This is a genomic window from Kastovskya adunca (assembly GCF_059505785.1).
In genome coordinates this window covers 1-43,445 of the sequence record NZ_JCACLG010000034.1, presented here as the reverse complement: position 1 = coordinate 43,445, position 43,445 = coordinate 1, and the positions used below count along the sequence as shown (strand labels likewise).

The 43,445-nt window shown below is 48.8% G+C and carries 34 protein-coding genes and 2 pseudogenes; 12 read left to right on the top strand and 24 right to left on the bottom strand.

Annotated elements, in window-relative coordinates; all coding sequences use genetic code 11:
• Together AC5JR3_RS14230 and argH are read left to right on the top strand one after the other, a co-directional pair.
• Positions 1 to 245: pseudogene (locus AC5JR3_RS14230) on the top strand (hypothetical protein); the annotation flags it as partial.
• A 9-nt stretch (positions 246 to 254) separates the two neighbouring features.
• Complete coding sequence (argH, locus tag AC5JR3_RS14225) at positions 255 to 1,637, top strand: argininosuccinate lyase (RefSeq protein WP_495847068.1); 1,383 nt, start codon at positions 255 to 257, stop codon at positions 1,635 to 1,637.
• Positions 1,638 to 1,799: 162 nt separating this feature from the next.
• Here the strand turns inward: argH and AC5JR3_RS14220 are convergent, their stop codons facing one another.
• From AC5JR3_RS14220 to ggt, 9 genes are all read right to left on the bottom strand, one after another.
• Positions 1,800 to 2,660 (bottom strand): MBL fold metallo-hydrolase, encoded by an 861-nt coding sequence (locus AC5JR3_RS14220; RefSeq protein ID WP_495847066.1) that lies wholly within the window; start codon positions 2,658 to 2,660, stop codon positions 1,800 to 1,802.
• A 397-nt stretch (positions 2,661 to 3,057) separates the two neighbouring features.
• Positions 3,058 to 3,570 carry an inorganic diphosphatase gene (locus AC5JR3_RS14215; protein WP_495847064.1) on the bottom strand — a complete coding sequence of 171 codons (513 nt, stop codon included), beginning with the start codon at positions 3,568 to 3,570 and terminating at the stop codon, positions 3,058 to 3,060.
• 415 nt (positions 3,571 to 3,985) lie between these two features.
• Positions 3,986 to 4,171, bottom strand: a complete 186-nt coding sequence (locus tag AC5JR3_RS14210) for a TLTLP motif-containing protein (RefSeq protein WP_495847062.1) — start codon at positions 4,169 to 4,171, stop codon at positions 3,986 to 3,988.
• Between the two features lie 580 nt (positions 4,172 to 4,751).
• Positions 4,752 to 5,735 carry an Npun_F2552 family protein gene (locus AC5JR3_RS14205; protein ID WP_495847060.1) on the bottom strand — a complete coding sequence of 328 codons (984 nt, stop codon included), beginning with the start codon at positions 5,733 to 5,735 and terminating at the stop codon, positions 4,752 to 4,754.
• Positions 5,732 to 5,911 (bottom strand): hypothetical protein, encoded by a 180-nt coding sequence (locus AC5JR3_RS14200; RefSeq protein ID WP_495847058.1) that lies wholly within the window; start codon positions 5,909 to 5,911, stop codon positions 5,732 to 5,734. The genes AC5JR3_RS14205 and AC5JR3_RS14200 overlap by 4 nt, the downstream gene beginning before the upstream one ends.
• A gap of 78 nt (positions 5,912 to 5,989) precedes the next feature.
• On the bottom strand, positions 5,990 to 6,280 hold the full coding sequence (locus AC5JR3_RS14195) for a hypothetical protein (RefSeq protein ID WP_495847056.1): 291 nt from the start codon (positions 6,278 to 6,280) through the stop codon (positions 5,990 to 5,992).
• 652 nt (positions 6,281 to 6,932) lie between these two features.
• A complete protein-coding gene (locus tag AC5JR3_RS14190; protein WP_495847054.1) occupies positions 6,933 to 8,351 on the bottom strand; it encodes an aspartate ammonia-lyase in 1,419 nt (472 codons plus the stop codon).
• Positions 8,352 to 8,508: 157 nt separating this feature from the next.
• On the bottom strand, positions 8,509 to 9,210 hold the full coding sequence (locus AC5JR3_RS14185; protein ID WP_495847052.1) for a DUF4114 domain-containing protein: 702 nt from the start codon (positions 9,208 to 9,210) through the stop codon (positions 8,509 to 8,511).
• Between the two features lie 396 nt (positions 9,211 to 9,606).
• Positions 9,607 to 11,166 carry a gamma-glutamyltransferase gene (gene ggt / locus AC5JR3_RS14180; protein ID WP_495847050.1) on the bottom strand — a complete coding sequence of 520 codons (1,560 nt, stop codon included), beginning with the start codon at positions 11,164 to 11,166 and terminating at the stop codon, positions 9,607 to 9,609.
• A gap of 159 nt (positions 11,167 to 11,325) precedes the next feature.
• Between ggt and AC5JR3_RS14175 the strand changes: the two genes are divergently transcribed.
• Positions 11,326 to 12,150: a TlyA family RNA methyltransferase gene (locus tag AC5JR3_RS14175; RefSeq protein ID WP_495847048.1), complete on the top strand. Its 825-nt coding sequence runs from the start codon at positions 11,326 to 11,328 to the stop codon at positions 12,148 to 12,150.
• 71 nt (positions 12,151 to 12,221) lie between these two features.
• The gene (locus AC5JR3_RS14170) at positions 12,222 to 12,440 is read left to right on the top strand and encodes a hypothetical protein (RefSeq protein WP_495847046.1); all 219 of its coding nucleotides are present in this window, start codon (positions 12,222 to 12,224) and stop codon (positions 12,438 to 12,440) included.
• Between the two features lie 86 nt (positions 12,441 to 12,526).
• On the opposite strand, the gene AC5JR3_RS14165 is transcribed toward AC5JR3_RS14170, so the two are convergent.
• On the bottom strand, positions 12,527 to 13,936 hold the full coding sequence (locus AC5JR3_RS14165; protein ID WP_495847044.1) for a GTP-binding protein: 1,410 nt from the start codon (positions 13,934 to 13,936) through the stop codon (positions 12,527 to 12,529).
• A 413-nt stretch (positions 13,937 to 14,349) separates the two neighbouring features.
• Here AC5JR3_RS14165 and AC5JR3_RS14160 point away from each other — a divergent pair, with 413 nt between their 5' ends.
• Both AC5JR3_RS14160 and AC5JR3_RS14155 read left to right on the top strand, forming a co-directional pair.
• Complete coding sequence (locus AC5JR3_RS14160; protein ID WP_495847042.1) at positions 14,350 to 14,646, top strand: hypothetical protein; 297 nt, start codon at positions 14,350 to 14,352, stop codon at positions 14,644 to 14,646.
• Positions 14,643 to 16,997, top strand: a complete 2,355-nt coding sequence (locus AC5JR3_RS14155; RefSeq protein ID WP_495847040.1) for a transglycosylase SLT domain-containing protein — start codon at positions 14,643 to 14,645, stop codon at positions 16,995 to 16,997. The genes AC5JR3_RS14160 and AC5JR3_RS14155 overlap by 4 nt, the downstream gene beginning before the upstream one ends.
• A 135-nt stretch (positions 16,998 to 17,132) precedes the next feature.
• On the opposite strand, the pseudogene AC5JR3_RS14150 reads toward AC5JR3_RS14155, so the two are convergent.
• The 5 genes and pseudogenes from AC5JR3_RS14150 to AC5JR3_RS14130 all read right to left on the bottom strand — a co-directional run.
• Positions 17,133 to 17,326 (bottom strand): annotated as a pseudogene (locus AC5JR3_RS14150) (IS200/IS605 family transposase); the annotation flags it as partial.
• Positions 17,327 to 17,583: 257 nt separating this feature from the next.
• Positions 17,584 to 19,167, bottom strand: coding sequence for a photosynthetic/respiratory NAD(P)H-quinone oxidoreductase subunit D1 (gene ndhD1 / locus AC5JR3_RS14145; protein WP_495847071.1), 1,584 nt, complete (start codon positions 19,165 to 19,167; stop codon positions 17,584 to 17,586).
• Positions 19,168 to 19,259: 92 nt separating this feature from the next.
• Positions 19,260 to 21,323, bottom strand: coding sequence for an NAD(P)H-quinone oxidoreductase subunit 5 (locus AC5JR3_RS14140; protein WP_495847038.1), 2,064 nt, complete (start codon positions 21,321 to 21,323; stop codon positions 19,260 to 19,262).
• Positions 21,324 to 21,578: 255 nt separating this feature from the next.
• Positions 21,579 to 21,920 carry a thioredoxin family protein gene (locus AC5JR3_RS14135; protein ID WP_495847036.1) on the bottom strand — a complete coding sequence of 114 codons (342 nt, stop codon included), beginning with the start codon at positions 21,918 to 21,920 and terminating at the stop codon, positions 21,579 to 21,581.
• A gap of 92 nt (positions 21,921 to 22,012) precedes the next feature.
• Positions 22,013 to 22,729: an NnrU family protein gene (locus AC5JR3_RS14130; protein ID WP_495847034.1), complete on the bottom strand. Its 717-nt coding sequence runs from the start codon at positions 22,727 to 22,729 to the stop codon at positions 22,013 to 22,015.
• 203 nt (positions 22,730 to 22,932) lie between these two features.
• On the opposite strand from AC5JR3_RS14130, the gene AC5JR3_RS14125 reads away from it, so the two are divergent.
• From AC5JR3_RS14125 to AC5JR3_RS14110, 4 genes are all read left to right on the top strand, one after another.
• Positions 22,933 to 23,937 (top strand): LysR family transcriptional regulator, encoded by a 1,005-nt coding sequence (locus AC5JR3_RS14125; RefSeq protein WP_495847032.1) that lies wholly within the window; start codon positions 22,933 to 22,935, stop codon positions 23,935 to 23,937.
• Positions 23,938 to 24,067: 130 nt separating this feature from the next.
• Entirely contained in the window at positions 24,068 to 25,525 is a 1,458-nt protein-coding gene (locus tag AC5JR3_RS14120) for a protein kinase domain-containing protein (RefSeq protein ID WP_495847030.1), read from the top strand.
• A gap of 31 nt (positions 25,526 to 25,556) precedes the next feature.
• Entirely contained in the window at positions 25,557 to 26,849 is a 1,293-nt protein-coding gene (locus AC5JR3_RS14115) for an ABC transporter substrate-binding protein (protein ID WP_495847028.1), read from the top strand.
• Positions 26,850 to 27,223: 374 nt separating this feature from the next.
• Positions 27,224 to 28,651 carry an ABC transporter substrate-binding protein gene (locus AC5JR3_RS14110; protein ID WP_495847026.1) on the top strand — a complete coding sequence of 476 codons (1,428 nt, stop codon included), beginning with the start codon at positions 27,224 to 27,226 and terminating at the stop codon, positions 28,649 to 28,651.
• A gap of 42 nt (positions 28,652 to 28,693) precedes the next feature.
• On the opposite strand, the gene AC5JR3_RS14105 is transcribed toward AC5JR3_RS14110, so the two are convergent.
• Positions 28,694 to 29,392, bottom strand: coding sequence for a Crp/Fnr family transcriptional regulator (locus tag AC5JR3_RS14105; protein ID WP_495847024.1), 699 nt, complete (start codon positions 29,390 to 29,392; stop codon positions 28,694 to 28,696).
• Positions 29,393 to 29,438: 46 nt separating this feature from the next.
• On the opposite strand from AC5JR3_RS14105, the gene AC5JR3_RS14100 reads away from it, so the two are divergent.
• Complete coding sequence (locus AC5JR3_RS14100) at positions 29,439 to 30,362, top strand: DALR anticodon-binding domain-containing protein (RefSeq protein ID WP_495847022.1); 924 nt, start codon at positions 29,439 to 29,441, stop codon at positions 30,360 to 30,362.
• Positions 30,363 to 30,512: 150 nt separating this feature from the next.
• On the opposite strand, the gene AC5JR3_RS14095 is transcribed toward AC5JR3_RS14100, so the two are convergent.
• The 5 genes from AC5JR3_RS14095 to AC5JR3_RS14075 all read right to left on the bottom strand — a co-directional run bounded on the left by AC5JR3_RS14095 (position 30,513) and on the right by AC5JR3_RS14075 (position 38,458).
• On the bottom strand, positions 30,513 to 31,388 hold the full coding sequence (locus AC5JR3_RS14095; protein ID WP_495847020.1) for a Cof-type HAD-IIB family hydrolase: 876 nt from the start codon (positions 31,386 to 31,388) through the stop codon (positions 30,513 to 30,515).
• 280 nt (positions 31,389 to 31,668) lie between these two features.
• Positions 31,669 to 32,640, bottom strand: a complete 972-nt coding sequence (locus tag AC5JR3_RS14090) for a hypothetical protein (protein WP_495847018.1) — start codon at positions 32,638 to 32,640, stop codon at positions 31,669 to 31,671.
• Positions 32,641 to 32,743: 103 nt separating this feature from the next.
• A complete protein-coding gene (locus tag AC5JR3_RS14085; protein ID WP_495847016.1) occupies positions 32,744 to 33,274 on the bottom strand; it encodes a hypothetical protein in 531 nt (176 codons plus the stop codon).
• A gap of 492 nt (positions 33,275 to 33,766) precedes the next feature.
• Positions 33,767 to 36,949: an efflux RND transporter permease subunit gene (locus AC5JR3_RS14080; protein WP_495847014.1), complete on the bottom strand. Its 3,183-nt coding sequence runs from the start codon at positions 36,947 to 36,949 to the stop codon at positions 33,767 to 33,769.
• Positions 36,950 to 37,015: 66 nt separating this feature from the next.
• The gene (locus tag AC5JR3_RS14075; RefSeq protein ID WP_495847012.1) at positions 37,016 to 38,458 is read right to left on the bottom strand and encodes an efflux RND transporter periplasmic adaptor subunit; all 1,443 of its coding nucleotides are present in this window, start codon (positions 38,456 to 38,458) and stop codon (positions 37,016 to 37,018) included.
• Positions 38,459 to 38,933: 475 nt separating this feature from the next.
• Here AC5JR3_RS14075 and AC5JR3_RS14070 point away from each other — a divergent pair, with 475 nt between their 5' ends.
• Entirely contained in the window at positions 38,934 to 39,581 is a 648-nt protein-coding gene (locus AC5JR3_RS14070; protein WP_495847010.1) for a TetR/AcrR family transcriptional regulator, read from the top strand.
• Between the two features lie 111 nt (positions 39,582 to 39,692).
• Here AC5JR3_RS14070 and AC5JR3_RS14065 read toward each other — a convergent pair whose 3' ends face one another.
• The 3 genes from AC5JR3_RS14065 to AC5JR3_RS14055 all read right to left on the bottom strand — a co-directional run bounded on the left by AC5JR3_RS14065 (position 39,693) and on the right by AC5JR3_RS14055 (position 43,236).
• Positions 39,693 to 40,364, bottom strand: coding sequence for a peptidoglycan-binding domain-containing protein (locus AC5JR3_RS14065; RefSeq protein ID WP_495847009.1), 672 nt, complete (start codon positions 40,362 to 40,364; stop codon positions 39,693 to 39,695).
• Between the two features lie 147 nt (positions 40,365 to 40,511).
• On the bottom strand, positions 40,512 to 41,771 hold the full coding sequence (locus AC5JR3_RS14060; RefSeq protein ID WP_495847069.1) for a M16 family metallopeptidase: 1,260 nt from the start codon (positions 41,769 to 41,771) through the stop codon (positions 40,512 to 40,514).
• 196 nt (positions 41,772 to 41,967) lie between these two features.
• Positions 41,968 to 43,236 (bottom strand): M16 family metallopeptidase, encoded by a 1,269-nt coding sequence (locus AC5JR3_RS14055; protein ID WP_495847007.1) that lies wholly within the window; start codon positions 43,234 to 43,236, stop codon positions 41,968 to 41,970.
• Positions 43,237 to 43,445 lie beyond the last annotated feature (209 nt).

Sequence of the window (43,445 nt, the reverse complement as noted above, 5' to 3'; positions counted from 1 at the left end):
GGAGCAGGGGAGCAGGGGAGCAGGGGAGCAGGGGAGCAGGGGAGCAGGGGTGCGGGGGTGCGGGGGTGCGGGGGAGAACTGATAACCTCCTTCATACTTCACCCTTCATACTTCACCCTTCATACTTCATACTTCATACTTCATACTTCACCCTCGCCTCCGGCAACGGCTTCGCCGAACATACTTTCTTCCCTACTCATCAACTCACCGACTCACCGACTCTCTTCATCCTTCATCCTTTTTAGTTAACTCAAGTGACTGAACAAAAAACCTGGAGTCAGCGGTTTGAATCAACATTGCATCCCGCAATCGCGCGGTTTAATGCCAGCATCGGTTTTGATATTGAACTGATTGAATATGACCTGATGGGTTCCGTTGCCCATGCCAAGATGCTTGCCCATACGGGCATTATCTCCCCGGAAGAAGGCGAACAGATTGTTGCAGGCTTAGAACAAATCCGTCAGGAATACCGAGACGGACAGTTTAACCCCGGCATTGACGCTGAAGATATTCACTTTGCGGTGGAACGACGGCTAACGGAAATTGCGGGGGATGTGGGGAAAAAGCTACACACGGGGCGATCGCGTAATGACCAGGTAGGCACGGATACCCGGTTGTACCTGCGCGACAAAATTGAGCAGATTCGCAGCCGAGTGCGTGAGTTTCAGGCTGTTCTGCTGACCATTGCTGAGGCGAATGTGGAAACGCTGATCCCTGGTTACACTCACCTGCAAAGGGCACAGCCACTCAGTTTAGCCCATCATCTCCTGGCTTACTGGGAAATGCTTCAGCGAGATTGGGAACGCCTAGGGGAAATTTACCAGCGGGTGAATGTTTCCCCCTTGGGTTGCGGTGCGTTAGCGGGGACGACCTTTCCCATCGATCGGCACTACGCGGCGCAGGAACTAAAGTTTACTGGCGTGTATGCCAACAGTTTAGATGGTGTGAGCGATCGCGACTTTGCCATTGAGTTTTTGTGTGCTAGCAGCTTGATCATGGTTCACCTCAGCCGCTTATCGGAGGAAATCATCCTCTGGGCATCGCAAGAATTTAGCTTTGTCACCCTCAAAGATAGCTGCTCCACGGGTTCTAGTATCATGCCCCAAAAGAAAAATCCTGATATTCCCGAACTAGTAAGAGGAAAAACGGGGCGTGTCTTTGGTCATTTGCAGGCGATGCTGGTACTGATGAAGGGGCTACCCCTGGCGTATAACAAGGATTTGCAAGAGGACAAAGAAGCGTTATTTGACAGTGTCAACACTGTGCAAGCTTGCCTGGAAGCCATGACAATTTTGCTGCAGGAAGGGCTGGAATTTAAGCACGAACGTCTAGCCGAAGCGGTGGCGGAAGACTTTTCCAATGCAACTGATGTGGCAGACTACCTAGCCGCCAAAGGAGTACCGTTTAGAGATGCCTATAATCTTGTCGGGAAGGTGGTTAGAACCTCCCTTGCTAAAGGTAAATTGCTCAAAGATTTAAGTTTGGAGGAATGGCAAGCCCTCCACCCTGCGTTTGAAAAAGATATTTATCAAGCGATCGCCCCCGCCCAAGTTGTCTCTGCACGCAACAGCTACGGCGGTACAGGCTTTAACCAAGTTAGGCAAGCCCTTGAAGCTGCACGCGATCGCTCTTTGTAGGGAGTAATGCCAATTCTCTAAATGCTTGCTACAGATACTTTTCTTACTCCCCTTTTTTAAGAAGGGTTGGGGGAGCTATGGGTAGTCTCTTAAAAGGGAAAAGGTATAAAAGTTGTAGAGAGGGTGCCTGCAACGTCTCTACAGGACTGCTCTTTTCTTTTTCTACTTGGCGTAACCCACAGGTAAAACCATCCCCTCACGCGCTAGCACGCTGTTAGGAAAGACTGACTGCACTTGCTGCTCTACCTGGTCGAGAAAATCATCGTTGTAGTCGGGATCGTAACTAGAGAGAACAAACTGCTTGACATTCGCTGCGGCGGCTGATGCTACCCATTTTTCCCAAGGGGTATCCTGCCAACGCTGCAAACAAGACTCTTTCCCTTCGGTCATTGCCGCCGCGCTAGGGGCATTCAAAATCAGCAGGTCAGCTTGAGCGGCTAAGTCCCGTAAACTGCGATCAAGGGCATCACGGCAGCAGCAACTCGCTGTTGCATAAACCGCTGTGTGTCCTTGCCAGGTGACACGATAGCCAACTGAACGCTGAGAGTAGTTGAGAAGACTGGTTTCAATAATTACATCGTCTAGGACTAGCTTGCTGCCAGGATTTATGTGGTTAAACTCCAGCTTTGAAGCCATGATCTGGAGGGGAACGGGGAAATTTGGCCCCAGCATTTGCCGGGAAAGGCGCTGCTGCATCGACTCTCCATCAGATGCCTCTGCGCCGTAGATGTGGAAGCAGTTACCAGGAATGAACGCAGGAATAAAAAAAGGAAAGCCTTGAATGCGATCCCAGTGGCAATGGGTAAAAAACACATAAGCTTCGACTGGCATTTGGGAGAGTAACTGATTGCCTAGCACTCGCAAACCACTACCACCATCGAAGATTAGGCGCTTATTGCCGAGGCGCATTTCCACACAGGCAGTATTGCCACCGTAGCGGATTGTTTCTTTTCCGGGAACCGAAATCTGCCCTCGAACCCCCCAAAACTGGACGATAAAATCGGCAGCCGAACTATTTACCATACCGACTGTTCTATGAGACGTTTTTGGCTTTGGCGAGGCTGGATCGATATCTGGCATCTTTATAATCAAGTTAGACTGTAAAGCCCGCCACTCTTCACACCGTTGTAGTGTTCTTAAATGATACTCACACGAGATAAATGCGCTCTGAGTATGTAACGATCGAGCTTGGCAAACGAATTCGCACTTGCCCCTACTTTGAATTTACCAGCCGTCTTGTTCTGGTCGGGAAGATTTTGGTTTTTGTCCAGTCAGTACATTCTAGCGTTCTCAGAAATCTCACTACTTATTAAGTTCTGTCACAGTCAAATCAGGAAAGTGCGATCGCGTCGCTGAAAGCAACGTGTGTTCGCCTACCTGATTTGGTGTGAAGCTGTTGATACTGGGGTTTATCCCCTATCTACTTTTTACCGGCTTCGATGCACTTTTCCACGAGAGGTGTTACCTTGCTCATGTCTTGCCAACCGAGAATTTCCGTCACTTTATTTTCCAGGTTTTTGTAACTCCTGAAAAATTCTGCAATCTCATCTAAGCGATGTTGAGCGATGTCTTGAAGAGACTTGATGTTGGCATAGCGCGGATCTTTGTCAGGAACACAAAGGATTTTTTCATCGCGATCGCCACCGTCGATCATCTCTAACATGCCAATTGGTCGTGCCGTAATAACGCACCCTGGGAAGGTTGGCTGATCGATTAATACCATACCATCAAGCGGATCGCCATCATCGGCTAAGGTGTTGGGCACAAAGCCATAGTCGTAGGGGTACTGTACCGAAGAATACAGGACGCGATCTAGAGCAAAAGCTTCTAGATCTTTATCAAACTCGTACTTGTTTTTGCTTCCGGCAGGAATTTCGATTAAAACATTAAGTAAGCCGGGTTTGGGTTGAGCAGGAATGCGTGATAAATCCAAGAACCTAAAACTCCTAAGCAATTGATACAGCAAACGGGTGTGGTGAAAGTCAGACTTCCAGCCACAGGAACTACACCTCCGAAAAGGAGAAGTGATTCCCCCGTGTAGCATTCTACGGGAATAAGGATACACAGTCTTGAGTGCCAATGGTTCAGCATCTGTTAGCCAAACGCCGCCATTGGTACAGCTGTGCTCCTCCTAACCCCAAGATGCAATTAGCTTATACCGCCAAGGTAGACAATCAGACTTGTCCCCGCCTAAAAGTAGCGGGATACCACAAATTTTTTCACCTAAAAGCTAGCGCTGTTCTTGAGGACTGACAACGTGCAACAATACCCCAGAACTTTACAGCTTCAGGCTGACTTTCCAGGACTCAATCCATCATGTTTTGACTATATAACTATTTTTAAATCAATTATTCCGACCTGGGAAGCGAGTAAGTCGTTTGTTGCAAAATGTCAACGCGAGTGCTTGAAGAGTAAGAAGCGATGACAAACGGAGGCAACGTTAGGGTCAACAAAGCAATGACTGTGCCCATAATCTCTGCCCACCTATAGGGCGGGGGTTCAGAAGAGTTGCTAGACGGGCCACTAGATTCCATAAATTAGTTAAGAATTGAACTCGTGCAATCGGAAGTAATTAAGTACAAGGGGGCAATTTTAAACCCTCTTATACTTTATATTTTAGCGATATATTTCGGATTAATTGTCGTTTAGCAAACAATCTCAAGGAAACTAATCGAATGAAACAGTAGCCTCATAGTTACTCCTGATGGTAGAGGTGACTAGGGTTACAAGCGATGTAATAAACTGCAAGGGTAAATTATTAAGGATAAAAAGTTCCTAATTGGCGCTAATCAAATTCAGCGATCGCCCCGCGTCAAATTAAATTTTGGTCGCGATAGATACATATTTCCCACCCAAAGCCTGATATTAGCTTCGGTTGCAAAGGTAGCGTTGTGACTGATAGGGGAAAGATCAACAATTCTACTGGCATCGGAATGGCGATGAGAATGGCTGAATAATTTTCACAAAAAACCGCCTTGTGACTGAAGGCGGTTTGTTAGCAATCGGAGGGTAGCATTAGCTTACGCTGTCGGTTTTTTATGATGCCGTAGCAAAGCCTACATAATCAGGATTGAAGACAGTCCAGAGTTTGAAGGTAGCGACTTTTATCCTCAGCTAGCGGCTATTTATCTTTTGTCGATCAACTTTCAGTGGCTCTTTGATAAACCGGATATAGAGATGCTTGAAAGTGGACTTGATGACGCGAGGCATCCCAAAATCAATGGGCATTAAAGCCTCTGGAAGCTTCCAGTCAGTCACAACTAAGTCGGCTGGACGTTGGTGAGGAAAGTAGATATTTGCTAACTCAGAGATTAGCCCTAGCCGGGTTTGTGCTGCCACAGTGGGGACAAGAGCGGGATCAACATTGAGGATATCTACCAGGGCGCGGTCGAGGGCAAACACATCTGCTGAGGCTCCTAGGATGCCCAAAAAACGAGGTTCGCCGCCACTAGGACCATTACCTTCGTGACCAATGATGCCGTCGATAATAGTCAGGTTAGGAGCGATCGCCCGTGCGGTTTCGACTAGCATTTCCCCAAAGCGGTTAGCGTCCTTCCCGGCTTCCATGTGCCACCAGGCTTTCATTTTGCCAGGGACACAACCAAAAAGATTTTTGACGCCCAAGGTGAGAGTGAGCTGTACGTGGGACTTAACTTTCGGCAAATTAATCACAACATCCGCATCCATCGCTTCCTTGCAGAGACGCAGGTGATTGAAGTCGCTGTTGGTGGTTTCGTAACGCTGACCGCGAAATTCAACGATGGGTAAATTTAGTTCTTCTGTCAGCGGCAGATAGCCATTAGCTTTGGCAACACCGTAGCAGCTTCCAAAGGCAGGGCTGTCACCCAGAAAGGGATTCCCGCCTGCTTCTTGTACTAATTTAGCAACGCAGTAAACCAGTTCTGGACGAGTAATGCACTCTTTGCCAGGACGCCCACCTGTAAGGAGATTGGGTTTGAGCAAAACGCGATCGCCAACTTTAACAAACGCCTTCATTCCTCCCAACGGTTCCAGCAGCCTTTCCAAAGATTCCCGTAACTGCTGCCGCTCATAGGAGTCAGCCCGAATCAAACTAACGGAAGCTTGCTTAATAGTCATTTTTCGGAGTCCTGAGTCGGTGAGTCGGTGAGTTCTAAGTCGGTGAGTCCTGAGTAGGGAGGGAGTGGGGGATGAGGGGATGAGGGTTTTAATAAACCGCACCAGACACAGAGGACGCGGAGGTTAGAAAGAAGAGAGGGAGATGAGGAGAATCGATAACCTCTTTCATCCTTCATCTTTCATACTTCATCCTTCACACTTCATCTTTCATACTTCATCCTTCACACTTCATCCTTCATCCTTCATCCTTCATCTCACCTCCGAGTCAGAGCCGTTATACGTTCGGCATTGGAGAATACCCCTTCACCTTGCAGTTCAGGAATGGCGGGCTTGACCTCCACTTTGAGGACGTGGGCGGTGTTGATGTATACCGTTTCTTCCTGCAAGTGAAGAATCCACCAGTTTTTATCGAGAAAGTGTCGTACTTCTTGCCGCAGTTCTTGGGCAGTGTCGTGAATGTTTGGGGGATCGTAGATATAGAACGATTCAGACTGACCGTCAGTGTAGTGAAAGGTCATCTGGATAACGCTGTCTTGGCTTTGCATGGAAAGAATCTCCTCCAATCTACCGACGCGGACGGATAAGTTGTTTTTAGCTTACTGTATCTAAATGAGGGGGGTAGGGGGAGCGATAATACCCCCACCATAATCTCTGATTTCGCGCGTGGATACATGGACTGCCCCTTGTTAATTTTAGGGGACTCGATGTCCCCAAAGTTAACAAGTCGATACGTTCAATCAGTGGTAACGTTGACATACCGGATAACTAACGGTTGCCTTGACTCAAACGAACACGTCTTAGAAACGTGGTGAACAGCGCAAACGGCATAAACTAGTCTGAACCTTGAAAACTGAAGTTAGGGGGTTCCAACCCGAAAAGTTAAGCGCGATAGTCTTGACGCTGTGGTTGGGTAAAAACTTCACAGTATCTAGGTCTATTTCCTTTCGGCAAAAGTTTTGATTGGTAATCAGTACGCATGGGCTGTGCGGAACGGAAACTGCCTGGGCAATCGGTCTGTTGGGGAGTAAGCCATAAGGCGGCTCTAGGCAAGTGGTGAAATACCCTGAGCGTAGTCGAAGGGAAATAACCAGGAAATCTCCATCGTGAGGTGGGGAAGCCTACGCTGTAATCTTTGATTCAGCGTGGGAGGATGTCACAAAATGTCGAGCACCCTCATCCCCGTCAGGAAAACGTTCCTCAAGCTTCTGTTGTCGGCAGAGCGCTCATTTTTTCCAGGTCTAGCACTTGGGCAAGGGCGGCTTCGTCCATTAGTCCTCGTTCCAACACGATTTGCCGGAGAGATTTACCCGTTTCTAGGGATTCCTTGGCAACGGCGGCGGCGTTGAGGTAGCCGATGTGAGGGTTTAGGGCGGTGACGAGGGCGAGGCTGCCTTCGGCGTAGTTATAGCAGCGATCGCGATTGGCAGCGATCCCCTCAATACAACGATTGGTTAGCGCGGCAATGGTATTACCCAAAATTTCGATGCTGTGAATCAGATTGTAGGCAATTAGCGGCATCATCACATTCAGTTCTAGTTGTCCGGCTTGGGCAGCTAAGGCGATCGCATTATCGTAACCCATCACCTGAAAGCAAACCATTGAGGTCATCTCTGCCATCACGGGATTGTACTTCCCCGGCATGATCGAAGAACCCGGTTGCACAGGCGGGAGTTGAATTTCCTTTAATCCAGTTTTTGGCCCCGAATCCATCAGCCGCAAATCATGGGAAATTTTGACGCAATCTTGAGCGAGGTTCCGTACCGCCCCAGAAACACTGACAAAGGGAGCCATACTCTGCATTGCTGCCATTAGGTGGGGTGCCACTTGCAACGGTTGCTCAATTAACCCAGAGAGAATTTGCGCCACCCGTTCCCGGTATTGGGGATGGGTGTTTAACCCCGTACCCGCCGCACTACCACCCAAACCCAACTGCCACAAGTCCTCAGCCGCGCGTTCCAGCCGCTGCATATGGTCGCAGAGAATTTGCGCCCACGCCCGAAAAACCTCACCCAAGCGCACGGGGACAGCGTCTTGCAGGTGCGTTCTCCCAGATTTAACGACATCCTGAAATTCGTCGGCTTTATTGTCCAAAGCAGCGATCGCATCCGATAATGCCGGATAAAGCGTATGTTCTAACGCCAGTAGCGCCCCGATCCTAATCGCCGTAGGAATCACATCATTTGTGGATTGACCGTAGTTAACGTGGTCGTTGGGGCTAACCCGCTCATAGTTACCTTTTTCCTCCCCCAAAATTTCCAGCGCTCGATTTGCCAGCACTTCATTGACATTCATGTGGTGGGAAGTCCCCGCCCCAGCTTGGTAGACATCCACCACAAATTGGTCACGAAATTTCCCTTTCAGGATTTCATCAGCAGCAGCAACAATGGCATTACTGATGTCTTGAGGAATACAGCCAAGTTCGCCATTAGCGATCGCTGTAGCTTTTTTGATCAGTACGCAAGCGTCTACGTAAGTCGGTAAAGGCTTGATGCCACTAATCGGAAAGTTTTCTACCGCCCTTAATGTTTGAATCCCATAGTAGACGTGGTTGGGAAGCTTCATTTCTCCCATGGAATCCCGCTCTAAGCGGTAGTCGGAGCCAATTTGTTCGCTCATATTGCCGTCGAATCTCACCAGATGCCATCATCCTACGTTACCCTGCATCCGCGTCAGAAAAATTGAGAACTTAGGACTAAAAAAAAGGAGTTAAAAGCCTCTAGACTCTTAACCCCTAACTTTTACTCACTCCCTCTCAAACCTAACTAGGTAACAATTAGCCCTCGCTGGCTTTGCGGCGGCGGGACGCGAAGAAAGACCCAGCAACTAATCCCAAACCTAGTATTGTGGTGGGTTCGGGAACTGACTCAGGGGGAGTTTGCGCTACCCGGATACCGGAAACCTTCACGACCATATCCTGGTAGTCGTTGTCAGTTGTACCCTTAGCCAAACCACCCGCCCAGAGGTCTTCAAAGGCGAAGGTAAATTCATCTTTACCCGTGTTGTAGACGGCTACTTGGTCAGTCCCACCTGGGTTGAGGACGTTTTGCGTGTAGTAATAAGCTTCCGAATTATTTTTATCGCCTGCTGACCAGAGATAGAAGCCGAAGGCACCCTTAAAGGAGGCGTTTACTGCATCAGACCAGTGTCCAGCTTCTCCATCAAAGAGCTGAATTTTGTTATCTTTGTTAGCGATTTCGTAAATTCCAAACTTGTTTTTGTTCCAGTTCCCCGCCATTTCCCAGAGGATTTTGGCACTGAAGGTTGAGCCAATACTTTCAAAGGCAGTGGCACTAGTCTGATCCTTTACGGCATCGATTTTCATGCCAGCGCCGTCAAACATATGTTGCAGGGTCTTGTCCTTTCCATCCCAACTTCCTTCTGCAAAGGTAGCAGCGGTAGCAGACTGACCGTAAGCAAGGGTTGCTCCTGCGGTGATTAAGGCTACACTGGCGAGCGAAAATAGCTTAGTTCTCATGTTCTATAACTCTTAAGAAGACCTTTAACTGTTTCGTTGCCTAGGAAGCAACCGTAACTTCAGACCAAGTCTTAGACTGAGAATTAGTAGGACTTGCTGTCGTATGTTTCACTTATAAACAAATTGTTACAGCTTGTCTAGTATTAGTTTTTTTCTTGATTGACTCTTTAATTTCAGATAACTTCTGCGTATTTTTAAGTATCTCTAAAGGAAGACGACTAAACTACAAACAATAAAATGAAAATTTTTCTTATTGGTAAATACTGATAACTCTTGGCAAACCAAGGGTTATTACTAGCTTCCTCCGTAATTTTGCTGGAAACTTAAGGGAGTTTATGGCATTGCCGTTATAGAATATCTACGATGTAGTGCCAGTAAAGAAGAATACACCTGATTCTAGCCGATTGCAACGCCACCATCACGACGGCGATCGCCAGCCCCTTCTAGTAACTCATCAGACAATTTTGATACGGTGTGAACGCCACCAAAGAACATATTCTTTTCTTGCCACTGCACTACTTGCTGAGTATTAGGTAGCCTTAACGTTTCCATAACCTCCTGACTCCATCCAGGTTCAAGGTGAAAAACATGGTTTTCCCAATGGGTTCTTGGACTATCTACCGCTTCAGTTGCTGACATTTTAAAATCAACAATATTAGAAATCACCTGCAAAATAGCGGTTCTAATGCGATTGGAACCCCCAGAACCCAGAACAATCTCCGGCTGACTGTCTTTTAAAACAATAGTGGGTGCCATCATTGACGAAATTCGCGTATTTTCACGCCATTGATGGAAGCCTTGGGGGTTCAAATCTTCCTCCCCTAGCATGTTGTTCATCATAATCCCTGTCCCAGGAATCACATATCCCGAACCTTCGCCGTTAGACGTAGTAACGCTGGCAGCATTCCCTTCCGTATCTATAACGCTAATATGAGTAGTGCTTCCCCATTTATTAATAATATTTTCAAATTGATTAGCATACTTTGATAGAAGTTCTGAATTAAGGAAACTATCAACTACATCTTGATTATAAATACTGCAATTGTAACTTTCTTTTCTGGCTTCATTAGTCAGTTGCATCGCTTGAGCCAGGGCTTCTAAATGACGACTGGTTCCAAAGCCAAGTTCAGCCAAATTAGAGCGGGATAAAAGTTTGAGGGCGAAGGCAGTTAATATGCCGCCGGAACTAGGGGGAGGATTAGTCAAGAAAGTAGTGTCGCGGTAACTGATGGTCAGGGGTTTTCTTTCAATAACTTGATAATTCTTTAAGTCATCTAGGGTCAAATACCCTCCAGACTTCTGGCAATCTTTCACTAATGTTTTGGCAATTTCGCCTTCGTAAAATTCTCTTTCTCCTTGTTCACTTAAATAGCTTAAGGTATCCGCAAAGTCCTTCATCAATAAGGATTTGCCTAAGGCGATCGCTTCCCCCGTAGGCAGATAAACGGGACACCCATCCTGTTCTTGAATGAGAATGGGTCTAAGGATTTGAGTAATACAGTAATGCTGATATGGGGTAAGTTGAATTCCGTTTCTGGCATACTCTATCGCCGGTTCAGCAACGACTTTGAAGGGCAACCGTCCCAGGCGTTTATGAACATGAAATACTCCGGCGATATTTCCAGGGACGGCAACAGAGCCTAATCCGATGTGAAACTCTTGTACCGTCACCCCAAAATCGACTTCCACTGGATAAAAGTTGACTTCATTCAGGTTTCTTTTTTGGCTAGGGGTTTGAGTAAAAAAGTCAAATAAAATATCCTGATTGTCGCAAGTATGGGCTAGAAGAAAGCCACCACCCGCCGCCGAGGTGAGTCCCGGTTCAGTTACAAAAGAAGCGAGAATTGCTGCAACAGAGGCGTCAAAGGCGTTTCCCCCTAAGTGCAGCATTTGGGCACCTGCTTCGGCAGTTTTCTGATGTCCCGCCGCAACAACACCACGAATTTTTTGACCCATTGGATGAATGATTTGACTCTTTTTTACGTACCTAATCAGCTTAGTCTAGAGGCGATCGCGTTCTTTGTGGTTTGGCGATCGCCTCTTCCCTCAAAATAGAAGTAGTCCCCAGCGATCAACCAATCATTCGCTTTAATTTCTTCAGCAGACTACATTACCTTGGCTAAACAACGACTCGATACCTTACTGGTAGAACTCGACTTATGCGCCTCCCGCCAACTCGCGCAACGGCTGATCCGTGCCGGGGAGGTGACTGTTAATCATCAAATTATCGACAAACCCGGAACAGAGGTACCAACCTCAGCCGATATTCAGGTTAAAGCGCGATCGCCCTATGTCTCCAGAGGCGGCGAGAAGTTAGCCAAAGCCCTGAAAGAGTTCGATCTTCCCATCGCCGGACGCATTTGCTTAGACGGAGGAATCTCTACGGGGGGATTTACAGACTGCTTACTGCAAGCGGGTGCCAAACGAGTATATGGTGTCGATGTGGGCTACGGACAAGTAGACTGGGGTCTGCGTAACGATGAGCGGGTGACGTTGAAAGAACGTACCAATCTCCGCTACCTGCAACCTGCTGAGTTGTACGGCGATCGCCCACTGGCAGATTTGGCCGTAGTAGATGTGTCCTTTATTTCGCTGACCAAAGTTTTAGAACCCCTGTGGAATCTTTTGCAAGCACCGAGAGAACTGGTGTTGCTAGTAAAGCCACAGTTTGAAGTCGGGCGATCGCGTGTGGGAAAAAAAGGCGTTGTCCGCAATCCGGCTGACCATGCGGATGCTATTTTTCAGGTTCTACAGGCGGCCCAATCCCTAAGCTGGGCATACAAAGGCTTAACCTGGTCGCCCCTAACAGGACCGGCGGGTAATGTAGAGTATCTCCTCTGGTTAGGTATGGATAGCCCAACTTCAACTCCTGATTTAGCAGAAATCAAACAGATAACTCAATCGGCAGTTTCTTCCTTTGGGACTACCTCAAGCCAGTGAAATTTTTTGTTACCTTTGCTACCGTTAAGCTATAAACCTTTGAAAATAACAAACATTAATAGGAAAAGCAGATGAATACAGAAGCACAAGAACGCGATTTAATGACAGAACAGCGTCGTCATCAAGAACATATCAATGAGTCAATGCTCAATCGTTCTGAAGATGAAGTGGCTCATCCCACACCAGAAAATGACCAGGAACATGAACAAGCGCGAGGGTTGACAACAGAAGGTCGTCACCAAGTTGAACATATAAAAGAAGCGATGTTGAATCGTGCCGAAAACCAGTAAAGCGCCTCTTCAAAGTCAGGTAAAACAATATTTGTAGAGCAGGCATCTTGCCTGCTTTTTTTCTATAACCCCATAAAGGTCAGCCCTCAGCCTTTTTCTGGCTTTTGCTCCAATTCTTGCCGCAGGCGATAAAGAATCGTATCGGAATCAACTTCCGAGAGAATATCTTGAATCACCGTACTCGGCCCAAGAGGCCCCCAAGTGCAGCCTTGTTCTAGATATACCTGCGCTACCTGTCCCACCGCATAAGCTCCGTAACCAGCAATTCCGGCTTGGGTGATGGCACTTCCGGCGTAGGCGGTGAGAATCGTGGGACTTTCAAACGCACTTGCAGCTGCCGCCGCACTTTTCCCCAGCCCTAAGATGGCACTGCTACCGAGTTGGGCCAGCAACACCCCTCCCGCACTGGTCAAAATCTTTTTCCACAGCTTGCCTGCGTCATACCCAGTCATCGGCAAACCATACAGCCGCGACAAAGCACGAATTAGCGCTAAATCGGCAACCGTCCCACCTAAGACATCCAGTACCGCGATGGGATTAAGAGCCACGCCCAAAGCTTTGTATTTGGTATAGCGCCAGATGATCTCCTCCGCTTCCGTTTGACGCAACTGGATATTTTTCCGGGCAATACTTGCCTCCGCTTCCCTAGCTTGAACAAGAGCATTGAGAGCCAGTAGCGATCGCCCTTCTCGATTCAAAATACTCAAAATTTTCTGCTTCAACTGCTCCACATCAGGGGGTGGGGTTTCCCATTCGTAAGTCACACGTTCATCAGGCCATTCCACCCGCACTTCTACCGGGGCAGGTTCCGCCGCTACCATGACAATCTCCTCTGCCGATAGTAGCTGCTCTAAACGCTTCCCCTTAGTGCTTCCTGCCCCCAGTTGTTGTAGCTGACGGTAAATTTTCTGGCGGTCTTGTTCGGGATAAAGGTCAATCTTGTTAAATACCAAAATTAACGGCTTCTGAGACTGCCGCAACTCGCACAGCGCTTGATACTCCGTGCGAGTAATATCCCCGGCGACAACAAACAAAATCAAGTCAGATTGCCTTGCCACTGTTCGCGCCATTTCTGCCCGCGCTTCCCCGGCAATTTCATCTAATCCCGGTGTATCGATTAACTCCACCTGTGTCTTACCCGTTGTAGGAGTCCAGCGAACTGACCGAGGCCACTGCGTCACGCCATTGAGAGGCCCCGTTGGCAAAATCTTTTGTCCCACCAGTGCATTTAATACGGCTGATTTTCCCCGACTCACCAGCCCAAACACAGCCATCCGAATCACCCCTTGGTCTAACTTATCAAGGGTGGACTTCAAAACAGCTAATTCCTTTTGCAGGGCAGCCGTTTCGGTCTGACGCTGACGCTGGCTGGCTCGCACTCTGGGGGAATACCAGGACAAGGCTTGCCGCAGGCTGGCACGAGCGCGATTGAAGTGGGCTTCTTGCGGCTGCGAACCATTGATAGATTTAGATGATAACGATTGACGATGACTCAAGGTTAGGTACAAACAGGCTACAAATCTATTTTCCTTTATACAGAGTTGTTCGCTCTGGGTTTTGGCGGTAAATTTTAGGTGAGAGAATAAAAAAGGAGTACAGGTTTCTCCCCTGCACCAAGATTGATCTTATCGTTAAGCTAGTAAAGATGAGATTACCGACTTGCTCTCTAGCGAAAAACTCAAAACTCTCAACTCAAAAGTATCTTCCAAATTCCTATTCCCCGATCCCCATTTTAAACTAATCGAAATCCAGCAATCGCTTATGCAGTGGTCGTTTCACTGCCCTAAGAATCTCTTGAGAATTGACTTAAGAATTGTAAATCAGATAAAACATTTATTAAATGAAAAAAGATAAGCGCTAAACTTCATGTCTGAACCTTGGCGTTGATAAATATAGCTGCACAGCCAACATGAGGCAGAAATTGCAATTTAATACCCAACAGAATTGGTCTTCGGTTTCTCAACGGATTTGGAAATACCAAGAGAGTATCACTCGCTCTTCCTGTCCAGACCAATTTGTTCAAACAGAGGGATTTACGACTGTGATTAGAAAGCGGCTTAATGGTCATAAGAACGGTGGCGACCATCTGAGTAGGTTTAACGACTTTCAGTTGGCTCTAGCCTACTGCTCAAGTCAGTTACAGTTTGGCGATGCCACCCGCACCAAATTTTGTATGGATGTGCATCATCAGCAGGAGGTTCTATGAGAAGGTCACGCCTGGTTTTCTCTCGCTATAATCCAACGAAACGTCAGCAACAGAGAAAACAAATAGCTCTGGCTATTGGTGCTGGGGTGAGCCTACTACTGATTGGGGGAGCAGTGGTGGCAACAAGGAACGGCAGTGGTTTCGGGCAATTCACCGCCCGGCTGCCTTTCGGGGCACAGAATGCTCTGATGTCAGGGCAGAAGGTAGATACACCCACTCTCACCCTTGTCTCCCTACCAGCGAGCAAACGAGCCGTCCAACTCACAGAGATCGCCCAAGGGGAAAGCTCTCTAGACCGCTCTCGTGCTCGTTATCTTCTAGCAGTAGAGGCAATTGAACTCGGTCAGGGCGAAACAGCCCTCCGTTGGCTGGAAGAACTCGAGTCAGAGTACCCGGTTTTAGCGGCGTATGTGCTGCTCAAACGAGCGCAAGCCTACGAAATCATGGGTAATGAGGAAGAAGCCTCCGAAGCCTGGCAGACGCTGCTTAAGCGCTATCCTGACCATCCTGTAGCCGCCCATGCTCTATATGCGTTGGCTGACGATAATCCTCAATACTGGGAAAAAGCGAAAGACGCTTCCTATCGTCCCCGTTTCTGGGAAATTGCCCGCCACTTATATGCCTTTTCCCCAGATGACCCGCAATATTGGGAACAAGCGATCGCCAAGTACCCCTCTCATCCCCTCATTCTCAAACTCGCCGAGCAACGAATTAAGCAAGATCCAGACCAACCAAAACTGATGTTGTTGCTGGCAAAATATGCCTTTGACAAACCGGAAACAACACTAGTACTAGACAAGCTAGTCGGCAACTACACCAACGCCGTTGGGTCGGATTATGAAAAGATTATTCAGCCTGAAGATTGGGAAGCGATCGCCCTCAGCTATTGGAGAGCCAAAAAGTACGGTCAAGCAAGTTCTGCCTACGCTAAAGCTCCACCTAGCCCCCGCCATGCCTATCTAACCGCCCTGGGACTTCAGTATGCCGAAAAGCCTAATGAAGCCAAACGTGCCTACAAAGAGCTGCTCAGCAACTTCCCCAATACGGAAGAAGCAGCCAATGCCTACTTGAGAATGGCAGAAATTGAAACTCCTAGAGAAGCCCTATCCTCTCTCAGTGAGATTGATGGTCAATTTCCCGAACAAGCTGGGCAGGCACTATTAGTCAAAGCCAGAATTTTAGATCGTCTCAGAGTTTCCGAAGCCGCCACCAATACCCGTGAAATACTGCTCACCGACTATGGCAAATCGGAAGCAGCGGCAGAATATCGCTGGCAGGTTGCCCAAGAAAAAGCCAGCAGTGGAGATTTGAATGCAGCACGGAAATGGGCGCAGCAGATTACCACCGAAAATGCTAAGAGTCATGTAGCACGAGAAGCAGGGTTTTGGTTCGGTAAATGGTCTCGGACTCTGGGATATCAGCAGGAAGCCAAAGCCGCTTTTGAGCAGGTTGTTGCCCAGCATCCCCAGTCTTACTATGCCTGGCGCTCTGCCGTTATGTTGGGCTGGAATGTCGGTGACTTCACCACTGTGCGTCAACAGACGCCAAAAGTTTTATCACCTGTTGAACGACCCCTATTACCCGTCGGTTCTGCTGCCTTGCAAGAACTCTACCAACTCGGTCAAAGCAAGGACGCCTGGACACTTTGGCAAGCAGAATTTCAAAACCGACTTGAGCCAACGGTTGCTGAACAATTTACCGATGGTCTGATGCATCTAGAAATCGGCGAGCATCTAGAGGGGATCGCCCTCATTGCTACTCTCGAAGACCGGGAAGATCCAGAAGAACAAGCTGAGTATCAAAGCATTCGCCAAGACCTTACCTACTGGCAAGGGCTATATCCCCTCCCCTTCGAAGAGATGATCAACACCTACTCCAAAGAGCGTCAGCTCAACCCCTTACTCGTCACAGCGCTGATCCGCCAAGAATCGCGCTTTGAACCTGATATTAAATCGACAGCGGGGGCGGTGGGATTGATGCAAATGCTACCCACTACCGGGAACTGGGCAGCAGAGGAGCTAAATGTGGAGGACTATGCTTTAGAGAATCCTGAGGATAACGTGAAGCTAGGCACCTGGTTCCTCGCTCAGACGCATCAGGCGTACAACAACAACTCCTTACTCGCCGTTGCCAGCTACAACGCTGGTCAAGGCAATCTGGGGAAATGGTTAAAAGGGGGAAAACCCACCGATCCAGATGAATTTGTTGAAAGCATCCCCTTTGATGAAACGAAGGACTACGTCAAGCAGGTATTTGGCAACTACTGGAATTATCTGCGGCTGTACGAACCGGAGGTCGCCGAGAAGTTGGCAAAGTACAATGTAGCTCCGTCAACAGCAATGCGTCCTTGACGTCCTTTTACCGCTGATTCTGACACCGGATATAGGGGGGATTCCAACTAAAAGTCGGTAGGGGTCACCCGGTATACCTGTAGGGATAACGGGCGGGGAATGCCCACAAAGATAAGATTGAGCGGCAGCGAATCCTTATTCTGGAGTATCCTGCTGCTCAACATACGTCTTTAACTGCTCGACTGTCACCCCCCGCAACTAGTGACAAAATAAGAGCCTGTCCAGAACACGGGTTTTTTGTAAATCTTACTTAGATCCTCACCGATTTCCTTGCAAATAAGGCGACTAGAAACCGTCTTGAGGTTAGCGATAAACTTGCTCAGTTCTACCTGGCCAGTATCTAACGCAAAAATTGCGGATAAAACGTGCAGTACGAATGACTTGATCAAGCTATTCGTACTGCTGTTTTTTCCTTCAAGCTTTACCTCAACTACCAGCATATTTACGCCAATTCACTTGAGGTAACTTCATTGCAAATCTTGTGAGCCATTCATCTCGCGCCGAATCTGCATATTATGGCAGAGCCTTCTTGTAGTTACAGGTAACGGGATTGAGACAACGTCACTAGCAGTAAGAAATAAAGCACTCAATCACCAATAACTGGAGCTTGGAGAGACACTAACTTATGCCCTTTAGCCGCCACAGGCGCTTGCTCGGCAAGCGTTGGCACTGAATTCCGCAACCGTGCTGTTAGCTGCTGGGTTGTGGCATCGTAAATCTGAGTGAGCATCTTGGGATACAAGCCAAAACCGATGATTGGTATCAACAGACAAGCCGTGATAAATATCTCTCGCGGTTCAGCATCAATCAAGACTTCGTGTTCGACCAACTCTTTATTTTCTGGCCCGTAGAATAGCTCCCGGAGATTAGACAACAGATAAATCGGAGTGAGAATCACCCCAACTGCTGCTAGGAAGACTACTACCACCTTGAAGGTGGAGCTGTAAGCATCACTGGTAGCAAAGCCGACAAACACCATCAACTCCGCCACAAAACCACTCATCCCTGGCAATGCCAAGGACGCCATCGAACAAGTCGTCCACATGGCAAACATTTTCCGCATTCTCTGCCCAAGACCGCCCATTTCGTCCAGCATCAGGGTATGAGTGCGGTCATAGGTTGCCCCCACCAGAAAGAACAAACTTGCTCCAATTAACCCGTGGGAAACCATTTGCAGCACTGCACCACTTAAACCCAAGTCGGTAAAGGACGCGATACCAATCAGGACAAATCCCATGTGGGAGATGGAGGAGTAAGCAATTTTCCGCTTCAGGTTTCGTTGAGCAAAAGAGGTAAGGGCAGCATAGACGATATTCACTACCCCCAAAATCACTAATAGGGGGGCAAAAACAGCGTGAGCATCGGGCAACATGCCAGCATTCATCCGAATTAGGGCATATCCTCCCATCTTCAGTAGAATTCCGGCTAGCAGCATGTGCACGGGTGCCGTTGCTTCTCCGTGGGCATCTGGCAACCAAGTGTGGAGGGGGAAAATTGGCAACTTGACGGCGTAAGCAATCAGAAACGCGGCATAGAATAAGAGTTCAACATTGAGGGCATAGTCTTTAGCCGCGAGGGCTTGCATATCAAAGGTAACGGTGTCGCCGTAGAACGCCATCGCCAAGGCAGCCACCAAAATAAATAGCGACCCGCCAGCTGTGTAAAGAATGAACTTGGTTGCTGCGTAGAGACGCTTTTTTCCACCCCAAATTGATAGCAGTAGGTAAACCGGAATCAACTCCAGTTCCCAAACCAGGAAAAACAGCAACATATCCTGGACGGCGAAAACAGCAATCTGACCGCCGTACATCAGGAGCATGAAAAAGTAAAACAGCTTGGGCTTTAGTGTTACTGGCCAAGCTGCCAAAATTGCCAAAGTAGTAATAAAACCCGTCAGCAAGATTAAGGGCATTGACAAGCCATCTGCCCCTACTGACCAGTTCAAGTCGAGTTGGGGAACCCAGGCGTATCGTTCGACAATTTGCAGTCCTGGCTTACTAAAGTCATACTGGCTGCCAAAGGTATAAACAATGGCAGAAAAGTCGAGAAGCCCCACAATCAGGGAATACCAGCGTACTGTCTTGCCATTGTCATCCGGCAGTAAAGGGATAAACAGCGATGCCGCAACGGGAAATAAAATAATCACTGTTAACCAGGGAAAATCAGCCATGTTAGTCATTAGTCCTTAGTCCTTACTTATTAGTCAGTGGTTAGCAGTTAGGGGAAGTGGAGAAAATTGAGCAACTAACTACTAACAACTTGTCAAGTCACACCAGAGACAATTACTAACCCTAGTACTGCGCCAAAGATAATCAAAGCGTAGAATTGAGCGCGACCATTTTCCAGATATTTCAGACCTTCACCGCTAACTAGGGTGAAAAAGCCTGTCAGGTTAACGGCACCATCAACAACGCGGAAGTCCACTTCCATTACTTGTCGTGCTAGTCGGCGCAAACTTAAGACGAAGACAGAGTGGTAAATATCATCGAAGTACCACTTGTTGAGAGAGAGCTGGTACAGGGGCTTGATGCTTTGAGCGATCGCACTAGGATCAATTTTGTGCCGCAGGTACATCAGCGATGCCAAGGTAATCCCAATGAGAGCCAGTCCAACAGTGCTACCCGACATAATCAGGAACTCTGTTAAATCAAACCCCTCTTCATGGGCGATGATTGCCGCCACTGTTTCCCCAGCCGGGTGAATGAACTCCTCAAAGTGATTTGCAAAGGGCATTCCCACCAAGCCAACTAGCGTTGAAGGTACTGCCAAAATCAGTAGCGGTAGCGTCATCGTTAGGGGGGACTCGTGGGGAAACTCACTATGGTGATGGTTCTCTTCGTGAGCGTTGGCTTCCAGTTCTTTAGTGTTCATTGCCCCAGGGCCAAAAGCTAATTCCGAAGTGGGTTTCTTCGCCATTAATAGCTGACGGCGAATTTCCGTGTCATTGCCTCGGAATGGCCCTTCAAAGGTCAAGAAATACATCCGGAACATATAAAAGGCAGTTAGTCCTGCCGTTCCCCAGGCAATTGCCCACAACATAGGATTCGCGTTAAAGGCTAACCCCAGAATTTCGTCTTTTGACCAGAACCCAGCAAAGGGAGGAATCCCAGAAATTGCCAGCGTACCAATCAAGAACGTTAAGGAGGTAAGGGGCATATACTTCCGCAAGCCACCCATTAACCGCATATCCTGCGCCAAAGCCGGATCATGCCCGACGACGCCTTCCATGCCGTGAATCACTGACCCGGAACCCAAAAACAGCATCGCTTTAAAGTAGGCGTGGGTCATCAGGTGGAATAGTCCAGCCGTGTAACCGCCAATGCCCATTGCCATAACCATGTAGCCCAACTGGGAGATGGTGGAATAAGCCAGACCTTTCTTGATGTCGTTTTGAGTGATGGCGATGCTTGCGCCTAAGAAAGCCGTGAAGGCTCCTGTCCAAGCGATCGTCGTCATCACCACCGGGATACCGTCAAACACCGGGTACATCCGGGCAATTAGGAATACTCCAGCTGCCACCATTGTGGCGGCGTGAATCAGGGCGCTGATGGGGGTAGGGCCTTCCATCGCATCCGGTAGCCAGACATGCAGGGGGAACTGTGCGGACTTAGCAACTGGCCCTAAAAACACCAAAATTGCCAACAGAGCGGCGAATCCGCCACTGATAGAACCTAATGTAACTGAGCTTTGCAGGTTGGCACCTATGGTTTCAAACTCAAAGCTGCCAGTTGCCCAGTAAAGCCCCAAAATACCTAGCAATAGACCAAAGTCACCAACACGGTTAACGACAAAGGCTTTTTGAGCCGCCTCGGCTGCCGTTTTGCGGTCATACCAAAAACCTACCAGCAAGTAAGAACACATGCCGACAAGTTCCCAGAAAATATAAACCTGTACTAAGTTAGGGCTGACTACTAAACCTAACATTGAGGAGCTGAACAGGCTGAGATAAGCGTAGAAGCGTACATATCCTCTATCGTGAGCCATGTAGCCATCGCTGTAGATCATCACCAGGAAGGCAACCGTCGTCACAACCACCAGCATCAATGCTGTCAAGTGATCGATGGTGTAGCCCATTTCCAGGTGGAAGTCTCCAGCGGCTGCCCACTCTAGAGTGCGAGTGAACGGCTCGTGTCCGTGATATTGACTCCAGAGCAGTGCAAAGGAAAGCCCCATTGCCACCCCCAATAGGGAAACAATAAACGAGGCGTTTAGTTTCCTGAGACTATTGGCGGTTTTGTTTGCTGAAATTAGCCCTAGACCGACCAGCATTGCCCCCATCAGGGGTAAAACTGGTATCAGCCAGGCATATTGATAGAGCGGTTCCATCGTAAATGCCTACTTTAGATATCTTTAACTATTTTGGTTAAACCGTTAACAATTGTGACATATACCTACGGAATAAAAGCTATGCCTTGACACATCTGCTGTGCGATCGCGGCGGTTAATTCCCGAAAAAAACCACCGATTAACTTAATCGGTGGTCTTCGTAAACTGGCGATAACAATCCATCAACAGCTCCTCGTGGGACTTGAGGCAATTTTTTCTAGCCTAGAAAAAATTTTTGTTGCCTTACCTCAGCCTCTAAGCAGAATTTGGCAACAAATGAACAACAACATTTTCGAGCACTCGGCGCAGATCCTCTCGACTATGGAAACAATCAAACCGATAAACAACTTGCCCGCCCTCAAGCAGTACCAGGGTTGGTAGGGATTGGAGGCGATAAGTATTTGCCAATTTTAAATTTTCGTCGGCATTAATTCTGACAAGTTTAATTTGTTCTCCCCACTCCGATTGAAATTCAAGCAGTAAAGGATGGATCATGCGACATAATCCACACCAGGGAGCCCAGAAATCAACCAGAACAGGAGTAGAGGATTCTAAAACTTCTTGTGTAAACGTCCGCTCACTGACCGACAGCACCATGATCCCTCAGATTTTCTGCGCTTGTTAAATGGACTTTGGATCATGCTACATCCATTTGGGATCGCGTGACGCTGTTATTGAGCTGGACTTTCTTATAAATTCACGTTGGCTGAGGCACGGATGAGATAGGGGTGTGCCCACCATAGGAGGAGGATAAATCCGGCGACACCGACATAGGCAGGACGGAGGAATTCTTGCCATTTCAGGGTTTGTTTACCTTGGATGATGGCGAGAAAGGGAATAGTAGAGGTTCTGGCTTTGACGGCGGCAAAGGCTTCCCCGTAGCGCTGAGTTAAACGGCGATCGCCATGCCACACTCCAAAGAGATGATGCAATACCAACCCCACAGAAGTAACCAGGGTGAAACTAGTCCCTAGCCATAGGGTGTGGGCAACGCACCATATAATTTGACCCACCATTTGAGGATGACGAGTGATGCGGATAATCCCAGTTTCGTAGAGGTGAACTTCCGGCTTTTGAATGGCGGCAATTTCTAATAAGTTAAAGGTTGCGGGGTAAAGAAACAGGAAAGAAACGGCGGAGAGAACCCACACCAGCGACTGGATACCCGGCACTCCTTGCACTTGCCACAACTTTACGCCATCGTAGCGATGGTTAAAGAAGTAAACAATTAAGATGACGGCTAACGGCAGGCTGACTAACGCAAATAGAATGCGATAGGAGCGAGGGCCGATTTTTTGTTCTCCCCAAGGTCTTAGTGCCGCTAGACCACTGTGAGCGATCGCAAATCCTAACAGCAGCCCCAAGATGACAAAGTGACTGGAACTTAGCCAAGCCGGGAAACTCATAACACTTTAGTAAACTCTGGAAACACTCCATCGTAGCAAGTTTTGTGAAAGACTTGATCCCGCCTTATGTTACTGTCGAAGTCAGCAGAAGTTGCACAAACATCGCTACTACCAGGATTTAATCGAGATTTCTTGCCAGATGCTCCAGTGCTGCCGGTTTGAAATGCCTTAATATCACTGCCTTTTTCTACAGGTTTAGCTGTATGTCTGACCTTCCTTTTACTCTAGATCAACTCCGTATCCTCAAAGCGATCGCAACAGAGGGGAGTTTCAAGCGTGCTGCTGATAGCTTGTACGTTTCACAACCGGCTGTTAGCCTACAAGTGCAAAATTTAGAGCGGCAATTGGACGTGCCATTATTCGATCGAGGGGGACGCCGCGCCCAATTGACAGAAGCAGGCCATTTACTGCTCAACTATGGAGAAAAAATTCTCTCCCTGTGCCAAGAAACTTGCCGAGCCATTGAAGATTTGCAAAATCTCCAAGGCGGCACACTGATTGTTGGAGCTTCTCAGACGACGGGTACTTATTTGCTACCCCGGATGATTGGGATGTTTCGCGAACGCTACCCCGATGTCGCCGTGCAGCTCCAGGTTCACTCCACTCGCCGCACCGCTTGGAGTGTTGCTAATGGACAGGTAGACTTGGCAATTATTGGGGGCGAAGTTCCCGCTGAGTTGCAAGATACCTTAGAAATTTTGCCCTATGCTGAAGATGAACTGGCACTAATTTTGCCAGCATTCCATCCTCTGACACGAGTCACGACGATTCAAAAAGACGATTTGTATAAGTTGCAATTTATTGCCCTTGATTCTCAGTCCACGATTCGTAAAGTGATCGATCAAGTCTTGACGCGCTGCAGCATCGATACTCGACGGCTCAAGATCGAAATGGAACTAAACTCGATTGAGGCGATCAAAAATGCAGTACAAGCCGGACTCGGAGCTGCATTTGTTTCTATCTCCGCCATTGAGAAAGAATTACAAATGGGTGTTCTCTATCGCGCCCGGATCGAAGAAGTCGTCGTCAAGCGGATACTATCGGTGATTGTCAATCCCAATCGCTACCGCTCGAAAGCTGCTGAAGCCTTCAACCAGGAGATCTTGCCAGAGTTTACTAGTAACACTTGGCAGGAAAGCGTCAAAGCTTCTGTCCCCAAACTCAGTTCAGAAATCAAAACTGCGTCTTCTCAGCTAACGGGCAGTTAATATTTTGTCAGGAGTCATTAGTCAGGCGTCACTAGTCAATTGTCATTAGTCATTGGGAAGGAGTACAGGGCAACTGACAATTGGCGAGTGACGATGGACAATGCATAACTGACACTGGCAACTGACAACGATGGAACTACACTGCACCCGTCCTGGCTGTCCCCGTCCGGAAAACTTTTTTACTGACCTCGATAATACAGCTACTCTTCAAACAGCACAGCAAAAATATTGCACGGCTTGTGGAATGCCGCTGATTTTGGTGGGTCGTTACCTTCCCTCTAAGTTACTGGGTAAAGGCGGCTTTGGGGCAGCATTTTTGGCTCGCGATCGCTACACACCAGGAATGCGTCAGTGTGTAGTCAAGCATTTCCAACCGTCGGGGGATTTGAGTCCGCAACAGCTAGAAATTGCCCAAAAACTCTTTGAACGCGAAGCTGAGGTTTTAGAACAACTCGGCAGACGCCATCCCCAAATTCCTGACTTATTTGCTTTTTTCCCCTTGAGCGTTCCCAGCCTGCAAAGGGGAAAAGAAGACCAGTTTTTCTATCTGGTGCAAGAATTTATTGATGGCAAAGATTTAGAAAACGAACTTGCCCGCCGAGGGAAATATTCCGAAGCGGAAGTACTGGAAGTTTTACGGGAAATTCTCAAAGTCCTGAAGTTTGTTCACGACCATCACTCGATTCATCGGGACATCAAGCCGTCTAACATTATGCGCGATCGCACGGGGCGATTGTACTTGCTGGATTTTGGTGCCGTCAAGCAAGTTACTAAAGCAGCACCGGGGACTCCGGCTGGCAGATCGACGGGCATTTATTCCATGGGATTTGCTCCACCCGAACAGATGGCAGGTTCCCAGGTGTACCCGTCAACCGATTTGTATGCCCTCGCTGTCACGATCGTTACCTTGCTAACGGGGAAGGAAGCTGGGGAGCTGTATGACTCCTATAGCAATCAGTGGAACTGGAGAAGTTATGCTGCGGTGAGTGATGGGCTAGAAGCCGTATTGAATCGGATGCTGTTAGCCTCGCCCAATCAACGCTTTCAGTCATCCGCAGAGGTACTAGACGCCCTAAACGCGATCGCCACACCCCAGCCGATATCAACACCCCCTATTAACCCACTGCCAACACCGCCGACTCCACAACCGATTAACCCACCAACACCACCAACACCCTCTCCCACTGTCGTCCCCCCTACCCCTGCAACTCCCTCCTTATCCCGCTCCCGACGAGCGCCATTTTCTCTGGTTGAAGTCCTTGCGGGCGCAGCCTTTACGGGTTTTGAAGGCGCATTAATTTTAATGGTCTTAGGAAGCTTGTTAGAGAACCCAGCCCTTAGCATGGGATTATGGGGAATGCTTGTGGGAGCACTGATTTATGCTCAATTTCGCCGCATTATCGAAAAGTTTGATTTTGTAATCATTGCGGGAATTTCCCTTCTGGCGGTTGTATTCTTCCGAGGGTTGTGGGACTTTACTCTCCCGATTGTGCTTGTGGTATCAGTATCAGTTTTAGCGGCAGCAGGCGCGATCGCAGTCACAGCCATTTTCCGGCTGATTTACAAACTGATATCTCGACTGCTCTAGATGTACCCTCAAAAGCGATGGTCTGCGGTTCATGTCACAAAAAAACGAAACCATACCTCTGTTAGTGTCTTTAGCCATTACCGCAGTGCTGGTAGCGGGTGGCTTATGGTGGATGGCTCAAAGAGGGATTATTGATATAGGAACCCTAGCGGGAAGCTGTGGCAATACGAAAGAAAGAACACAAGCGCTACCTGTACAAGAACGCATCAGTGCCGGAGAGCAACTTTTAATTACCGAGGACGCCACACCACAAAAACGTGATGCCACCGAAGCGATCGCCTCTGGCAATTATGACGCTGCCATCAAGGAGTTGGAAACGTCCTTGGAGCGTAACCGCAACGATCCAGAAGCCCTGATTTACCTCAACAATGCTCGAATTGGAGAGCAAAGTGCCTACACGATTGCGGCGTCAGTGCCGATTGGCACCCAAGTAAATACGGCAAATGAGATGCTGCGAGGCGTTGCCCAAGCGCAGCAAGAAGCGAACTCTACAGGCGGAGTGAATGGGGTTCCCATCCGAGTCATCATTGCCAATGATAACAACGATCCAAAGGTGGCACAACAAGTCGCCTCTGCCCTAGTGGACAACGAGCAAGTCTTAGGTGTCGTTGGTTATTTTGACAGTAATTTCACCCGGGCAGCAGGGGAAACGTATCAAGCCGGGCAACTAGTAGCAATTTCCCCCACCAGTACGTCAGTGGAACTATCGGGAAGGGGGAGTTATCCCTATCGCACCGTACCGAACGATAGCTTTGCTGCTATCTCCCTTTCCCGCTATATGTTCGATCGGTTGAAAAAACAAAACGTAGCGGTATTTTTTACCTCCGATAGTAACTACAGCAAATCCCTAAAAAACGAATTTACCACCGCTGTGTTTGGAGGCGGTGGGCAGGTGGTGGCTGAGTTTGATTTTGCAAACCCCAACTTTAATGCTGGACGTGACGTGCAACAGGCGATCACTCAGGGAGCAGAAGTATTAATGTTAGCGCCCAATTCTCAAAGCCTTGATAAAGCCTTACAAGTCGTGCAAGTCAACGACAGACGCTTACTACTCCTGGGTGGGGACAGTATTTATAGCCCGGAAACCTTCCAATTAGGCGGCACAAACGCCGCAGGCATGGTGCTGGCAGTACCTTGGCATATTTTAGGCAATCCGGAGTCCAAGAATCCCCAAGCTGCCACCCAGTTAGGGAGAAGTGATGTCAACTGGCGCAGCGCCCTAGCCTACGACGCGGCAAGAGTTTTAATTGCCGCCCTCAAACAAAATCCCACACGCCCAGGCGTTCAACAAACGCTGTCCAGCCAGCTCCAGCTTTTCCGCTGAGGGTGCATCCGGCGTTGTGCGCTTCTTCCCGTCAGGCGATCGCAATCAGGCAGCCCAACTTGTTGAAATTGTCCCCGATCCCCGTTCCGGCTTTCGCTATAGCTTTGTTCCTGTGAAGTGAAGCGGGAGCAGGGGAGCAGGGGGGCAGGGGAGCGGGGGAGCGGGGGAGCAGGGGAGCAGGGGAGCAGGGGAGCAGGGGAGCAGGGGAGCGGGGGAGCAGGGGAGTGGGGGAGCAGGGGAGTGGGGGAGCAGGGGAGAGGAAGATAACCAATAACCGAATTCATACTTCACACTTCATACTTCATACTTCATACTTCATACTTCACCCTTCATACTTTCTCAGGACTCAGCACTCAGCACTCAGGACTTCAGGAATGACTAATCCGAAAAACGAAACAACTGTTCTCATTGTGTCCTTACTAGTTACAGGTGCCTTGCTAGCGGGGGGATTTTGGTTGTTCACTAACCGATTTGGTGGTGATGTTGCTGGAATTTTGGGGAATAACGGTCAAACTACAGGTGGCAATACCCCAAGCTCAAGACAACTGCAAAATCGCATCAGTCAGGGCGAGAGGATTTTAATAACAGCAGATACCACACCCCAGAAACAAGCGGGAGTACAAGCCTTTGCTAATGGCAACTATGGTGAGGCAGCCAATCAGTTTCAGTCCTCTCTATCAGCTAAACGCAACGATCCAGAAACCCTGATTTACTTCAACAATGCCAAAGCCGCGAGCGGTAATCCGTTGAAGGTGGCGGTAAGCGTGCCTATCGGCAGTAACTTGAATATTGCTCAGGAAATTTTGCGAGGTGTTGCCCAAGCCCAGGATGAGGTCAATCAGGCAGGGGGCATTAATGGCAGGCTGCTATCTGTTGCCATTGCCAATGATGATAATAATCCTCAACTTAGCAAGCAACTCGCCCAAGAGTTTGTGCAAAATGACGAGATTTTAGCCGTTGTCGGACATAACTCCAGCAACGCGACTTTGGCAGCAGCACCCGTGTATGAACAAGGGGGATTGGTGATGATTTCCCCCAGTAGTGATGCTAGAACTATCTCCGAGAGTGGCGACTACATATTTCGCACGATTCCTAGCATTCGCTTTCAGGCAGATACCCTATCTCGGTACGTGGTTAACACTGCCCGGAGAAGAAATATTGCTATTTGTAACGATTCGCAAGCGGAGTATAGCCAGTCATTGAAACAGGAGTTCACTTTGGCAATCGTTGCCAATGGAGGTCGAGTTGCTCAACTTGATTGTGATTTTTCTGCTGCTAATTTCAATGCCAGTACCATTCTTTCTCAAGCAAGTAGTGCTGGGGCAGATGGCTTATTGCTGATTCCTTCTGTAGATAGGTTAAATCCAGCAATTAATCTGGCGCGAGCTAATCAAGGGCGCAATCTCCTCTTAGGCAGTGCTACCCTTTATACTTTTCAAACGCTCCAGCAGGGGCAAGAGTCTGTCAATGACATGGTGTTAGCGGTGCCTTGGCATCCAGAGGCATTTACGGGTAATGCGTTCCCGCAACGGGCAACGCAGCTTTGGGGCGGTCAGGTAAATTGGCGCACAGCGTTGGGGTATGATGCGATGCAATCAATTATCGCTGGGTTGAGGCAAGGAAATACTACGCGACAAGGACTGCAACAGGAGCTATCCCGTCCTGGTTTTTCGACGACAGGGGCAACGGGTACGATTCAGTTTTTACCATCAGGCGATCGCGACGGAGCAGCCATCCTCGTTCAAGTCCAACCCGGCGGGAAGTCCAACACGGGTTTTGATTTTGTCCCTCTACAACGGTAAATAGATGGCATTAATAATTCGCTATTAGCCATGAATTAAAGACTAATTGTTGATATGTTCGATTGACTCGGTAGGTAAGCAAATATAGTTATCGTCGCGATTGTAAATGAGTCCCCGTTGGCGCAATTTGCCCATCAATCGGGTGACAGTAACGCGGGTAGAACCAATGGCACTACCAATTTGAGCATGAGTAAGAGGGAAGGGTAGACAGTAACCGTTACTGCAAGGTTCTCCAAATTCTTCTATCAAAAGAGTGAGAAATCCTAAGAGACGGTCGATTGTCCGCCGCTGTCCTAAGGTACTCAGCCACAATAGCTTGCGCTGATGTTGATAGCGAAAGGTATCAAGGACTTCGCGCCGGAAGTGAGGCCAGTTGTCTAAGTCGTGCCAGTACATCCAAACGACGGCTGTTTGGTCAACGTGAGAGTAAGCTGACAGGGTAAAGGGAGACTGGGCAACAATTTCAAAGGGTTGACCCGCACCAATAAAGCCTAAAAACGCTTCTTCATCTACCTGATTAGACAATTGTGGTAAGGATTTATTAAAGCTGACATTAACTTGAGCCGTACCCACTAAGCGGATTGCCCCCCGTTGTACTAAGTACAATAATCCCGGACGAGCGGGAATTCGTTCGTCTTTGCTAAATGTGCGATAACGGTAGTGTTCCTGCGCCCAATCCAAAATTCGTTGCCATGTGATGAATGGCCGAGATGCCTCTGATGCGGAAGATGGTGAATGCATAGGGGTCAACATAGTGAGACGCAAGTATTACTTGAATTAATATTACATGGAGTTCAAAGTAGCAAAGAATACTGCCAAGGTACGGTTCTGTAACACTATTTTGTTATTTGATTCTCTCGCAATCAAACAACTGTTACATCAACAGCTAATATCTGCCATTAATTGTTTGGAAAAACAACTGAATGTAACGCTGGATAAAGTTTCTGAGACTTTAGAGCTGACGCTTTTAGATAATTCTCGGCAGTCGCTAGAATGTGAATTTCTTGTGAAATACCGCTCTTCTATCGCTCTCAAAATTGCTGGCAAACAGCAAGAAGATGCGATTGACATTGCCTCTCGCTTGGCAGCTTTTATACCAACAATTGTAATTAATCCTACCCCTGGTGAAACATTTTTAGACGTTAACGTTCAGGTTACGTCTCCCGGTTGGATTGATTTTCAACTCAACGACAAAAGTTTAGGAATTTGGTTACAAACTTTAACGCAGAGGTCTGCTCAATTATCTGAGGAATTGTCAGCATTTCCTAAAAATTACAGTGAGGCTGAGGTTTTCCCGGTTCAGTGTGCTCATGGACGTTGCTGTTCGCTGTTACGGCTAGCTCAGCGGCAGGAGTTAATTCACTTGCATGACGACAGCACTTGGCAAATCATCGCCCCTAATCCCTTACCTTGGCTTGATGCCAATGGGCAACTGCGGCTGGTGCATCCGGCGGAACGATGGTTAATTTACCAAATTGCTCGTACAGTCGATGAGTTGATTTGCCCCACTTGCCCAGATTGTGTAAAAGTTGCTAAGGCGCTAAGTGAGGCGATGCTGGAGTTTGATCGTCATTGTCGAATTTGGGGTGAGGTGAAAATCGAGACACCTCAACTGGCTCAGGCAAGATTGGGATTAGTAGCGATCGCCCGCTCATTAATGCGATCGCTGTTGCAAAACCGTATGGGCGCAAGCGCTCCTGAGGAATTGTAGCGTTACCCCACCAAATAATTTTTTTTTGCAAAATTCAGTGACAAATTGCCCGCTCTTACTATATGATTCTCTTGTGTGAGGAGCGAACCAGTAAGGGAACCGAGACGAAACACGGCCAGTCGTCGGTTCCTTTCTGATTTTAAGCACTTTTTACAGGACGAAAGCTTCTAGAGCAACCGCTGCACCATCTTGCTCAACACTAGGAGCTACCCACTGCGCCACGGATTGCACATCGGCAGGGGCATCTCCCATCGCAATTCCTAAGCCCGCATAATCCAGCATTTCCAGATCATTGAAGTTATCCCCAATCGCCATCACCTGATTGGCTTCTAATCCCAGCATCTCTTCAGCTAAGTAACGCACGGCTACGCCTTTGTTAACAGCCGGGTTAGTGGCTTCAAAGAAAGTTGCCACAGATTTAGTCAGGTAGAGTTCTGCGGGGGTGTAGCGCTTGCGTAACGTCCCCAAAAGCCGATCGATCAAGTCGGTATCGTCACTCAGGGCTAAAACCTTGGTCGGTTCCGTAGTCAGAGTGTTACGCAAATCCCCTACCACAATCGGTTCAATTTCAGCCCGTTTTGCATAAATTTTGGTTTCCGGCGTTAGTTCTCGGACGTACAGTTGGTCGTTGATGTAGAAGTGAACAGAAAGCAGCGATCGCAAACCATCGTTTTCAAAGTGGTCTAAAAGCTGCAACGCGGATGATTGAGAAACGGGATAGTGTTGATGCAGCTTATCAGTGGCAGGATCTTGAATCCAAGCGCCTTGGTAAGCCATTAGGGGTAGGGTAGAACCGACTTCTTGATGAAAGCGCAACGCTGAACAGTACATACGACCCGTGGCGATCGCTACTTGAATCCCCTTGGCTTGTATCTTGCGAACCGCTTGTTTTACAGGCTCTGTCACCGTATTTGAGCGACCCGCGATCGTCCCATCAATATCCAGCACCACCAAACGAATATCTAAGGCATCCCTTTCAATAACAGGATTGGATGCCAACGGATTCGCCGCAGAAAAGTTTTGCATAATTCTTCACACGCAGTTCCCCTCAGAGAGTAGCAAACCTTGGGGACTAGAGATTAGCGATCGCCAAGCCTACACCCTTCGGGAAGCTTCACTGATCAGCAACCTTAAAGAACTAGATTACTCCACTAAAGTTGCCCAAACACCAGGAGTAAACGGCAGGTATGAGCAGCCCGATCACCATTGAGCGCTAATAATTTGTGTAAAACAACACTCAGCCAAGAAGCTTCAATGTTCTTGGCTGAGGATGATGTCCTTCTTAGACTTCACACGTAAGTTCGTGCTACTGAGCCTGATTGCCTGTCGCTGCTCCAGGCTCGGTAGTTTGATTTGTCCCATCTTGCTGCGTTGCGTTGGGAACAGTCAATGAAGACGGATTTTGTTGAGCCGGATCGGTTAGCTGCCCGTCATTTGGGGGAACAGCTAAGGAATCAGCGGGTTGTTGCTGAGTTTGAGTTTGGTTTGTCCCTGGGGCTGGGTTTTGGGGTGCGGAACGTGGAGTCGTTGGTTGAGCCGGAGCGACTGGGGCTGGGTTTTGGGGTGCGGAACGCGGAGCCGCTGGTTGAGCCGGAGCGACTGGCGCTTGGTTTTGGGGTACTGGACGCGGAGCCGCTGGTTGAGCCGGAGCGGCTGGCGCTTGCGGTTGACTAGTAGTGGGAGGAACAATAATGTTCACATCAGGCTGAGTTGTAGGCGTAGTCGGAGAAATTGCAGGAACGGGAACTATATCAGTCGTCGTTTCATTTTGGCGTTCGATGATCGTCGTTTCGTCCGTGGGTTCAGTGGGTGAGGGCAAAACATCCGCTGGGGGCGCACCAGGGGCAACAGTCGGGCCAATTGGCTCTTCTTCCGGTTGTCTGAAAGCAAAGATCGTCCCAACGGCTAAACCAATTAGGGATACTAGAGCAATCCCCAGCAGTACGCCACGGGCGACATTACTGCGGCTACGGCTTTCGTCTTCGTCTTCGTAGAGGTGACGCTCAGCCACTTGACCATGCACGTAGCCATCTTGGTAGGAAACCTCAGTGGGTTCCGTGACGACGGGATCTTCGCTATGGGGAGCAGCGGCTAGGTTGTCATGAGCAACTGGATTGACAGCATGAGTGTGGGAGGTAGTACCCGGAACATAGCCGTCACCATCAGCCGTAACAGGGCGATCGCCAGCTTCCACCTCGCGCGGGAGATTGTACTCATCTGAATTTACTCTCGGACGCATTCCAGTGCCATCAGGGTTGGGGTTTCGTGAGTTAGTCATGGGAGTTTTTAATAGTTATGAGTTTGAGGGAAGGAGCAACCAGCAGCCGCTTAAATTCAGTAGCTGGTTGCTGTTTAAGGTTAGTTGTGGGGAGTAAAAATTCTTATTGAGCCGAAGCATCTTCAGGTGCTTCTTGAGCTGCACCTTGTGGCTCTACCGCTTCTTCTGGTTGCGTTGGGGCAGTTTGTGCCTCAGGAGCTTGCTGTTGGGGGCGAGGAATATTGATATTAACTTCTGGTTCTGAGGCAGGTGCTTGTTGCTGAGGCACCGGAACAACTTCTCGGGTTCTATCTACGGTTCTTTCAATAATTGTTGTTTCAGAGCGGGTGTTCTGAGGTTCGCTAGTTTCAGGGGCAGGAGCTTGAATAATGGGTCTCGTCGGAACTGGTTCATTTTGTTGTGTGAAGAAGTAAACTCCAGCACCCACTAAGCCCGCGAGAGCCGCTAAGGAAACGCCTAACAGTAGACCAGTTGCTGCACTGTTATTTTCCCGCACTGAGCGGTCTTGTTCTAGGTGACGATGCTCGGAGACTTGACCGTGGACATAGCCATCGCGGTAAGCATCGCGGTTATGTATGACGCGGTTGTCATGAATCGTATCTGGCGTTCTAGCTTTACTATTCTCAGTGTTCATCAGATTGGTAGTTTTGTTAATGAAAGTTTTTTGATGTCTTTTTTAGAACGGATGAGAGGTTTTTTCTAATCCTGTGTACATAAGTTATCCGGTAACAAGGCTTAGATCACTCTGTCTATCAAGGGATACTTACCTCCCTCTAAAGATTGAGTTTCCTAGTAACGAGCAGACACGTTGGGGCATGTATAAATCTCCTAGAAAGGTTCCGCCGGAACGTCTCTAGCAGATATAAATTGTCAACGGCTATGTATCTCCGGCTATACAGTTGTGCTTAGAGCCTCTTCCTACTCAAAAGAAGTCAGTAATTTTAAAAGGACACTTAGTAATAATTCTTCCTAACAATGCCAACTATGCCAGCCTTAATTTTTATCTGGCTAGAAAAAACCTTGTCAGCAAATTTCTTCTGAGCTGACAAGGCTGATCCAAAAAGAAACGGGATTGGGTGATCCCTTTGTGTGAACAATTCCGCAGAATTGTTGAGCTTTCTCCCGATTAATCTTGACGGTTGTTGCTAGTGGCGATCGCGCTTTTTTCTGGTTGGACAACCACCTGTTGCCGAGAACGCTTGGGCTTGCCGTTGAAAAAGCTACCAATCCAGTGCAATAGATTATCTATATAGGTAAACAAGACCGGAACCACCACCAGCGTCAGTAGAGTAGAGGTGGAAAAGCCCCCAATCACTGAAATTGCCATCGGACTCCGCACTTCCCCGGCTGCTCCTATTGCTAAAGCGATCGGGATCATCCCAGAAACGGTGGAAATGGAGGTCATCAAAATCGGGCGCAAGCGCGACACTCCAGCTTCCGTAACGGCTTTAAACTGCGGATTGCCTCGTCGCTGGCTTTCTAGGGCAAAGTCTACAAGCAAGATGGCGTTTTTTGTCACCAAACCCATCAGCAGCACAATTCCAATCAGAGCAAATAGCCCCAATTCTTTCTGCATGATCAGCAGTCCTAGCAATGCCCCTCCAATGGATAACGGTAAGGCGACCAAAATCGCGAAAGGATAGAGGAAGTTGTTGTACAACAAAACCAAGATGGTGTAGATCGACAGCACCGCCAAGCCTAAGGCAGTTGCGAAGCGGCTAAAAATCTCCTGCATAATCTCTGCATCCCCGGCAGATTCTTCGGTGACTTCCGGAGGCAAAGAATTGAGGGTGGGTAATGCTCGTACCTGGGTGAGAGCATCTCCGAGAGACACACCTTGCAAGTTAGCTTCAACCAAGACTTGGCGGCTGCGGTCAAAGCGGTCAATCTGCGCTGGGCCACTACCTAAGCGAATATCAGCAACGGCTGAAATGGGAACCAGATCGCCGTTCTGGCTAGGAACGCGGAGATTTTTTAGCGTGTCGATATTGTCCCGTGTCTGAGGATCGAGTTGTACGCGAATGGGAATTTGTCGATCTGATAAGTTAAATTTGGCAAGATTTGCCTCACTATCCCCAATTAGTGCCAGGGAGGCAGTACGAGCGATCGCGCTGACCGAAACTCCCAAATCGGCTGCCCGTGCAAGGTTAGGCTCGATGACCAGCTCTGGCTTCACCAAGCTGGCGCTAGAAGTCACCTCTACCAATCCTGGAACTTGGCGCATCTCCCGTTCTAGGGCGTTGGCTGCCTGAGTTAGGGCTGCCGCATTTTCGCTCTTGAGAACAAGGGATAAATCTTTGCCGCTGCCTCCTGCACCCTGACTTTGAAAACTGATCCGCGCCCCTGGAATCTTTCCCAGTAACGTACGGGTTTGTTGCTCAAATTCTTGCTGGGAAAGCGTTCGTTCTTCCTTAGGAACTAAGTTGACGTAGAGGATGCCAGAGTCTACCTGTTCGGCTGTTGCTAGGACACTCTCCACTGCTGGGCTTTGCTGTAACAAACGGTTGGTTTGTTGTATGACTTCCTCGGTTTCACTGAGGGTTGAGCCGGGTGGCAGTTCGACAGAAATTGTACTCAAACCGATATCACCGCTATCAAATAACCCTTTAGGGATAAAGGGAATCAATTGCAGGCTGCCAATGAAAAAGGCGATCGCCACCAGTAAGGTAACAATGCGGTGGCGCAATGCCCACGTCAGTAGGCTGCGATAGGGTTTGAAGTGACGCCCGAATGAGGTAACAGGAATATAGCGGGAGAGGTTAAAGCGTTTTCCCTTACCATTTTTATGACCGTTACCGTTACCGTTACCATTACCGTTGTTGCTTACTTTCGGCTTGAGCCAGTACGCACTCAGCATCGGTGTCATCGTGCAAGCCACCAGCGTGGAAAACATCGTAGAAACAGCAACGGTCACTCCAAAGGGTTGAAAAAACTGCCCCGGAATGCCGCCCATAAATGCCACTGGGATAAATACCGCCACAATTGTGGCGGTGGTGGCAACCACTGCTAAACCAATCTCCTGAGCGGCATCCAGCGCTGCCTGAAACGGTTGTTTCCCCATCTCCAAGTGCTGGTCGATGTTTTCAATCATGCAAATCGCATCATCCACCAGGTTTCCCACCGCTAGGGCTAACGCCAGGAGAGTCATACTATTGAGGGTATACCCCAGCAATTGCATCACAATAAACGTGGGAACAATCGACAAGGGCAGCGCCATCGCCGTGATCAGTGTTACCCGCCAGTTCCGGATAAAAACTCCCACGGTAATTACCGTCAGCAGTGAACCCAGAATCAAGGAGTCTACCGTTGCCTGGTAGGAGTCCCGAATCGCATCAGCGCGGGTAAAAATCAACGTCAGTTTGATATCTTCTGGCAGGGACTCTTCCAGTTTCGCAACCGCCTTTCTCACCCCTTCTTCCACAGAAACGAGGTTGCTACCCGTACTGCGGAGTACAGAAAATGCCACCACGGGGTCGCTATCCAAATAGGCAGCCTGTCGGGGTTCAGCAAAGCGGTCTTCAACCGTTCCTAAAGCAGACAAGGGGACAGTGGCGTTACCGGGAAGAGCAATGCGGTAGCTTCGTAATTCTTCAACGGTTTCGGCACTACCGAGGGTGCGGATATTTTGCTCTCCACCGCCGACTTCCGCACGACCTCCCGGTAAGTTGACGTTGAGGTTACGGATTTGGTCGTTTACCTGGGTTGCTGTAATGCCATAGGCTTGCAAGCGGCTGGGGTCAAGGTCGATGCGAATTTCCCGATCAACTCCTCCCAAGCGGTTAATCTGAGCCACCCCTTTAACGCTCAAAATTCCTCGGCTGATGGTGCGGTCTACCAAGTCGCTCAACTCTTCTACAGAGCGCTGATCGGAGGTGACGGCATAGGTCATAATCGACCCGCCAGCAAAGTCTAGACGCTGAACAATCGGTTCCTGGATGTCTTGGGGGAGGTCTTGGCGAATCTGCGCCACAGCATTGCGAACATCGTTAGTAGCGCGATCGCTATTTGTTCCTAAGACAAAGCTAATCGTTGTTGTTGACACGCCTTCGGTGACTCTCGAAGTCAGTTCGTCAATATTCCCCAACCCGGCAACAGCGTCTTCTACTTTCTTCGTCACCTGGGATTCCAGTTCGGCTGGCCCTGCCCCTGGCTGCGTCACCGTAATCGATACTGCCGGAATATCAATGTTCGGATCTGCATCAATTCCCATCTGGAAAAAAGACATCAAACCGATTATTCCCAAAACTAGGAACAAAACAATTGTGGGAACGGGGTTTTTGATTGACCAGGTAGAGACGTGGAAAGACATTTTTTTGCCAGTTATTAACTTTTCAGTTGTCAGTTGGAATGAGTGACTAGTCGGCTAATCGCGTGGCTATTGACCAACAATCTCGACCCGATCGCCATCTTTGAGATAAGCCGCGCCTTTGACGACAATGCGATCGCCTGCGGATAAGCCGTTGTTGATTTCCACTTTTTCACCCGGCATAATTTCTCCCATCTCTATAGGTTGGACTGTGACCGTTCCATCTGCCTGAAGTTTGTAGACGATGGCATTGCCGTCAGATTGGGGAAGTACGGCTGGGGAAGGGACAGTTAAACCTGTCGCACTGGAGGTGATAATTGCGCCTTTTAAGAACATCCCTGGTCGTAGGGATGTGTCGCTAGGTAATGCCACTTTCACCGTTGCTTGACGGGACTGTTCATCAACAACTGGGTCAATCTGTCGTACGTTCCCGATCAGGCGCAGCTTGCTATCGGCACTGCTGGTAATTTCAACCCGCTGTCCGACTTCAATTTGAGACAGTTGCGTTTCCGGAACTTTCAGGAGTAGGTCTAGGCTTCCGTTATCAATGATGGTAAAAAGTTTTTGCGAGGTGGAAGTGAGATCGCCGACACGGGCGTTTCTTTCTGCTACTTTGCCACTTGTCGGCGCAATCACTCGCGTTTCTTTTAGTTGTGCGGTTACGGCTTGCACCTGTCCTCTGGCACTGGCAAGTTGCGCTTCGGCTTGGGTAATGGCTTCAGGACGCGCTCCGGCTAGCAGTTGCTGCAGTTGCTGTTGGGCTTCCCGCAGACGTGCTTGGGCTTGGTCGAGGTTGGCGCGACTGCTGCGTTCTTCGTTGAGGACTTCATCAAGGCGATCGCGGGCGACGGCACCTTCTGATGCCAAAAACCGATTGCGCTGTACCCGCTGACTTGCCAAACTCAAGGCAGATTGAGCTTGGCTAACTCCGGCTTGAGCGCTCCCAACACTTTCTCTTGCCCGTGCAACTTCCTCTGAACGCGCTCCGGCTCGCAGTTCGGCTAAAGCGGCTTCCGATTGCGCTACGGCGGCTCTGGCTTGAGTAAGCTGTGCCTGCAAGACAGCATCATCTAAACGTGCCATTAACTGCCCAGCTTTGACAAAGTCTCCTTCTCTGACCAGCACTTGCTGAATTTGTAAGCCTGTCGCTGCTGATGTCACCGGAATGAGTTCAAATGCTGCCACGCTACCTGTCGCATCTAAGCTCCGACTAACGGCAGCGGTTTCTACAGGCGCAACGGTGACACGTGACGGAGCCGCCGCTACTTCCGCTGGGGCTTCAGCGGGTGCCTCTGGGGGCGTAGAACCCAGTAAGCGTGGAATAGCGATCGCTAATGCAACGCCAAGCCCCAGACCCAGAACTAAACCACGACCCCCAGAGAGCCAACTCCTTCGAGTGTCAGGAGTTTTAAGGCTTGAGGATGGCTCTGGAGTCAGCTCGATCTCCGTCAATTCTTTCATCCCATTACCATTCGACTGGGATGTTTCCTCATCTGAGGCTTTCTGGGTCACGGTTGTTCCTCTGTTGCTACTAGATTAAAAAGTGAACGCATTTGTTAAAAAAAATTAATTTATAAGTGCCTTTCTTCATAATAATCATCTAGCTTGATCGGGCTGACAAATAAGGCGATCGCCTTACCGGACGTTCTGAGACAACTCATCAAAGCGGTGACGATATTGAATGCCCCTTAAAACCTGAAATGTGCCTAGTCAGAAGGAAAAAAAAGAGATTCACTCCTTCCCTTACTGGTGGCTAAGCCTACCGAAGCCGCCATCTGTCTACTATATCAGATTGATATGCTTCGTAATGAAGTTGGCATACTACAAGATTTTAGCAAACATTGATCGAAATCAAAATCAGGCGATCGCGGCGGCGATAGAGTCAATGGACGGGCGAGGAGCAAATACCATTGGTATTAAAATGTGAGAAACTCTCATGTTTACAAATATATGAGAAATCCTCACCTTTGTCGATAAATTTCCCACTATGAATTCGCCGTCCCCCTGTCCTTCAGAACCCCTTCGTCATTTACCCCAACAAGCCCGTAGTCGTCAGCGGTTCAATCAGATTTTGGAGGCGGCGGCGGAGATTTTTGATGAGGTTGGCTACGAAGCGGCAACAACGGAAGCGATCGCCATCAGAGCGAACACATCCATTGGTTCTCTCTACCGTTTCTTTACAGACAAATCGGCGATTCTCTATGCCTTAGCGGAGAAATATACAGAACAGATGCAGGAACTGTTTGCTGAAGTATTCAGCCCCGACGCCGTTCATCTACCTTTAGCTGTGGTAATCAGCCAATCTGTTGATGCTTTTGAGCATTTCTACTTAACTCAACCGGGTTACCGAGTTGTGTTTGCCCAGACTCAATTCTCTCCCGAACTCCAAGCGATAGATAAGCGCTTAGACTACGAGATTGCCCTGAAATTGAATGAGTTTTTTGCCCTGCGTCAGCCCCAATTAGAGCCTGCACGACGTAAATTAATTACTTTAGTGAGCGTTAAGGCAGCTAGTTCCCTGCAGTTATTTTCTTTCTCTGAGGATGAAGCGTTCCGACAACAGGTAGTAGCTGAGACAAAAAATTTATTGATTGGTTACTTACAGCCATTTTTTCCCGATCCTGACACCGAATAAATTCCTAACCCACCTCTGCGTAAAAAAAGCAGCAAGTTAAAAGTTTATAAGTAGGACATGTATAGCAAAGCGCTGAGTCGGTGAGTGCCGAGTTGGGACACAAGCTCTAAACTAACGGAGCAACGCCCGCCAGGTGGCAGCACCAACTACCCCATCTGGTTCGAGCTGAAAGCGGGTTTGGGCAGCTTTCACCGCCAGTAGAGTTTCTGCACCAAAGACTCCATCGGCAGCACCTTTGAGGAAGCCTAAAGTCCGCAGGCGCTCTTGCAGTTGGGTGACAGCAGACCCCTGCATACCCTCTCGAAGAATTGGGAAAGTGGCTTGGGTGGGGGTGGGTTGGGGATTAGTGGTGGTTGGCGTGGGTTGAGGAGGGCGATCGCCTGTAGTTTGGGTGGGGACTGGAAAGTTAGCAGCGGGGCGATTGGCAACTGGCGCAGGAGTTCCGGCTGGGGGCGTTGGGGGAAAAAGGCGATTCCAGGTATTGGAACCTGTAACCCCATCGGCTTGTAAGCTTGCAGCTTGTTGAAATTGAGACACCGCGATCGCTGTCCTTTCGTCATAAACACCACTAACTGTCCCGGTGTAATACCCCAATAGTTTTAACGCTGCTTGGAGTTCTGTCACTGCTGCGCCTTCACTACCCAGTCTCAGAATCGGGCGATTGACAACAGCAGCAGGCGTGGCTTGAGCAAACCTCTGAGCCTGAGCGGGCGAACCTTGTACACCACTTACCAGTAAGCCCAGCGCACTGCAAGCAATCAACCAACCTGCCCTAGTACCCATTACTGTCAATCCTCCATTGATATAAGCTCCATCCAGGATGGAGTATAGAGTACAAATTGACAGGTTTCAGCCCAAGTGCCACAGGTTGAGACCAGCCCCGATCGCGATCGGGACTTGCTAGCTGGCAAGCCCCTACAGGTGTATTGCTCAAGACAAGACAGGAACTACTAAACGGTTAAGAGCCGTTTCTGGGCCAACGATCGAGACGTAAGGTTCAATAAAATATCGACACGCTACCTCTTGAGCGCTTTCTGGCGTCACCGCTGCGACCTCTTTTTGGAAGCGCGTATCAAACTCAATTCCTAATCCTAGAGTTTCATACCAACCATAGATTTGGGCGATTTGGGCATTGGTTTGTTTACCCAAGGCATATTGCCCCAAGAGTTTATTTTTCGCGGCTTGGAGTTCAGCAATGGTGAGTTTGGTAGTGCATAGGCGTTCCACTTCTGTGCGTAAACCATCAAGGGCGATCGCTGTATTTTCTGCCGCTGTCCCCATGTAAACCACAAAGGTAGATTCAGATTGGCGCGTGGGAAAAAATGCCGAAACATCATAGGCTAAGCCCCGCTTCTCCCGCAGTTCGACAAACAGGCGGCTAGATAATCCATTCCCCAAGTAGGTGTTGAGCAACTTCAACGTCGCATAGTCGCTACTCTGTACATCGCCAGCCAAGTAACCTAGCATGACAATCGACTGCTGCGTCTCTTGGGAAGTCATTGTCCGACCCGGTTCGGAGGAAACAGGCAACAACTCAGGGAAGCGCAGAGGCGTTTGGGGGACTTGCCAACCCCCAAAAACTGACTCAACGAGTTCAACACCTGCCTCTGGCGTCAAACGACCTGCCATACTAATCACCAGGTTATCCGGGCGAAAATAAGCCTGATGGAACTGTTGTAAATGTTTCTGTTCTAGCTGGGAAGTTGTCTCTTGTGTCCCTAACAGCGAGACGCCGTAGGGATGATCGGGATAAACAATTTTTCGGAATTGATCGAAAGCAACATTAAAGGGTTGCTCTTTTTGGGCACGAATATCTTGTAGCGTCAGGTTGCGTTCGAGTTCAACCTGATTAATGGGAAAACTGGGCGATCGCAACATCTCCTCCGCCAGTTTCAGCATCTCTGGAAAGTCTGCCGAAACAGTCTTTAGTGACAGCAAAAAATAATCCGTCGCCGCATCCGCACTGAGGCTTGCCCCCACAGACTCCACCCGTTCTGCAATCTCCAAGGCTGACAGTTGCTCGGTACCTTTAGTGAGCACTGAGGCTAAAAGATGGGCTAACCCGGCTTGTTCTGTGGGTTCCCAACGGCTTCCAGCCCGAAAAAACAAACGACTGGCGATAATATCAGCAGCAGGATTTTCCACCACCAAGACAACGATGCCGTTGCTCAAAACGGTGCGATGGATCATTGGATGCTGCGATGGGGCGTCTACACCTTTATTCACGAAAAATTCCCTACATCTTTATCTCTATATAACGCAATATTTGTAGCATTTAGCACTGACGGGGAGAGAGTTCCCTGCCAGGAGGAAACTCAACATTCCTGTCTGTGGCGGCTACGGATTTTCTGGCTTTCACCGCACCCCTGTGCTTTTGGTAGCATTCCTACGCAGGTTTGAGAACAGTCACAGCGTAGTGCTGGAGCGACAAATACTGATGGGCAATACGCATGATGTCCGACGCCTGTAGCTGCTGAATTTGCTGGGGATAAGTGACGCAGACAGGAGCAGTGGCGATCGTATTGTAGTAACCATACAACCCAGCTAACTGACCAGCCGCTTCTGTCGAAAAGGCATAATCATTACACAACAAGCGTTTGCACCGTGCGAGTTCCTGAGGAGAGACGGTTATGGTCTGCAACTCAAATAAATGGTTGCAAATCCGGGCTTCTACCTCTTCTATCTGTTCAGAGTCCAAATAAGCTGTGATGGTAAACAAACTGGAGTCTCGTTGCAATGAAAAGCCACTACGAACCCCTTGGACTAATTGCTGTTTTTCCCGTAAGTCTTGCACCAACCGAGATGTCCAGCCTTCGGCAAGCAAAGCAGAAATAAGATCCAAACCGTAGGCATCCGAAAGCTGTTCGACTCCCGGCCCAATCCAAGCCATCATCAGCCGTGCTTGATTGATGCGGGGCAAGTACAGTTCCTGACGGCGAATTTCGGTCATGGGAGGTTCAGCATGTGCTATGCCTTGCGGGCAAGCGGCTGGAGTCGGAAAGTCTTGGAAGCATTGCTGGGCAAGTTCTAAGGCGGTATCTTGCTCAACGCCTCCCACAATTACCACGGTCATATTTTCCGGTTGGTAATGGCAAGCATGGAAGCTACGCATTTGCATCGGCGATCGCTCCCTTAGCTGGGCTTCTGTTCCCAGAATCGAACGTCCGTAGGGATGGCACTGATAGACGCTCTGGGTTAGGGATTGAAAAGCGATCCAGTCGGAATCATCGCAGCAACCGCGAATTTCTTCTAAGACGACATCCCGCTCCCGGTCAAATTCTTCATCGGGAATCGCCGCGTGCAATAACAGTTCTGCTAAGTGGGGCAGAGTATCTTCTAAATATTGAGCGGCTGTGGTGACGAAAAAATGAGCATAATCGTGGCTGGTTGCTGCATTACTCATGCCACCACGACTTTCAATTATTTGATCAAATACACCAGGCGCAAGGCGTTCTGTGCCTTTGAAAATCATGTGTTCCAAAAAGTGCGCCATCCCCGACCATTCGTCGGGTTCCGCGATCGCCCCAGCACGTACCCACACATCGATCGTGACGGCTGACGTTGCGGCTAAATGTTGATGAATGACGGTTAATCCGTTCTCCAGGGTCAGAATATCAGCGGGAAATTTTGCAATATTTAATGGCGCAGATAGCAACTTTCTTATCTCTGAATATCAAATGAATTGCCATTAGTTTATATTATCGCTTCAGTCATTAAGTCAACGATTGGATAGATCCCCCCTAGCCCCCCTTAAAAAGGGGGGAACAAAATCTCTTGAAAGTCCCCCGTGATATCAAAGGCGAAGCAACATCTAGCTTCCCCCTTTTTAAGGGGGACGGGAGGGGGATCTCCGAGGCTCACAGG

Bases quoted from the DNA above. Each gene is read 5' to 3' on its own strand.
- ndhD1 (WP_495847071.1), bottom strand. From the start codon at position 19,167: ATGGCTGATTTTCCCTGGTTAACAGTGATTATTTTATTTCCCGTTGCG.
- AC5JR3_RS14140 (WP_495847038.1), bottom strand. From the start codon at position 21,323: ATGGAACCGCTCTATCAATATGCCTGGCTGATACCAGTTTTACCCCTG.
- AC5JR3_RS14095 (WP_495847020.1), bottom strand. From the start codon at position 31,388: ATGCAAAACTTTTCTGCGGCGAATCCGTTGGCATCCAATCCTGTTATT.
- AC5JR3_RS14090 (WP_495847018.1), bottom strand. From the start codon at position 32,640: ATGACTAACTCACGAAACCCCAACCCTGATGGCACTGGAATGCGTCCG.
- AC5JR3_RS14210 (WP_495847062.1), bottom strand. From the start codon at position 4,171: ATGGAATCTAGTGGCCCGTCTAGCAACTCTTCTGAACCCCCGCCCTAT.
- AC5JR3_RS14085 (WP_495847016.1), bottom strand. From the start codon at position 33,274: ATGAACACTGAGAATAGTAAAGCTAGAACGCCAGATACGATTCATGAC.
- AC5JR3_RS14190 (WP_495847054.1), bottom strand. From the start codon at position 8,351: ATGAGCGAACAAATTGGCTCCGACTACCGCTTAGAGCGGGATTCCATG.
- AC5JR3_RS14070 (WP_495847010.1), top strand. From the start codon at position 38,934: ATGAATTCGCCGTCCCCCTGTCCTTCAGAACCCCTTCGTCATTTACCC.
- AC5JR3_RS14065 (WP_495847009.1), bottom strand. From the start codon at position 40,364: ATGGGTACTAGGGCAGGTTGGTTGATTGCTTGCAGTGCGCTGGGCTTA.
- AC5JR3_RS14135 (WP_495847036.1), bottom strand. From the start codon at position 21,920: ATGGTGCTGTCGGTCAGTGAGCGGACGTTTACACAAGAAGTTTTAGAA.
- AC5JR3_RS14110 (WP_495847026.1), top strand. From the start codon at position 27,224: ATGACTAATCCGAAAAACGAAACAACTGTTCTCATTGTGTCCTTACTA.
- AC5JR3_RS14170 (WP_495847046.1), top strand. From the start codon at position 12,222: ATGAATACAGAAGCACAAGAACGCGATTTAATGACAGAACAGCGTCGT.
- AC5JR3_RS14115 (WP_495847028.1), top strand. From the start codon at position 25,557: ATGTCACAAAAAAACGAAACCATACCTCTGTTAGTGTCTTTAGCCATT.
- AC5JR3_RS14195 (WP_495847056.1), bottom strand. From the start codon at position 6,280: ATGCAAAGCCAAGACAGCGTTATCCAGATGACCTTTCACTACACTGAC.
- AC5JR3_RS14130 (WP_495847034.1), bottom strand. From the start codon at position 22,729: ATGAGTTTCCCGGCTTGGCTAAGTTCCAGTCACTTTGTCATCTTGGGG.
- AC5JR3_RS14185 (WP_495847052.1), bottom strand. From the start codon at position 9,210: ATGAGAACTAAGCTATTTTCGCTCGCCAGTGTAGCCTTAATCACCGCA.
- ggt (WP_495847050.1), bottom strand. From the start codon at position 11,166: ATGGGTCAAAAAATTCGTGGTGTTGTTGCGGCGGGACATCAGAAAACT.
- AC5JR3_RS14205 (WP_495847060.1), bottom strand. From the start codon at position 5,735: ATGACTATTAAGCAAGCTTCCGTTAGTTTGATTCGGGCTGACTCCTAT.
- AC5JR3_RS14155 (WP_495847040.1), top strand. From the start codon at position 14,643: ATGAGAAGGTCACGCCTGGTTTTCTCTCGCTATAATCCAACGAAACGT.
- AC5JR3_RS14200 (WP_495847058.1), bottom strand. From the start codon at position 5,911: ATGAAGGATGAAAGAGGTTATCGATTCTCCTCATCTCCCTCTCTTCTT.
- AC5JR3_RS14100 (WP_495847022.1), top strand. From the start codon at position 29,439: ATGGAGTTCAAAGTAGCAAAGAATACTGCCAAGGTACGGTTCTGTAAC.
- AC5JR3_RS14080 (WP_495847014.1), bottom strand. From the start codon at position 36,949: ATGTCTTTCCACGTCTCTACCTGGTCAATCAAAAACCCCGTTCCCACA.
- AC5JR3_RS14105 (WP_495847024.1), bottom strand. From the start codon at position 29,392: ATGCATTCACCATCTTCCGCATCAGAGGCATCTCGGCCATTCATCACA.
- AC5JR3_RS14060 (WP_495847069.1), bottom strand. From the start codon at position 41,771: ATGATCCATCGCACCGTTTTGAGCAACGGCATCGTTGTCTTGGTGGTG.
- AC5JR3_RS14125 (WP_495847032.1), top strand. From the start codon at position 22,933: ATGTCTGACCTTCCTTTTACTCTAGATCAACTCCGTATCCTCAAAGCG.
- AC5JR3_RS14120 (WP_495847030.1), top strand. From the start codon at position 24,068: ATGGAACTACACTGCACCCGTCCTGGCTGTCCCCGTCCGGAAAACTTT.
- AC5JR3_RS14160 (WP_495847042.1), top strand. From the start codon at position 14,350: ATGAGGCAGAAATTGCAATTTAATACCCAACAGAATTGGTCTTCGGTT.
- AC5JR3_RS14220 (WP_495847066.1), bottom strand. From the start codon at position 2,660: ATGGTAAATAGTTCGGCTGCCGATTTTATCGTCCAGTTTTGGGGGGTT.